Below are 54643 nucleotides of genomic sequence, written 5' to 3' on the forward strand. Positions count from 1 at the left end.
TCCGCGCAGCGGACCGCCGCTGACCTGCGGCGATCGCAGGGAGCACGGCCGCTCCGCGGCAAGACACTGCCAAACCGGCGAAGCGCAGCGCAAAGGTTCTCCACTGCGGACAAGCCACAGATCGGGCGCGCCGTCCTACCTTGAAGGGGACAGGCAGCGCCCTGCGCCGCACACCGCACACCGCACTCCACGAAGGGCCGGGATTCGCATGACTTCCACCCACGCCTTCTGGCTCGCCGGCCGCCAGGCCACCGGCGAGGACAGCTTCGACGTCCACAACCCGTGGGACGGCCGTCTCGTCGGCACCGTCAGCGTGCCCACCGACGCCCAGGTCGAAGAGGCCGTGGCCGCGGCGTACGCCGTGACGGCGGAGTTCTCCGCGACCCCGGCCCACGTCCGGGCCGCCGCCCTCGACCACGTGTCGAAGCGGCTCGTGGAGCGCACCGAGGAGATCGCCCAGCTGATCTCCGCCGAGAACGGCAAGCCCATCAAGTGGGCCCGCGGTGAGGTCGGCCGTGCGGTGTCCGTCTTCCGCTTCGCCGCCGAAGAGGCCCGCCGCTTCAACGGCGGAGACGCCCAGCGCCTCGACACCGACGCCGGTGGCGTCGGCCGTCTCGCCCTGACCCGCCGCTTCGTCAAGGGTCCGGTCCTCGGCATCGCCCCGTTCAACTTCCCGCTGAACCTGTGCGCGCACAAGGTCGCCCCGGCCATCGCCGTCGGCGCCCCGATCATCCTGAAGCCGGCCCCGGCCACCCCGCTGTCCGGTCTGATCCTCGGCGAGCTGCTCGCCGAGACCGACCTGCCGGCCGGTTCCTGGTCCGTGCTGCCCGTCGCCAACGACAAGATGCCGGCCCTGGTCAAGGACGACCGCCTGCCCGTCATCTCCTTCACCGGTTCCGACACGGTCGGCTACGCCATCCAGCAGTCGGTGCCCCACAAGCACTGCACCCTGGAGCTCGGCGGCAACGCCGCGGCCGTGGTCCTCGACGACTGGTCCTCCGACGCCGACCTCGACTGGGCCGCCACCCGCATCGCCACCTTCTCCAACTACCAGGCCGGCCAGTCCTGCATCTCGGTGCAGCGCGTCATCGCCGACGCCTCGGTCTACGACCGCCTGGTCGAGAAGGTCGTCGCCAAGGTCCAGGCCCAGGTCACCGGCGACCCCGCGGACGACGCCACCGACGTCGGCCCGCTGGTCTCCGAGGCCGCCGCCCAGCGCGTCGAGTCCTGGGTGGACGAGGCCGTCTCGGCCGGCGCCAAGCTGCTCACCGGCGGCAAGCGCGAGGGTGCCTCGTACGAGCCCACCGTGCTCGCCGACATCCCCGACGGCGTCACCCTCGCCTGCGAGGAGGTCTTCGGCCCGGTCCTGACCCTCCACAAGGTGGAGAACACCGACGAGGCGTTCGCCAAGGTCAACGACTCCAAGTTCGGCCTGCAGACCGGTGTCTTCACCCGCAACGTCCAGACCGCGTTCCGCGCGCACCGCGAGCTCGAGGTCGGCGGCGTCATCATCGGCGACGCCCCCTCCTACCGCGCCGACCAGATGCCGTACGGCGGCGTCAAGCAGTCCGGTGTGGGCCGCGAGGGCGTCCGCTACGCGATGGACGACTACACGTACGAGCGGGTCCTGGTCCTGACCGGCCTCGACATCTGATCTCGTACGGCCTACAAGCCGACGGCCGGAGCCTACTGTGCGGGGGCTCCGGCCGTCCCCCTTTTCCCGTCCCGGAGGAGCCCGTTGACCGGCTCACCGCCCGGCCCGTCGCCCGGTCCGGCGGCGGGCGCGGTGCTGCGGCGGCTGCGGGCGGTGGAGTGGGACTGCTCCTGGGAGCGGGCCTACGCCCGGGTCCTGTCGCGCCGCGTGCTGATGCGCGATCACCTGCGGCGGGCGGGACTGTGGGCACGGGCCCTCGGCGCCGTGGACGCCTGGCCCTTCTTCGACGTCAGCGCCCACGCCGACCCGCGCTTCGCGCTCGCCCCGGAGACCGAGGCCGAACTCACCGCGTTCCTGGGCGGGTTGCCCGTGGACACGGAGGTCCGGCGCACCTGCGCGGGTGCCGTCCGCACGGCCGGACTCCTGGAGCGCGCCCCGGGAGCCGCCCGCGGCCTGCCCGACCCCTACGAGCCGCTGCTGCTGTTCTTCGAGCGGGGCGGCGCCTTCCACCATGACAGCGGCGGCTTCCTCGACCTGACCGGCGTGCTGATGCGGCCGAGGAGCCTGGCGGGGCACCTGGGCACCCCCGTCCTCCGCTCCCTCGATCCGGTCCTGCTCGACGCGCTGGACGCGCCGGGCCGCGTGACGTACTTCCTGGCCGAGGACCGGAGCGGACCGGTCCTGCGCACGCGCGCCACCCGGGGCGCGGAGCACCACGAGGCGTTCCGGCCGGAGGACCGCCGCTGGGTGCCGGCCCCCGCCCCCGCCGGGGACGCCGGACGGGTGCGGCTGGACGAGGTGGAGGCCGCGGACCGGGTGGCGGAAGCCCTCGGACTGCAGGACCCGCCGCGGTAGGCGCCGGAGGCACGGAGCCGGAGGCACGGGCGGCACCCGCCGCGCCGGTTCGGCCACCTGTCCGGCCACCTGTCCGGCCACCCGACCGGACGCGCCCGGACGGGTGAGGGCCCCGGGCGGCTCCGCCGCCGCGGCCGCCGGCGTACACGGAACCGCAGGCCGGAGGAGGTACCCGGGGCACCTGCCGGCGGCCGGGAGCGGTCGGGATTCCCCCGCTCTGCCCAACCCGGCTTTTCCGGGCGGACCGGATTGGGTACGACTGACAGGTAGCACCCGCCGGTAATCACATCCGGTGATCGCATCCCCGGCGGTTGCACACCAGGCAGTCGCAGTTCAGGCAGTCGCAGTTCAAGCAGTCGCACTTCAGGCAATCGCACCCCCGGCAATCGCAACGAGTCCCCGACTCCGGCGGCGAGGTGAGCTCCTCAATGTCCGCAACACAGCCCGCACAGCAGCCCAAGGTGACCGAGCGCGAGGCCCGGCAGGTCGCCGAGGCGGCCCGGGAGGCCGACTGGCGCAAGCCCAGCTTCGCCAAGGAACTCTTCCTCGGCCGGTTCCGGCTCGACCTGATCCACCCGCACCCCGTGCCCGGCGAGGAGGACGTCCGCCGCGGCGAGGCGTTCCTGGCCCGGATGCGGGAGTTCTGCGAGACGCAGATCGACGGGCAGCGCATCGAGCGCGAGGCCCGCATCCCCGACGAGACCGTGCGCGGGCTCAAGGAGCTCGGCGCCCTCGGGATGAAGATCGACCCCAAGTACGGGGGACTGGGACTCACCCAGGTGTACTACAACAAGGCGCTCGCCCTGGTCGGCTCGGTCAGCCCGGCCATCGGCGCCCTGCTCTCCGCACACCAGTCCATCGGCGTGCCCCAGCCCCTGAAGATGTTCGGCACCCAGGAGCAGAAGGACGCCTTCCTGCCCCGCCTGGCCACCACCGCCATCAGCGCGTTCCTGCTCACCGAGCCCGACGTGGGCTCCGACCCGGCCCGGCTCGCCACCACCGCCGTCCCCGACGGCGAGGACGCGTACGTGCTGGACGGGGTGAAGCTGTGGACCACCAACGGGGTGGTCGCCGACCTCCTCGTGGTCATGGCCCGGGTGCCGAAGAGCGAGGGGCACAGGGGCGGCATCACCGCCTTCGTGGTCGAGGCGGACTCGCCGGGCATCACCGTCGAGCACCGCAACGCCTTCATGGGCCTGCGCGGCCTGGAGAACGGCGTCACCCGCTTCCACAAGGTCAGGGTGCCCGCGGCCAACCGGATCGGACCCGAGGGCGCCGGCCTGAAGATCGCGCTCACCACCCTCAACACCGGCCGGCTCTCCCTGCCCGCCATGTGCGTGGGCGCCGGCAAGTGGTGCCTGAAGATCGCCCGCGAGTGGTCCGCGGTCCGCGAGCAGTGGGGGCGGCCGGTCGCGAAGCACGAGGCGGTGGGCGCCAAGATCTCCTTCATCGCCGCCACCACCTTCGCCCTCGAAGCGGTCGTCGACCTCGCCTCCCAGATGGCCGACGAGGACCGCAACGACATCCGCATCGAGGCCGCCCTCGCCAAGCTGTACGGCTCGGAGATGGCCTGCCTGATGGCCGACGAACTGGTCCAGATCCGCGGCGGACGCGGCTTCGAGACCGCCGAGTCGCTGGCCGCGCGCGGCGAGCGCGCCGTCCCCGCCGAACAGCTGCTCCGCGACCTCCGCATCAACCGGATCTTCGAGGGCTCCACCGAGATCATGCACCTGCTGATCGCCCGGGAGGCCGTCGACGCCCACCTGTCCGTCGCCGGCGACCTCATCGACCCGGACAAGGACCTCGGCGACAAGGCGAGGGCGGGCGCCCGCGCCGCCGGGTTCTACGCCCGCTGGCTGCCCAAGCTGGCCGCCGGCCCCGGCCACGTGCCCACCAGCTACCGGGAGTTCCACCCGCGCGGCCACACCGACCTCTCGGTGCACCTGCGCTACGTCGAACGCACCGCTCGCAAACTCGCCCGGTCCACCTTCTACGCCATGTCCCGCTGGCAGGGCCGGATGGAGACCAAACAGGGCTTCCTCGGCCGGGTCGTCGACATCGGCGCGGAACTCTTCGCCATGAGTGCCGCCTGCGTGCGCGCCGAGCACCTGCGGGTCTCCGGCGACCACGGCCGGGAGGCGTACCAGCTGGCCGACGCGTTCTGCCGGCAGTCCCGGCTGAGGGTGGAGGAGCTCTTCGGCCGGCTCTGGTCCAACACCGACGACCTCGACCGCAAGGTGGTCGCGGGGGTCCTCACCGGCACCTACGCCTGGCTGGAGGACGGCGTGCTCGACCCGTCCGGCGACGGCCCCTGGATCGCGGACGCCACCCCTGGCCCCTCCGAACGGAAGAACGTGCACCGCCCGATCCGCTGACGCCCGGGAGCCGCCCGCACCCGGCCTCCCCCACCCCGCCCGCGGGGGAGGGGGAGGCCGTGTCCGGGCACCCCCGGGTTGCGGCAAGAATGGGGGCATGAGCGACAGCCCAGCCCCCCTCGCCGATCCGCACCTCCTCTTCGACGCCGCGGCCGGCCGCCGGGACATCGTCATCCTCGGGTCCACCGGCTCCATCGGCACCCAGGCCATCGACCTCGTCCTGCGCAACCCCGGCCTCTTCCGGGTGACCGCGCTGTCCGCCGCCGGCGGCCGGGCCGAACTCCTTGCCGAGCAGGCCCACCGGCTGCGGGTGGAGAAGGTCGCGGTGGCCCGGGAGGACGCCGTACCGGCCCTCAAGGCAGCGCTGGACGAGCGGTACGGCGCGGAGCCGCAGCCCGAGGTCCTGGCGGGCCCGGACGCGGCCGCCGAGCTGGCCGCCTCCCCCTGCCACACCGTCCTCAACGGCATCACCGGCTCCATCGGCCTCGCGCCCACCCTGGCCGCCCTGGAAGCCGGCCGCACCCTCGCCCTCGCCAACAAGGAGTCGCTGATCGTCGGCGGCCCGCTGGTGAAGAACGTGGCGAAGCCCGGCCAGATCATCCCGGTGGACTCCGAGCACGCGGCCCTGTTCCAGGCGCTGGCCGCCGGAACCCGTGCCGACGTCCGCCGCCTGGTGGTCACCGCCTCCGGCGGCCCGTTCCGCGGCCGCACCCGCGCCGAGCTCGCGTCGGTGACCGTCGAGGACGCCCTCGCGCACCCGACCTGGGCCATGGGCCCGGTCATCACCGTCAACAGCGCCACCCTGGTCAACAAGGGCCTGGAGGTCATCGAGGCGCACCTGCTCTACGACATCCCGTTCGAGCAGATCGAGGTGGTCGTCCACCCGCAGTCCTACGTCCACTCGATGGTGGAGTTCACCGACGGCTCCACGCTCGCCCAGGCCACCCCGCCGGACATGTGCGGACCGATCGCGATCGGCCTCGGATGGCCGAACCGGATCCCCGACGCCGCCCCCGCGTTCGACTGGACCAAGGCCTCCACCTGGGAGTTCTTCCCGCTGGACACCGAGGCGTTCCCGTCCGTGGGCCTCGCCCGGCACGTCGGCGGACTGGGCGGCACCGCCCCCGCCGTGTTCAATGCGGCGAACGAGGAGTGCGTCGAGGCGTTTCTGGCCGGTCGGCTGCCGTTCACAGCAATCATGGATACGGTCGCTGCCGTGGTCGAAGAGCACGGGACACCGGTCGGGGGAACCTCCCTGACCGTCACGGACGTCCTCGAAGCAGAGACCTGGGCCAGGGCCCGGGCCAGGGAGATGGCGGCGAAGGCCGCCGTGGAGGCGCGCGCATGACAGCTTTCATGACGGTGCTCGGCATAGTCATCTTCGTCGTCGGCCTGCTCGTCTCCATCGCATGGCACGAGCTGGGCCACCTCTCCACGGCCAAGCTCTTCGGCATCCGCGTCCCGCAGTACATGGTCGGCTTCGGCCCGACCATCTGGTCGCGGAAGAAGGGCGAGACCGAGTACGGGATCAAGGCCGTCCCGATGGGCGGCTACATCCGCATGATCGGGATGTTCCCGCCCGGCGAGGACGGCAGGGTCACCGCCCGGTCCACCTCGCCGTTCCGCGCGATGATCGAGGACGCGCGGTCGGCGGCGTACGAGGAGCTGCAGCCCGGGGACGAGAGCCGGCTGTTCTACACGCGCAAGCCCTGGAAGCGCGTGATCGTGATGTTCGCCGGGCCCTTCATGAACCTGGTCCTCGCGGTGGCGATCTTCCTCACCACGCTGATGACCTTCGGGGTGAACACCCAGACCACCGTGGTCAGCTCGGTCTCCGACTGCGTCATCCAGCAGAGCGAGAAGCGGGACACCTGCCGGGCCGGGGACCCCGCGGCGCCGGCCAAGGCCGCCGGGCTCAAGCAGGGCGACCGGATCGTCGCGTTCAACGGCAAGGCCGTGGACGACTGGACCGCCCTGCAGAAGGACATCCGGGCCACCGTCGGTCCCGCCACCATCACCGTGGAACGGGCCGGGGCGCGGCTGGACCTCAAGGCGGACCTGATCGAGAACAAGGTCGCCAAGACGGACGGCCGCGGGCGCTACGTCGAGGGCCAGTACGTCACCGCCGGCTTCCTCGGCTTCGCACCGGCCGTCGGCTACGTGGAGCAGTCCTTCGGGCAGTCGGCCACCCGCATGGGCGACATGATGGAGGCGGGCGTGCAGTCGATCATCGACCTGCCCTCGCGGATCCCCGCCCTCTGGGACGCGGCCTTCAACGGTGCCGAACGCGAACCGGACGGCCCGATGGGCATCGTCGGCGCCGCCCGGGTCAGCGGTGAGATCTTCACCCTGGACGTGCCCGCCAAGCACCAGCTGGTGTTCTTCCTGAACCTGCTCGCCGGGTTCAACCTCTCGCTGTTCCTGTTCAACATGCTCCCGCTGCTCCCGCTGGACGGCGGGCACATCGCGGGCGCGCTGTGGGAATCGGTGCGGCGGAACACGGCACGGCTGTTCCGGCGCCCCGACCCCGGGCCGTTCGACGTGGCCAAGCTGATGCCCGTCGCCTACGTGGTGGCCGGTGTGTTCGTCTGCTTCACCGTGCTGGTGATGATCGCGGACGTGGTGAACCCCATCAAGATCACCTGACCGCGTCCCTTCAATACCCGCAAGACGGGGGAGCCGGACACGTTTCGTGTCCGGCTCCCTACGTTCGGGTGGAGCACCCCCCTGCGATGCGGGTCCGGAGCGGGGTGTGGCGTAGTCTCGAAGGCCGGAGCCCGCCGATTTCGGGACCTTCGATCCACACCTTGGGGTTGCACAGCAGATGACTGCCATCTCACTCGGAATGCCGACCGTGCCGACGAAGCTCGCCGACCGACGGGTCAGCCGGAAGATCCAGGTCGGTTCCGTGGCCGTCGGCGGAGACGCCCCCGTCTCGGTCCAGTCGATGACCACGACGCGCACCTCCGACATCGGTGCCACCCTGCAGCAGATCGCCGAGCTCACCGCTTCCGGCTGCCAGATCGTCCGGGTGGCCTGCCCGACCCAGGACGACGCGGACGCACTGTCGGTCATCGCCAAGAAGTCGCAGATCCCGGTGATCGCCGACATCCACTTCCAGCCGAAGTACGTCTTCGCCGCCATCGACGCCGGCTGCGCCGCCGTCCGGGTCAACCCGGGCAACATCAAGCAGTTCGACGACAAGGTCAAGGAGATCGCGAAGGCCGCGAAGGACGCCGGCACCCCGATCCGGATCGGCGTCAACGCCGGTTCCCTCGACGCCCGCCTGCTCAAGAAGTACGGCCGCGCCACCCCCGAGGCCCTGGTCGAGTCCGCGCTCTGGGAGGCGTCCCTCTTCGAGGAGCACGACTTCAGCGACATCAAGATCTCGGTCAAGCACAACGACCCGGTCGTCATGGTCGAGGCCTACCGCCAGCTCGCCGCCCAGTGCGATTACCCGCTGCACCTCGGCGTCACCGAGGCCGGCCCGGCCTTCCAGGGCACCATCAAGTCCGCGGTGGCCTTCGGCGCACTGCTCTCCCAGGGCATCGGCGACACCATCCGGGTCTCGCTGTCCGCCCCGCCGGTCGAGGAGATCAAGGTCGGCATCCAGATCCTGGAGTCGCTCAACCTCCGCCAGCGCCGCCTGGAGATCGTCTCCTGCCCGTCCTGCGGCCGCGCCCAGGTCGACGTGTACAAGCTGGCCGAGGAGGTCACCGCGGGCCTCACCGGCATGGAGGTCCCGCTGCGCGTCGCCGTCATGGGCTGCGTGGTGAACGGCCCCGGCGAGGCCCGCGAGGCGGACCTCGGCGTGGCCTCCGGCAACGGCAAGGGCCAGATCTTCGTCAAGGGCGAGGTCATCAAGACCGTCCCCGAGTCGAAGATCGTCGAGACGCTCATCGAAGAGGCGATGAAGATCGCCGCACAGATGGAGGCCGACGGCATCGCCTCCGGCGAGCCGACCGTCGCCATCGGCGTCTGATCGGCGTCTGACCGGCGTGTGACCGGCGTCCGATTCGCGTCCGATCCGGGTCTGATCCGCGTCCGGTCCGCATCTCGTCCGCGTCCGGCCCACATGAGCACCGGCCCCGGCCCCCCGCAGCGTGCGGGGGGCCGGGGCCTTTTCGTGACCTGCGGTGAGCGGCGTCCGCGCGTCACGCCGGGTAAAGTGCGGAGATCAGCAGATCCGCACGGTGAGGCGCCCACGTGTTGACCCAGACCACCACCAGGGTCCTCGAACCCGGCGACCTCCCCGCCGCGCTCGAGGTACTCGAACGCGACCCGGTGGCGAACGCGTTCGTCACCTCCCGGGTCCAGGTCGCCGGACTCGACCCCTGGCGGCTCGGCGGCGAGATGTGGGGCTGGTACAGCGACGGCGAGCTCCGCTCGCTCTGCTACGCCGGCGCCAACCTGGTCCCCGTCTGCGCCACCCCGGAGGCCGTACGCGCCTTCGCCGACCGGGCCCGCCGCACCGGCCGCCGCTGCTCCTCCATCGTCGGCCCCGTCGAGTCCACCACCCGGCTGTGGCAGCTGCTCGAACCGCACTGGGGTCCCGCCCGGGAAGTCCGGTCCCGCCAGCCGCTCATGGTCACCGAACGGCCGTCCGCCGACATCGCGGCGGACCCGCTGGTCCGGCGCGTCCGGAAGGACGAGATGGACCTGATCATGCCCGCCTGCGTGGCCATGTTCACCGAGGAGGTCGGCGTCTCCCCGCTCGCCGGGGACGGCGGCCTGCTCTACCAGGCCCGGGTCGCCGAACTGGTGACGGCCGGACGCTCCTTCGCCCGGGTCGAGGACGGCAAGGTGGTCTTCAAGGCGGAGATCGGCGCCGCCACCCGGCTGGCCTGCCAGGTCCAGGGCGTGTGGGTGGCACCCGAGTTCCGCGGACGCGGCCACTCCGAGACCGGGATGGCCGCGGTGGTCGAGTACGCGCTGCGCGACGTCGCCCCGGTGGTCAGCCTCTACGTCAACGACTACAACACCGCGGCCAGGGCGGCCTACCGGCGCGTCGGCTTCCGCGAGGTCGGCGCGTTCATGAGCGTCCTGTTCTGACCTGCTCCCCCTTCCGGCCGGCCGGAGTCCGGTCCGAGCCGCTGTTCCCGGCCGGGGACCGCGAAGTAAGGTCGCTGCATGGTGCTGCCCTTCCCCGCCGGTCTGGAGATCGGCCCGCTCGACCTCGCCGCACGCGTCGACGAGGCCCTGCGGGTCCAGGCCGTCGCCTTCGGGCTCAGCGAGGAGGAGATCGGAATCCGGCGCTACATCGTGCAGCGCCACATGACCTGTCCCGGCGCCCGTGCGCTCGGCGCGTTCACCGAGGACGGGGCCCTCGCCGGCTTCGTCTACGGGATGCCCAACGACCGCGGCCACTGGTGGTCCACGATCGTCGAGCCCTACCTGAAGGCCGGCGGCAACGACCACTGGCTCGACGACGCCTTCGCCGTCACCGAACTCCACGTCCACCCCGGCTTCCAGGGGCACGGCGTCGGCCGCGAACTGATCACCCGGCTCACCGGCTCCGCCACCGAGACCCGGTCCATCCTCTCCGCCATCGACACCGACACCCCGGCCCGGGGCCTCTACCGGGCCCTGGGCTACCGGGACCTCGCCCGCCAGGTCCACTTCCCCAGCGCGAGCATGCCCTACGCCGTAATGGGCGCGACACTGCCGTTGCTCCGCCGCTAGCCTCCGGGCATGTCCAACCACCACGAACAGCCCGTCCGGCGGATGTCCACCCTGCTGGCACGGACCCTCCGGGAAGACCCCGCCGACGCCGAGACGCTCAGTCACAAGCTCCTGGTCAGAGCAGGATTCGTCCGCCGCTCCTCCGCAGGGGTGTGGACCTGGCTGCCGCTCGGCAAGCAGGTCCTCGACAACGTCTCCCGCATCGTCCGCGAGGAGATGGACGCCATCGGCGCCCAGGAGGTGCTGCTCCCCGCTCTGCTGCCGCGCGAGCCGTACGAGGTCAGCGGGCGCTGGTCGGAGTACGGGGACCAGCTGTTCCGGCTCAAGGACCGCAAGGGCGCGGACTATCTGCTCGGGCCCACCCACGAGGAGATCTTCACCCTGCTGGTGAAGGACCAGTGCACGTCCTACAAGGACCTGCCGGTGATGCTCTATCAGGTCCAGACGAAGTACCGGGACGAGGCGCGGCCCCGCTCGGGCGTGCTGCGCGGACGCGAGTTCCAGATGAAGGACTCGTACTCCTTCGACGTCAGCGACGAAGGACTCGCGGAGTCCTACCGACTCCACCGCGAGGCGTACGTACGGATCTTCACGCGGCTGGGGCTGGACCACCGGATCGTGTCGGCGGTCTCGGGCGCGATGGGCGGCTCCGCCTCCGAGGAGTTCCTGGCGCCCGCCGCGGCGGGTGAGGACACCTTCGCCTCCTGCGCCGCCTGCGGGTACGCGGCGAACACCGAAGCGGTCTCCCACCCGCTCGGCCGGGCGGAGGGGGCGGCGGCCGGCCACGGTCCGGTGGAGGAGCTCGACACCCCCGACACCCCGACGATCGAGAGCCTGGCGGCGCACCTGGGCGTGCCCGCATCGGCCACCCTGAAGAACCTGCTCGTCAAGGTGGACGGCGAGATCGTGGCGGTGGGCGTGCCCGGCGACCGGGAGGTCGACCTCGGCAAGCTCGGCGAGCAGCTCGCCCCCGCGGTGGTGGAGCTGGTCACGGCCGAGGACTTCACCGGCCGGCCCGACCTGGTGCGCGGCTACGTCGGGCCGCAGGGTCTGGAGAAGGTCCGTTACCTGGCCGACCCGAGGGTGGCGCCGGGCACGGCCTGGATCACCGGCGCGAACCGGCCGGACACGCACGCCCGGAACGTGGTCTGCGGCCGGGACTTCGAGGTGGACCGGTACCTGGACGTGGTCGTGGTCGAGCCGGGCGACCCCTGCCCCGCCTGCGGCGAGGGGCTGTCCCTCGACCGGGCGATCGAGGTGGGCCACATCTTCCAGCTGGGCCGCAAGTACGCGGACGCGTTCGGGCTGGACGTGCTCGGGCCGCAGGGCAAGCCGGTCCGGGTGACCATGGGGTCCTACGGCATCGGGGTCTCGCGGGTGGTCGCCGCGCTCGCGGAACAGACCGCGGACGAGCGGGGGTTGTGCTGGCCGGCCGCGGTCGCGCCGGCCGACGTGCACGTGGTCGCGGCGGGCAAGGCGGCGCAGCAGGAACTGGCGGCGGAGGCGGCGGGTGCGCTGGCCGCTTCGGGGCGGCGGGTGCTGCTGGACGACCGGGCCGGTCTGTCGCCCGGCGTGAAGCTCACGGACGCCGAACTGATCGGGGTGCCGTGGATCCTGGTCGCCGGCCGCCGCGCCGCCGACCGCGTGGTCGAACTCCAGGACCGCCGCACGGGCACCCGCGAGGAACTCCCGCTGGCCGAGGCGGTGTCCCGCCTGACCGCGTAGCTTCCCGGAGGGGCGGGTCGTGGCCGGCTTCGGGTGCGGGGCTCCGGCTGCCGGGCCGGGTTCTGGGTGGCTTCGGGTGCGGGGGCCGGGGGCTCCGGGTGGGGTGTCCGGGACGGCATGATTTACGGCGCGCTGAGCGGCGTCCGGCTGCCTGGCGGCGCGCGCGCCACACATCACGCTTTAGTGTCCCGGACACCCCACCCTCCACCCCCGTCCCCCTCCCGCCCGCCGCGCTTCGGCCCCCGCAGACGGGGACCCCGGGACACCCCCGGCCGACGGCCGTACCCCCTCCGGGCCGAACCCCGCCCACGGGGTCCGGGGCGGAGCCCCGGTTTCGGGATGGGGGTCCCCCCGGACGGAGTCTGGGGGAGGGCGGAGTGGGGTGAGGGGACCGCGCAGCGGCTACGGGCGGGGGTCCGGGGGGACCGGGCTGTCCGCGGGGTCCGGCGGGACGGGCTGATCCGCGGGACCCGCCGGCTCGGCGAGCGCCGCATCGGCGGCCACGCCCGTCGGGGGCTCTGCCGGGGCAGGCGCAGCCGATGGCTCCGCCGGGACCGGCGCGGTGACGGCGGGCGGCGGCGCAGGGTGGGACTGGGCGTCGGTCGCGCGCTCCAGGAAGCGCAGCAGTTCCACCGGGAACGGCAGGACCAGGGTCGAGTTCTTCTCCGCCGCCACCGCCACCACTGTCTGCAGCAGCCGCAGCTGCAACGCCGCCGGCTCCTGACCCATGACCGCCGCCGCCTGCGCCAGCTTCCGCGAAGCCTGCAGCTCGGCGTCCGCGTTGATCAACCGGGCCCGCCGCTCCCGGTCGGCCTCCGCCTGCCGGGCCATCGACCGCTTCATCGCCTCCGGCAGCGACACATCCTTGATCTCGACACGGTCGATCTGGACGCCCCAGCCCACCGCCGGCGAGTCGATCATCAGCTCCAGGCCCTCGTTGAGCTTCTCCCGGTTGGAGAGCAGGTCGTCCAGGTCCGACTTGCCGATGATCGAGCGCAGCGAGGTCTGGGCCATCTGCGAGACCGCGAAGCGGTAGTCCTCGACCTCGATGACCGCGTTCTTCGGGTCCACCACCCGGAAGTAGACCACCGCGTCCACCCGCACGGTCACGTTGTCCCGGGTGATGCCCTCCTGCGCGGGCACCGGCAGGGTGACGATCTGCATGTTCACCTTGTACAGCCGGTCCACGAACGGGATGACCATCGTGAACCCCGGCGATTTGACCTCGTGCCGGAGCCGGCCGAACCGGAACACCAGCCCGCGCTCGTACTGGCGTACCACCCGGGACGCCGCCGCGGAGTAGAGCACGATGGCGGTGCCCGCGGCGACCGCCGCGGTGAGCAGTTCTTCGATGACCATGACGGCCCCCTGCCCGGCCGACCAAGCGGCGGTTCGTGGCTATTCGTGCCTGTTAACCACGTTATTCCCTACAACCAGGCGGCGAATTCCAGGAGCAGCTCCGAGTCACGGTGCCGCCCGGCCGCCAGCGCCCGCAGGCCCGACTCCACCGCCCGGAACACCGTCCAGCCGCGCAGCCGGTCCCGGTCCACCTCCAGAGAGTCCGCCAGTTTGTTCACGCGGCGGCGCGCTCCCGCCGCCCCCGCCGAGGCGGCGACCTGGTCCTCCAGCCGGTCGCGGACCAGCCGGGCCAGGTCGTAGGCCCGCTCCCCGACCACCGGCTCCGGGCCGACCGTCAGCCACGGCGCCCGCTCGCCGGCCAGCACCTTGCCCTGCCGGAAGTTGCCGTGCAGGAGCAGTTCCTCCGGCGGCAGCGCCGTCAGCTCGTCCCGGACCGCGAGGGCCTGGTCGGCCAGGCCCCGCAGCTCCGCCGGAGCGCCCTTCAGCACCGCCGACTGGCGCTGCGTACGTTCCGCCACCGTCTCGAAACCGTGCTCCGCCGGCGGGGCCACCCACAGCCGGCGGACCGTACCGGCCGCCTCCAGCAGCGCCTTCGCCTCCGGCAGCGACCGCAGCGACACCTCCGGCTGGAGCCGTTCCAGCAGCAGGCCGCCGTCCTCGTGCCAGGTGTCCAGCAGGCGTACGGCCCCGAACCCGCCCCAGTGCGCCAGCGCGGCCAGCTCCAGGTCCGGGCGGGCGGCCGGCGGGGCCAGCTTCAGCGCGGCCGGGGTGCCGTCGGGATACCGGACCAGGAGCACCAGGCTGCTCCGGCCGCCCGGAGCCTGGACCCGCTGCATCCGTACCCCGCGCCGGTCCTGCGCCTCTCCGGCGAGGACGGGGAGCCGGTCCAGCCAGTCGTGCTCCGGTGCCGGGTCCGGCTGCTCGCCGAGCGCCCGTACAAGCCGCTCCGGCGGTTCGAAAGCCATGCGTGCGTGGTCCCTTTCAGCTGTGCGGGGCCGATCGCGGTGGTCCCGCTCGTTCGGTCAGCCCAGGGAAGGCTACGCCGACGCCGCGCCAGCGCGCCGCGCGGACCGCCGCCGCGGTCAGTGCGTCGGCGGCCTCCCGGCGCAGCGGGCCGCTCGCCGCCCGCACCAGGTCGGAGTACGCGCCCGCCACCCGGTCCTCGATCCCGGCGGCCAGCCGCTCGGCGTCCTGCGGGCTCCGCAGGTCGAACGGCAGCCGGTACGCCGCCTCCGCCGCCCGCGGTACGCCGCCCAGCCCGCGCACGGTCCGGGCGAGCGCGTCGCGCCGGGCGAGGTGGGCGCCGTGGGCGTCCCGGGCCTCGGCGGCGCGCGGCGCGGCGACACGGGCGCCGATCACCCCGTAGGCGTAGGCGGCCGCGTGCTCCGCGGCGAGGGCGGCCTGGGCCGCCGCGAGGACGTCGGCCGTCATGCCGTGCCTTCCTGGTCGCCGCCCGCGGTCAGCAGGTGGTGGTGGACGATGCCGCAGGCCGCGACCGAGGCCAGCAGCCGGGCCAGCTCCCCGGGCGCCTCGGCGAGCGTGATCGTGCGGGCCTCGGCGAGCGAGCGCTCGGCGACGGCCAGTGAGCCCAGCGCCTCCTCGGCCTTCTGCGGCACGGCCGGGGCGGCCGGCGCACCCGCCGCCGGAGGGGCCACGGGGGAGCGGGTCGCGGAGGGTGAGGGCTTCGCGGACGGGGAAGCCGCGCCTCCGGGCGCGTCCGGCGGGGCGAGGGCCGCCACGTGTGCGGCGACCGCCGCGCGCAGCGGCGCCAGCCGTCCGCCCAGCGCGGGGTGCGCCGCGAGCGTGGCGTCGTAACGTTCCAGCAGCCCCCGGCTGTCCCGGACCGCGGCCTCGCGCAGCCGCCGTTCCGGTGAAACCCCGGCGTGTGCGCCGGGACGCGCGTCGGAATCCGAACAGCCGGTGAGCAGTACGGCGCCCGCCGCCCCGGCCGCGCCGGTGAGCAGGCTTCTTCGCGAAGGAAGGGAGAGGGGCACGGTGGAGTCCTCGGGGACGGGCGGCAGGAAGAACAGCCGGGACGGGCTGTGATCACGGTACCCGGGGGCACGGTCCAAGGGGCGGACGGCAACACCCTCTGCGACCGGATACCCTTTGATCTGACACGCGATCCACGCGACGGAACCACAACAGCACACGCGGCCGAGGAGTCACCCGGATGAGCACCACCCAGAGCGACAGGCTGCGCGGACTGCTGGAACCGCTCGTCGCCGCGAAGGACCTGGACCTGGAAGAGATCGAGATCTCCCGGGCCGGGCGACGGCGGATGCTCCGGATCGTGGTGGATTCCGACGAGGGCGTGGAGCTTGACGCCTGTGCCGAGCTGAGCCGCGAGATCTCCGACAGGCTCGACGAGACCGACGTGATGGGCGAGGACGAGTACGTCCTCGAAGTCAGCTCCCCGGGCGCGGACCGCCCCCTCAGCGAGCACCGTCACTACGTCCGGGCGACCGGCCGCCTCGTGAAGTTCCAGCTGGCCGAAGGCGGGGAATTGATCGCCCGCATCCTCGGCGTGGACGAGGACGGCATGGATCTCGAGGTCCCCGGCGTGAAGGGCCGCAAGGCCACTTCCCGCCGCATCGCCTTCACGGACGTCGCCAAGGCGCGTGTCGAGATCGAGTTCAACCGCAAGGACAAGAAGGAAGAGGAGGCGTAGCCGTGGACATCGACATGAGTGCCCTGCGGGGTCTGGTCCGGGAGAAGGAGATCTCCTTCGACCTGCTCGTCGAAGCGATCGAGTCGGCCCTCCTCATCGCCTACCACCGGACCGAGGGGAGCCACCGGCGCGCCCGCGTCGAGCTGGACCGCACCAACGGGCACGTGGTCGTGTGGGCGAAGGAAGACCCGCAGGATCTGGAAGAGGGCCAGGAGCCCAAGGAGTTCGACGACACGCCGTCGGGCTTCGGCCGGATCGCCGCCACCACCGCCAAGCAGGTGATCCTGCAGCGTCTGCGCGACGCCGAGGACGACCTGACCTTCGGCGAGTTCGCCGGGCGCGAGGGCGACGTCATCACCGGTGTGGTGCAGCAGGGCAAGGACCCCAAGAACGTCCTCGTCGACATCGGCAAGCTGGAGGCCATCCTGCCCGTGCAGGAGCAGGTCCCCGGCGAGGAGTACCCGCACGGCCTGCGCCTGCGCACCTACGTGGTCCGGGTGGCCAAGGGCGTCCGGGGTCCGTCGGTGACCCTGTCGCGCACCCACCCCAACCTGGTGAAGAAGCTGTTCGCGCTGGAGGTCCCGGAGATCGCCGACGGCAGCGTCGAGATCGCCGCGATCGCCCGCGAGGCCGGCCACCGCACCAAGATCGCGGTGCGTTCCACCCGTTCGGGCCTGAACCCGAAGGGCGCCTGCATCGGCCCGATGGGCGGCCGGGTCCGCAACGTGATGGCGGAGCTGCACGGCGAGAAGATCGACATCGTCGACTGGTCGGACGACCCGGCGGAGATGGTGGCGAACGCCCTGTCACCCGCCCGGGTGAGCAAGGTCGAGATCGTCGACCTGGCCGCGCGGTCCGCCCGGGTGACGGTCCCCGACTACCAGCTGTCGCTGGCCATCGGCAAGGAGGGCCAGAACGCCCGCCTCGCCGCCCGGCTCACCGGCTGGCGCATCGACATCCGGCCCGACACCGAGCCCGCGAACGGCGGATCGGCGGAATAAACCGGTACCGGTCCGGGTTGCGGGCCGGTAGACAGGGGTCGCCCGTTCGGCGGCCCGGATGAAGACAACGTCCGTTCGATTTTTCGCCTGAAGGGGTGAGGTCGGTACGGGGAGGTAGACTGAACGTGTCTGGCCGGACGCATGCCCGCGCATGCCCTGAGCGCACCTGCGTGGGGTGCCGGGAGCGAGCGGCCAAGAACGATCTGCTGCGCATCGTGGCGGTCGGGGACGAATGTGTTCCCGACCCTCGCGGTACGCTGCCCGGCCGGGGTGCGTACCTGCACCCTGCCGTGGTCTGCCTCGACCAGGCGGTGCGCCGCCGGGCGTTCCCCCGGGCCCTTCGGGTCCAGGGAGCCGTCGGGACCGCCGCGCTGCGGACGGTCATCGAGGCGACACCGTAAGAAGGAAGTACGGCACGGAAACCCCGTGCGGTCAGGTACCTCGCGAGTTGGAAGTAGGTCGAGATTGCGATGAGCACTCGATGAGTACGCGATGAGTACGCCCATGAAGTAGCGACGGTCCGGCGGTAACCCGGACCTAAAAGGAGCGAAGTGGCTAAGGTCCGGGTATACGAACTCGCCAAGGAGTTCGGGGTTGAGAGCAAGGTCGTCATGGCCAAGCTCCAAGAACTCGGTGAATTCGTCCGTTCGGCGTCCTCGACGATCGAGGCGCCCGTTGTACGCAAGCTGACCGACGCGTTGCAGGGTCCCGGCGGTGCCGGCAAGACCGCTGCGAAGCCCGGTGCGCCCCGCAAGGCGACGCCTGCGAAGCCCGCTGCGCCGTCCCCGGCGACCGCGGCACGTCCTGCTGCCCCGAAGCCCGGCGCCCCGGCCCCCAAGCCGGCCGCAGCCGAGGCTCCGTCCGTCAGCGCCCCGGTGACCCCGGCCACTCCCGGCCCGCGTCCCGGTCCCAAGGCTCCGGCCCCGAAGCCCGCTCCGGCGGCTCCGGCCCCGGTCGCGGCCGAGTTCCAGGCACCGCCGTCGGCTCCGGCCGCCCCGGCGCGTCCTTCCGCGACCCCGGGCCCGCGCCCGGCCGCGCAGCGTCCCGCCGCGCCCGGCGCCCGTCCCGGCGCGCCGCGCCCGGGTGGCGCCCCCGGCGCCCAGGCCCCCCGTCCGGGTGGCTCGCAGGCCCCGCAGGCCCCGCGTCCGGGTGCCCGTCCGGCCGGCCCGCGTCCGGGCAACAACCCCTTCACGTCCGGTGGCTCCACCGGCATGGCCCGTCCGCAGGCTCCGCGCCCGCAGGGCGGCCCGCGTCCGGGTGCCCCGGGTACAGGCCAGGGCGGCCCGCGTCCGCAGGGCGCCGGCCAGGGCGGTCCCCGTCCGCAGGGTCCCGGCCAGGGCGGTCAGCCCGGTGGGCGGCCTTCTCCGGCCGGCATGCCGCGCCCCCAGGGCGGCCCGCGTCCCGGTCCGGCCGGTCCGGGCGGTAACCGTCCGAACCCGGGCATGATGCCGCAGCGTCCCGCTGCCGGCCCGCGTCCGGGCCCCGGCGGCCGCGGTCCCGGTGGCCCCGGTGGCCGTCCGGGTGGTCCCGGCGGTGCCGGCGGCGGTCGTCCCGGCTTCGCCGGTCGTCCGGCCGGTCCGGGCTCGCGCCCGGCAGGCGGCGGCGGCTTCGGCGGCCCGCGTCCCGGCGGCGGCGGCTTCGGCGGCGGTCCTGCCGGTGGCGGCGGCGGTCGTCCCGGTGGCTTCGGCGGCCGTCCCGGCGGCCCCGGCGGCCGTGGTGGCACGCAGGGCGCCTTCGGCCGTCCCGGCGGCCCGGCCCGTCGCGGCCGCAAGTCGAAGCGGCAGAGGCGCCAGGAGTACGAGGCCATGCAGGCCCCGTCCGTGGGCGGCGTGATGCTGCCCCGCGGCAACGGCGAGACCATTCGCCTGTCGCGCGGTGCGTCGCTCACCGACTTCGCGGAGAAGATCAACGCCAACCCGGCGTCGCTCGTCGCCGTGATGATGAACCTGGGCGAGATGGTCACGGCCACCCAGTCCGTGTCGGACGACACGCTGGAGATGCTGGCCCAGGAGATGAACTACACCGTCCAGGTCGTCAGCCCGGAGGAGGAGGACCGCGAGCTGCTCGAGTCCTTCGACATCGAGTTCGGCGAGGACGAGGGCGGCGAGGAGTTCCTCGTTGCGCGTCCGCCGGTCGTGACCGTCATGGGTCACGTCGACCACGGTAAGACCCGACTCCTGGACGCGATCCGCAAGACCAACGTGGTCGCGGGCGAGGCCGGTGGCATCACCCAGCACATCGGTGCCTACCAGGTCTCCACCGAGGTGAACGACGAAGAGCGTCGCATCACCTTCATCGACACCCCGGGTCACGAGGCGTTCACCGCCATGCGTGCCCGTGGTGCCAAGTCCACCGACATCGCGATCCTGGTGGTCGCGGCCAACGACGGCGTCATGCCGCAGACCATCGAGGCGCTCAACCACGCCAAGGCTGCGGACGTCCCGATCGTGGTCGCGGTCAACAAGATCGACGTCGAGGGTGCCGACCCGGTCAAGGTGCGCGGTCAGCTGACCGAGTACGGCCTGGTGGCCGAGGAGTACGGCGGCGACACCATGTTCGTCGACATCTCCGCCAAGCAGGGTCTGCACATCGACTCCCTGCTGGAGGCCGTCGTCCTCACCGCCGACGCCTCGCTCGACCTGCGGGCCAACCCGGAGCAGGACGCGCAGGGTATTGCGATCGAGTCGCACCTCGACCGCGGCCGCGGTGCCGTCTCCACCGTCCTGGTGCAGCGCGGTACCCTCCGCATCGGCGACACGATGGTCGTCGGCGACGCGTACGGCCGTGTCCGCGCGATGCTCGACGACAAGGGCAACAACGTCGAGGAAGCGGGTCCGTCGACCCCCGTCCTGGTCCTGGGTCTCACCAACGTCCCCGGCGCCGGCGACAACTTCCTGGTCGTCGACGAGGACCGTACGGCCCGCCAGATCGCCGAGAAGCGCGCGGCGCGCGAGCGCAACGCCAACTTCGCCAAGCGGGTCCGCCGGGTCTCCCTCGAGGACCTCGACAAGGTGCTCAAGGCCGGTCAGATCCAGGAACTCAACCTCATCATCAAGGGCGACGCGTCCGGTGCGGTCGAGGCCCTGGAGTCCTCCCTGCTCCAGCTCGACGTCGGCGAAGAGGTCGACATCCGGGTCCTGCACCGCGGCGTCGGTGCGGTCACGGAGTCCGACATCGACCTGGCGATGGGCTCCGACGCCATCGTCATCGGCTACAACGTCCGTGCGGCCGGCCGTGCCGCGCAGATGGCGGAGCGCGAGGGCGTCGACGTCCGGTACTACTCGGTGATCTACCAGGCCATCGAGGAGATCGAGGCGGCCCTGAAGGGTCTGCTCAAGCCGGAGTACGAAGAGGTCGAGCTGGGTACGGCGGAGATCCGCGAGGTCTTCCGCTCGTCCAAGCTGGGCAACATCGCCGGTGTCCTGGTCCGCTCGGGCGAGGTCAAGCGCAACACCAAGGCGCGCCTGCTGCGCGACGGCAAGGTCGTTGCGGAGAACCTCACCATCTCGGGCCTGCGCCGCTTCAAGGACGACGTCACCGAGATCCGCGAAGGCTTCGAGGGTGGTATCAACCTCGGAAACTTCAACGACATCAAGATCGACGACGTCATCGCGACGTACGAGATGCGCGAGAAGCCGCGCGTCTGAGCGGTTGCCTTGTGACCGGGGCCGGTCGGCGGAATTTCCGTCGATCGGCCCCGGCCGTTGCGTGTACGGTTCTGGTGTCCCTGCCGAGCGACGGCCGGCAGGTCACCGAACCCGAACCGGCGGGAGATCCGGCACCGCATGTACGTGGGGACTCTGTCCTTCGACCTGCTCCTCGGCGATGTGCATTCGCTGAAGGAGAAACGCTCCGTTGTCCGACCCATCGTCGCCGAGCTCCAGCGCAAGTTCTCCGTGAGCGCGGCCGAGGTGGGCGACCAGGACCTCCACCGCAGGGCCCGGATAGGGGTCGCGATGGTGTCCGGGGACGCCGGATTCCTGTCGGACGTGCTCGACCGCTGCGAGCGGCTGGTCGCGGCACGTCCGGAAGTGGAGCTGCTGTCCGTGCGACGGCGCCTCCACGGTGATGATGACTGATTGTTTGCTTGACCTGCAGCTCGTCTGCAGAAGGAAATGAAGGAGACGGACCAGTGGCCGACAACGCGCGGGCGAAGAAGCTGGCGGACCTCATCCGGGAGGTGGTCGCCCAGAAGCTGCAGCGGGGTATCAAGGACCCGCGCCTCGGTACGCACGTGACGATCACCGACACCCGGGTCACCGGCGACCTGCGGGAGGCCACGGTCTTCTACACGGTCTACGGCGACGAGGAGGAGCGGGCGGCCGCGGCGAAGGGACTGGAGAGCGCCAAGGGCATCCTGCGCTCGGCGGTCGGCCAGGCGGCGGGCATCAAGTTCACGCCCACCCTGACCTTCGTCGCCGACGCCCTGCCGGAGAACGCCCGGACCATCGAGGACCTCCTCGACCGGGCCCGTGCCTCCGACGAAGAGGTGCGCCAGGCGTCCTCGGGCGCCACCTACGCCGGCGACGCCGACCCGTACAAGAAGCCCGGCGAGGACGACGCAGCCGAATGAGCAAGCACGTATCCACCACGCCGGACGGCCTTGTCATCGTCGACAAGCCGTCCGGCTTCACTTCGCACGACGTGGTCGCCAAGATGCGCGGCATGGCCAAGACCCGCCGGGTCGGCCACGCCGGCACCCTCGACCCGATGGCCACGGGCGTCCTCGTCCTGGGCGTCGAGAAGGCGACCAAGCTCCTCGGCCACCTCGCGCTGACCGAGAAGGAGTACCTCGGCACGATCCGGCTCGGCCAGGACACCCTGACCGATGACGCCGAGGGCGAGATCACCTCGTCCGCGGACGCCTCCGGGATCAAGCGCGAGGACGTGGACGAGGGCATCCGCAAGCTGACCGGCGAGATCATGCAGGTCCCGTCCAAGGTCAGCGCCATCAAGATCAACGGCGTGCGGTCCTACAAGCGCGCCCGCGAGGGCGAGGAGTTCGAGATCCCGGCCCGCCCGGTCACCGTCTCGTCCTTCCACGTCTACGACATGCGCGAGGCCACCGCCGAGAACGGCACCCCGGTGGTCGACCTGGTCGTCTCCGTGGTCTGCTCCAGCGGTACCTACATCCGGGCGCTGGCCCGCGACCTCGGCGCCGACCTCGGCGTCGGCGGGCACCTGACCGCGCTGCGGCGCACCCGGGTCGGCCCGTACAAGCTGGACAAGGCCCGCACCCTGGACCAGCTCCAGGAGGAGCTGACCGTGATGCCGATCGCCGACGCGGCGGCCGCGGCCTTCCCCCGCTGGGACCTCGACGGGCGCCGCGCGTCGCTGCTGACCAACGGGGTCCGGCTGGAGATGCCGGAAGAGTACGAGCCCGGGAAGACCGTGGCGGTGTTCGGCCCGGAGGGCCGGCTGCTCGGCCTGGTCGAGAGCAAGTCGGGCAAGGCGAAGTCCCTCGCGGTCTTCGCGTAGCGACCGCCCCGCGCCTTTGACGTGGAGCGGTGAGCGCATGTGGTCCGCCGAGGCCGGACTGCTGCTCACCGCTCCACGACCCCCCTCGCTGTAGGTCTCTATCCATCTGGAGGCCGATATTCACCCGCACGAGCAGGCGCTCGGAGTGAACCGAGGGAGCACAGGGGGGCGCGTTCGGCGCACACGCTTTCCGCGCTGATCTTCACGGACCTACGGTCGTCCCATGAAGGGCACGGGGGACCAGGCGGAACCGCTGGTCAGGATCTGCGACCCGGGGGGCCGCCCGCGGGGGTGCGGCTTCGTGGCCGACGACCGCGGCACCCTGATCACCGGCCACGAGGTCGTGGCCGGTCTGGACCGGCTGGTCCTGCACGGCCCAGGGGGCAGCACCCGTACGGTCGGCGCGGACGCGGTCACCCCGCTGGCGGAGGCCGGGCTGGCGCTCGTACGGACGGCGGGGCCGGACGGGGCGGCCGGGCTCGGGGCGGCGCCGCTTCCGGTGACGGCGCGGGAGCGGGTCGAGGCCGGGACGTACGTACGGCTGTACGCGCGGGGCCGGCGGCAGGCCAGGGTGCTGGCGGACGCCGAGGTCCTCTACCGCACGGCGGACGGCACCCACCGGCTGGGCACCGCGCTGGAGCTGGCCATCGGCACCGACGGCATGGACGCGCTGAGACTGGGCGGCGAGGCGTGCGGCGGGCCCGTCCTGGACGCGGCCACCGGAGCGGTGCTCGCGGTCGTGGGCACCGCCCTGGAGGCGGAACACCGCTCCGGCGGCTTCGCGATCCCGCTGCGCCCCGCCGCGGAGGCCGATCCGTACGGGCCGCTGGCCGCGCTGCTGGCCCGGAACGCGGAAACCGTCCCCGCCCACGGCCCCGACCTCAACCTGGCCGCCGTGCTCCGGCTCGCGAACGGGTCGCCACGGCCCGGCCGGACGGTGGGGAAGCCGACGGAGCCGGGGCGGGCATTGGGGCCGGCGGAGCCGGTGGTGCGGGCGGGGACGGTGGGCGCGGTCGACGCGTTCCTGGCCTCGTCCGCCGTGGTGCTCGCCCTGGTCGGCGAACCGGGTTCGGGCCGCAGCACGGAACTCGCCGCGCTGCACGCCCGCCGGTCCCGGGGGCCGTCCCCCGCACCGGTGATCCGGCTCCGAGGCTCGGACCTCGCCCCGTCGGACACCTCACTGGTCCAGGCGCTGACCCGCGGTACGGGCGGCGGCGCGGGCGGGACGGGCGCCGGGGGCGGGGCAGCAGCCGGGGTCGAGGAGATCGCCCGGGTGGCCGACGACGCGGGGCGCGGCCTCGTCGTCCTGCTCGACGCGCCCGAGGAGATGCCGTCCCGGCTCGCCCGCCGGCTCGCCGAGTGGACCGCCGCCACGGCCGCCTGGCTCCGCCGGAACCGGGTGCGGCTGGTCCTCGCCACCCGGCCCGAGTTCTGGGAGCGGGCCGAGGGGTTCCACCCGGACGGCAGCGCCGTCACCCACCTGCTCGGCGATCTCACCTCCGCCGAGGCGCGGCTCGCCCGGGACCGGTACGGGATCCCCGCCGAGGCCCTGTGCGCGGCGGACCGCCGGCACCCGCTCACCCTGCGGCTGCTGGCCGAGGTGCGGGAGGCCGGGGTCACGGCCGGCCGGCCCGGCCGCGCCGAGGTGTTCGAAGCCCACCTCGACCTCGTGTGCCTGCGCGCGGCGAGCCGGCTGTGGGGCGGCGACCCCGGCCGCAACGCCCCGGGCCCCGCCGTGCGCCGGATGGCGGTCCGCATCGCCGGGCGGGTGCACGAGGCCGCACGCCACTGCCTGGGGCCGGGCCAGGGGATGCTGGACGAGGCCGCCTTCGCCGCGCTCTTCCCGCCCGGCACCGGCTGGGCGGAGGCGGTACTCGCCGAGGAGCTCTTCGTACCGGCCGGGGCCGGCCACCGGTTCGCCCACGAGGAGTTCGCCGACTGGCTGATGGCCTCTCACCTGGACCTCTCCGCCGCGCTCGACACCCTGGTCCGCACCGGCCCGACCGTACCGCGGCACCGCGTCGGCCCCGTTCAGGAAGCCCTCCTCATGCTGGCCCCGGCGGCCCGCGCCGAGCACCTCACCACCCTGCTCCGGTCGCTGACCGCCCAGGCGTCCGGTCCCGCGGGCGGTCCGGGCGGTCCGGGCGGCGCGGGCGGGGAGCGGGCCTGGTGGGCCGCGCGGCTGATCCGCGGGACCCTCCTCCGGCTGCCCGACGCGCTTCCCTGCCTCGATCTGCTGCACGCGCTCGCCGCGTACGTCTCCCGCACCGGTCCCGACGGTGATGCCGGTCCCGACTGTGCTCCCGGTCCCGACGGTGTTCCCGGCTCCGACGGTGACGCCGGTCCCGACGGTGCTTCCGGTCCTGACCGTGATCCCGGCTCCGGCACGGGCGGCGGGACGGGCCGAACCGAGCGCGGCGACGGTTTCGACGCCCGCTTCTGGAGCCGGCTGCGGTTGCCCGAAGCCGAACGGATGGATCTGCTGCGCCGCCTGCTCCCCGCCGAACTCGGCTGTCTCGACGCGGCCGTGCGCAGGCTGCGCAGGGATCCGCCGCGGGTACAGCCGTTGCTCTGCGACTGGTTCGCCGACGAGCGGAGGTTGCGGGGTCGGCCCGGCGCCACCGTGGCCGCCGCCGCGCAGGCACTGCTGCACACCCACCGCCGGCTCGCACCCGACGCGCTCACCGAGGCGCTGGTCTCCGCGGCGCACCCGCGCGCGGACGAACTGCTCGCCGTACTGGCCGAGGAGGAACCCGCCCCGATGGCCCGGGCCGTGGAGCGCTGGGCCCGGGACCCGCGCCCGGAGCGCCGGGTCGCGGCCGCCGCATACGGTCCGGCCGCTGCCGCTGCCGCTGCCGCTGCCGCTGCCTCGGTCGCCTCGGTTGCGGTCGCAGTGCCGGCGGCCGTCGCCGGTCCTCCCGCCGCCGTGGCGGCGGACCCGGCCGACCGGTCCCTGTTCCGCCGCGCCGCACTCGCCCTGCTGGACCGCACCGGGGAGGCAGGTCTGCACGGCCCCGCCCTCGGCATGCTGCTCCACGATCCGGAGACCCGGGAGGCGCACGTGTCCCGCGCGCTGACCTGCCCCGGGGTGCCCCCGAAGGCTCTGGTGGCCGCCGCCGACGCGCTGCCCGGCCGTACCGCTGAGGTGCTCGGCGCCCTGCGGGCCCGGGCCGACGGACGGGTGCTTCCGGCGCTGGCCGAGCTGACCTCGCCCGGGGCCGCCGCCCACGCCGCCGTCCTCGTACGCGAGCACACCGAACGGCACCCCGGGGACGCTCCGCACGCGGCCGCGTACGTCGACCGGGTGCTGGAACGGGGACCGGTCACCGCCGACGCGCTCCGCCGGCTCACCGACGGCCTGCTCCTGGGCGCCGAAGGGGTCCGGGCCGCCCTCGCCGGCGTCCTCGGCGAGGCCGGCGCACCGGCGACGAGGCCCCTGCGCGGAGAGTTGCTCGACCGGCTCCTGGGGGCCGAGACGGAACCGGCCGTGCTGGGCGAGCTGCTCGGCGCGGTCGCGCGCGCCACCGTGGAACGGGGCGAGCGCCACACCCGCGAGCTGGTGCGGCGCACCGGCCGCCGGTTGCTCGCCGTGCCCGGCGGCGCGGCGGAGTTCGAACGGCGGACCGTCCGCCTGGCCCGGGAACACCCGCCCTTCGGCCGGCTGATCGCCCACTGGCTGCGCGAGGAACCGCGGGAGGCGTCGGCGCTCCTGGGCCCGAGCGGCCGGCACACCGTCGAGGCGCTGGGCGCCCGGACCGTCGTCGTCCCGCGGTGTTCTCCCGATACCGATGCGGGTCCCCGCCCGGCGGCATGGCAGTCTTAGACCTGCAATCTTCTACTACGCACACAACACGGGTTCGGGCGAGGAGCGGTCACAGTGCAGCGCTGGCGTGGCTTGGAGGACATCCCCCAGGACTGGGGACGCAGCGTCGTCACCATCGGCTCCTACGACGGTGTGCACCGCGGCCACCAGCTGATCATCGGCCGGGCCGTGGAGTGGGCCCGCGCGCTCGGTGTCCCGGCCGTGGTCGTCACCTTCGACCCGCACCCGAGCGAGGTCGTCCGCCCCGGCAGCCACCCGGCGATGCTCGCCCCGCACCACCGGCGTGCCGAACTGATGGCCGAGCTGGGTGTGGACGCGCTGCTGATCCTGCCCTTCACCGCCGAGTTCTCCCAGCTGTCCCCGGCCGACTTCATCGTGAAGGTGCTGGTCGACAAGCTGCACGCGCGCGGCGTCATCGAGGGTCCGAACTTCCGCTTCGGCCACAAGGCCGCCGGGAACGTGGAGTTCCTGACCGAGCTGGGCGCCACCTACGACTACCAGGTCGAGGTCCTCGACCTGGTCGTGCGCGGCGAGGCGGGCGGCGGCGAGCCGTTCTCCTCCACGCTGGCGCGCCGGCTGGTCGCCGAGGGCGACGTCGAGGGCGCGGCCGAGATCCTCGGACGCCCGCACCGCGTCGAGGGCGTCGTGGTGCGCGGCGCGCAGCGCGGCCGCGAACTGGGCTACCCGACCGCGAACGTCGAGACCCTCCCGCACACCGCGATCCCGGCCGACGGGGTGTACGCGGGCTGGCTCACCGCGGACGGCGAGCGCATGCCGGCGGCCATCTCGGTCGGCACCAACCTGCAGTTCGACGCGACCGAGCGGACCGTCGAGGCGTATGCGATCGACCGCGTGGGGCTGGACCTGTACGGGCTGCACGTCACGGTGGACTTCCTCGCGTACGTGCGGGGCATGGCGAAGTTCGACTCCCTGGAGGGGCTGCTCGACGCCATGGCCGACGACGTCAAGCGGGCGCGCTCGCTGACGGAGGCTTACGACTCGGGCGCGGCGCGCACCACGGGCTGACCGGTCCGCGGGCCTGCGCGCCCACGGTCCGACGGGCGAGGGCCCGTACCGTCCCACAGGGACGGTACGGGCCCTCGGCGTTTCGGTGCGCCCGGTGCGCCGGTGCTACTGCTGCGCCTGCCGGGGGTCCTGGCGCGGATCCTGCGGCGGCTGCTGCGGCCGGCCCTGACCGGGCTGGGGCTGCGGCTGGGGCTGCGCGTACGGCGGCTGCCCCGGGTGGCCGGGCTGCCCCGGCTGCTGCGGGTACGGCTGCTGCGGGTACGGCTGCGGGTAGGGCTGCGGCTGGGGCCGGCCGTACGGCTGCTGGGGCTGCGGCTGCGGGTACGGCTGCCCGTACGGCTGCTGCGGTTGGCCGGGCTGGTGTTGACCGGGCTGGGGCTGGCCGGGTTGCGGCTGCCCCGGCTGCGACCAGTGTCCGCGCGCCTGCTGGGCCCGTACGAAGTCCTCTGCGACCAGCGCCGACAGGTTGAAGTACGCCTCGCGGGTCTTCGGCCGCATCATGTCGAGGTCGACCTCGGCACCGGCGGAGAGGTGCTCGTCGAACGGCACCACGACCACACCGCGGCAGCGGGTCTCGAAGTGCTGCACGATGTCCTCGACCTTGATCATCTTGCCGGTCTCGCGGACCCCCGAGATGACGGTGAGGGAACGGGAGACCAGGTCGGCGTAGCCGTGCGCGGAGAGCCAGTCCAGGGTGGTGCTCGCGCTCGACGCGCCGTCCACGGACGGGGTCGAAATGATGATCAGTTGATCGGCCAGGTCCAGGACCCCGCGCATGGCGGAGTAGAGCAGCCCGGTGCCCGAGTCGGTGAGGATGATCGGGTACTGGCGGCCGAGGGTCTCGATCGCGCGCCGGTAGTCCTCGTCGTTGAAGGTGGTCGAGACGGCCGGGTCCACGTCGTTGGCGATGATCTCCAGGCCGGAGGGGGCCTGGGAGGTGAACCGCCGGATGTCCATGTAGGAGTTCAGGTACGGGATGGCCTGGACGAGGTCGCGGATGGTGGCGCCGGTCTCGCGGCGCACGCGGCGGCCCAGGGTGCCGGCGTCCGGGTTCGCGTCGATCGCGAGGATCTTGTCCTGGCGCTCGGAGGCGAGGGTGGCGCCCAGGGCGGTGGTCGTCGTGGTCTTGCCGACACCGCCCTTGAGGCTGATGACCGCGATGCGGTAGCAGGACAGCACGGGGGTGCGGATCAGCTCCAGCTTGCGGCGGCGCTCCGCCTCGGCGGCCTTGCCGCCCAGTCGGAAGCGCGAACCGCCGCCGGAGGCGGGCCGGTTGCTCTTGGGCTTCTGCTTGTTGCGCAGCAGGCGGTCGGAGGAGAGCTCCACGGCCGCGGTGTAGCCGAGCGGCGCACCGCCGCCGGGCGCGCCCTGGTAGCGGGGGTCGTGCGGGGCGGGGCCGGCGGGGGCACCGGGGCCTGCGGGACCTGCACCGGGGCCTGCCGGGCCGGCACCGGGACCGCCGACGCCGTAGGGACCGGCCTGGGCGCCGGGGAAGCCCTGGGCGCCCGGTCCGTCCGGAGTGCCGGGGCCGCCCGGTCCGGCGGGGCCGTCGGTCTGCGGCTGCCACGGCCCGCCGAGCCGGGGATCGCCCAGGGGCTGCTGGTAGGGCTGGGCCGGGTGCTGGGGGTCCGTCGCCGAAGGGGCGGGTGTGCCCGCCGGGGCACCGGACTGCGCACCCCAGGGTGCGCCCGTTTGCGGTGCCTGCGGCTGCGGGTCCTGCGGGAACCCGTACCCGCCGGGCTGCTGCGCGCCGGGCTGTGCCTGCGGGTGCTGCGGGTGCTGCTGCGGCGGGAATCCGTACCCGGCCGGAGGGGCCTGCGGCTCCGGCTGTGCGGCCTGCGGCTGTTGCGGCTGCACCGGCGGGAAGTCGTACCCGACGGGGGCGGCCTGCGGCTCCGGCTGTGCCGGCTGCGCCTGCGCGTGCTGGGGCTGCACCGGCGGGAACCCGTAGCCGGCCGGGGCGGCCTGAGGCTGCGCCGGCGGGAAGCCGTACCCCGCGGGGGTCTGCGGCGCGGCGGGCGGGAAGTCGGGTGCGTCCGTCCCGGCCGGGGCGTCCGGCCTGCGGTCCTCCGGCTCCGCGCCGGACGCGGCAGCGGTGAACACGGGGGCGGACGCGGGAGGTTCGTCCTGCGGTTCGGGGGCGCCCCACGGCTGCGGGCCCGTACCGGCCGCAACGGGGGCCTCCGGCCCGGCGGCGGAGCCGTCGCCCGCGGGAAGGGGAGGCAGGGCGTCGGCGGGCTCGGGCTCACCGGCGTCCCCGGGCCACACCGGAGCGGGGGCGGGCTGGCCGGCGGTCGCGTCGGCCGGGAAGGCGGGCAGCGGGGTCCCGTTCGGCGGGGTCGCCGTGTAGGAAGTACCGGCGATCGCGGGGAACTCGGCCAGAGCCGCCCCGGCCTCATGGCCGGACGCCCCGTTCTCGGGCATCACGGGCGTCACGGGCGGTGCCACGGGCACGGCAGGCGCTTCGGTGAACGCCTCGGCGGCGTCGGCACCGGTCACGTCCCGGTACGGGTCGCTGTCCGGAGCCGCCGATGCACCCGGCTCCACCACGGGCACACCGGAGCCCTCGGCCGGCGCCGGGAAGGCAGGGATACCCCCTGCGGGGGACACGCTCGGGTACGGCGTCCCGCTTGCGGGGGACAGTCCGGCGGCTGCGGCCTCGCCGCCGACGGGCGCGCCCTGCTGCGGGATTCCGCCGAACGGGGTCGTGGCGTACCCCCCGGGCACGTCGGCCGGGGACGGTACGGGAGGGACAACTCCCGCGGGGGACACGCTCGGGTACGGCGTCCCGCCTGCGGGGGACAGTCCCGCGTCGCCACCCGCAGCCGGGCCGTCCGCGGGCGCGCTCTGCTGGGGGATTCCGCCATGCGGGATCGCCGTGTACCCCCCGGGTACGTCGGTCGGCGGGGGTACGGGCGTACCCGCGGCGGGGGAGCCGGCCGGGAACGGGGTCCCGCCCGCGGGGAACGCCCCCGCGGCCTCGCCACCCGCGTACGGGGCGCCGTACGGCGCGGACACGCCGGGCGCGGAGGCAGGGGCTGGTACGGGAGTGTTACCTCCTGCGGGGGAGGCGGCCGGGAACGGGGTCACGCCCGCGGGGGACACCGCGCCGGACTCTCCACCCCCGGGAGCGGCCTGGTACGGAGCCTGCTCCGCCGGCCGTGCCGGCGGGACCGGCCGGGTCGTGGACGGTGCGGACACGTCGTCGGGGCGGTGCGGCTCGAAGCCGCTGCCCGCCGGGAGGTCCGGCACCGCCGCGGCCGACGCGTTCTGCGTGTACCAGGCCGGCGGGGTGTAGTCGATGGTGAACTCGCCCGTCAGCTCGGGCTCCGCGTCGGACTGATCGTCCGTCGGGACGTCCCACGCCCCGCCGCGGCTCTCGTTCCGATCGCCGTTCACTTCGTCCTCCTGGTCTGGCCGGGTCCTGGGTCCCGATCCGCCGTTCAAGCCGTTCGGGCGCCCGCACGAGACGACGCGCCCACGGTCAGCCTAATGGCGCGGCCGCCCGGTGCCGGGAAGCAGGGCACGTCCGCACAGTCCCTCCCCACCCGGATCCCGTACGCGCATCGCGGATCCGTACCCAAGTCCTACCCCGACCCCGTGCGGCCTCCCGCCCGCCGCGCCGCCCGCCACCGCGGTCGTGCGCGCGACCGGCCGACCGCACCGGGCAGCAGGCGTAACGGGAGGCAGCCGCACCCGGGAGGCAGCCGCACCGGGCAGCAGCCGCACCGAGGGGTCGGCCACCCCGGACGTCCCGTTCGCCGACCCTCCGTCAGTCGATGCGCCGTGCCGGGCCCAGCAGTCCCGACTCCGCCTCCGTGCCCTGGGTCATCACGAACTGGCGGTCGCGTCCGGTGCACCACAGGGTCACGCCGTCGCCCAGGGTCGGCAGGGACTCCACCGCGGCCCGCGGCAGGTTCATCAGGCGGCCTATCTGCTCCGCCTCGTCCGGGGACACCCGCTGCACCCCGACCAGCGAGGACTGCCGCAGCAGCCGCGGTGCCGTGGGACTCAGATAGGGGAGCAGGGTGAGCACCGACTGCCAGGGGCCGGCCACCACGCGCCCGCGCGGCGGCCGCATCCCGCAGTCCCGGATGACCAGGACCGGGCTGCCCGCCGAGGCGCCCTGCGGCGGGACCCGGCCCACCTCGTGCAGGGTCACGCACTGCTGGCCGCCGCCCGCGGCCTGCGCCAGCGCGGACCACACCTGGGACCGGCCGGTCTCCACCGCGATCCGTGCGCCCGTCGCCGCCGCCCGCAGCGCCAGCACCTGTGCCGTCCACAGGCCACCGATGAGCGTCACCTCGTACGGGGTCGGCCGGTTGACGCCGAGCACCGCGGAACGGCCCTCTGAGTCGACCCCGATGACCACCCCGTCGTCACCCACCGGCACGGCCAGCGCGTCCAGGTCCGCCGCGGCCATGGTGTGCCGCTCGCGCCGCGGACCCAGCAGCCCGTACCCGATCCGTCCGGAACCGGCTCCGGCGCCGGAACCGGAGCCCGGCCCGCGGCCGGAGTCGGTGCCGGCCCCCGGTCCGGCTCCCGCTCCCGCCTCACGCCCGGAGCCGGAACCGCCGGCCCCCGGCACACCCGTCGAGCCCCTCGCACCCCGCCCCGCACGCACTCCGCGCCCCTCGCGGCCATCACGCCTGTCGCGCCCGTCGCGCCCGTCGCGCCCACCACGTACCACGCTCATCGCGCACCTCCCAGCGGCAGCGACGCCAGCAGCCCCGGCAGTTGCTCGCGGTCGAGCCGGACCAGGCCGGCCTTGATCCCGCGCGCCGTCCGCTCCAGTTCCCGCCGTGCCGCCACCAGTTCCTCGTCGCTCCGGCCGGTGACCCGCACGTGCCCGCTCACCGTCACCCCGTGCCGGTCGGCCGGGGCCAGCGTCAGGCTGAAGTTCGTCGCCAGCGCGGGCAATGACGTGAGCAGTGCCACGAACTGCGGCAACGGCGCGGACCCGCCGCCCAGTTCGGGCCAGCGGGACAGCCAGTAGGTGGTGTGCCGCCGGTCGTCGCACCGCCAGACCCGCGCCGTCTCCTCGGTGCGCCGTCCGGTGCTCGTGGACCGGCCGGCCTGGGTGATGGCCATCGGGTTGGCGCAGGTGGACGTCGCCAGCGCCGAGGTCAGTTCCTGTTCGGTCAGCACGGTCGCCCGGAAGCCCGCTCCGGCCAGCCGGCTGGCGAGCTGGTCGGCCACCCGCACCACGCACCGCTGCGCGCCGGTCAGGCCGCCGCCGCGCGCGGCCACCGCCTCCGGGCACAGCTCCGGGTCCAGCTTGAGCGCCACCCAGGTCAGCCGGACCGCCGGAGTCCCGGTCCGGGCCTGCAGGGGCGCGTAGTTGCGCGCGGCCATCGACTGCGCCGGCAGGTGCGGGGCGGGCGCGGGCTGGGTGTGCTGCACCAGCTGCGCCGACTCCAGCCGGATCCCGTCGACTTCGAGCACGTCCCGGACGATGCCCAGCGGCAGCGGCCGCGCCGACCGGTCCGGCCGCAGCGCGGTGGCGTCCATGTCGACCTGCACCACGGCGGTCAGGAAGGTTCCGTCGCCGATCATGCCGACCGGCCGCCGGTCGCGGTCGCTGAAGGTGTACGTGCGCAGCGCCGGGTCGGCCTCGACCACGGGTGCCAGCCCCGGCTCGGTCCCGGCCGGGACCGCGAACGCGGCGGCCCGCCGGCGCCTCCGCCGCAGGGCCAGCGCGGTGCCGATCCATTCCGGCAGGGAGCGCCGGTGGCGGCGTACGACCGCGAGGACCAGCAGGACGGCCGCCGGCACGCCCGCGGGCACCAGCAGCAGCGGATCGACCACCCAGGCGGCCAGCAGCAGTGCCGCCGCCACCTGCAGCAGCACCAGCTGTTGCAATCGGAACGGCCCGAACCGGCCCGGACTCGACTTCGGATGCGGCGTCACCCCGCCGCGCGGCGGCGCGGCCGCGGCGGCCCGCTGTTCCGTCGCGATGGCCATCTCCGGCACACCTCCCCTTCCACGGCACCGGATCCGGGTGCCCCCCGCGCGCACCGGAGCGGTGCGGGCGCTTCCCGCCGCCCTCCGGAATCTCCCGATCCGCCCCAACGGGCCCCGATGGGACCGGAACGTGAGGCAACGGGAGCCAACGGGAGGCATCGAACGGCGCCCGGCGGCCCCGAACGGCCGCCTCACCCTACCCGCCCCGTACCACCCCGTCGTCAACAGGCATAGTAGGTCCCCGGTCCGACGAATCATGGCCCGGGGACCGTACCCACCGACCGGGCCGGGCGGGGAGAAGCAGACGGCCATGGCATCACGACGCGACGAACTCAACGCGTACACCTTTGCGAAGCGGCGATCGGTGGCCGCCTTCCTCCAGCCTTCCGCGACCGGCACCGAGGAGGGCGCCCCGCGTCCGCTGCGGGCCGTGGTGCCGGGACTGGTCGTGGGCGCGCTGGTGCTCGTGGGGTTCGGCGCCTGGGGCATGTTCAAGCCGCAGGCCCCCAAGGAGTGGGACAAGCCCGGCACCAAGGTGATCATCGGCAAGAACTCCACCACCCGCTACGTGGTGCTGAACACCGACGGGAAGCCCCGGCTGCACCCGGTGCTCAACCTGTCCTCCGCCCGGCTCCTCCTGGACCCGGGCAAGTTCGACGTCATCCAGGTCGACGACAGGATCCTGGACGCCGGCAAGCCGCCGCGCGGACCCATCATCGGCATCCCCTACGCCCCCGACCGGCTGCCCTCGGCGAAGGACGCGGGCGAGGCGAAGCGCTGGGCCGTCTGCCAGCAGCCCGGCGGGAACGGCAAGGGCGTGCAGACCGCCGCGTTCGTGCTGGCCGCGCGCGAGGCGGGACTGATGGACGACAAGCGCAAGCTGGCCGACGGCCAGGTGCTCTACGTCCAGGCCAAGCTGCGCCGCCCGGACGGCGGCGAGGCCACCACCCGCTACCTGGTCGACTCCACCGGCACCAAGTACAAGTTCCCGGAGGGCACGCCCGAGGCGGCCACCCTCACCATGGCCCTGGTCGGCACCGGCACCCCGCAGCAGGTCACCCCGCAGTGGCTGGAGACGCTCAACACCGGAGAGGACCTCGCCTTCCCCAAGCTCGACGGCAAGGCCGGCGACGACGCCAAGGTGCAGGGCCTGACCACGGCCGACAACAAGATCGGCATGGTGCTGCTGGCCCGGACCGGCTCCGGCCCCCAGCACTTCGTGGTCCAGGCGGGCAAGGTCTCCAGGGTGTCCTCCTTCACGGCCTGGCTGCTCATCAACTCCCCGGCCGCCGAACGCCTGAACATGAACGGCCGGGCCAAGGAGGTCGACCTCCAGTCGATCCGCCCGGACGGCACCCAGTTCAACGAGAAGAAGCGCTGGCCCAGGACGCAGTCCAGCCAGGTCAACGGGAGCACCGGAGCGGCCGCCGCGGGCGCCGCGCAGGGCGGCCCCCGCAACACCGTCTGCACCGTGCTGCGCTCCGTCGACGGGCAGGGCAGGACCACCCTGAGCACCTGGGCGGGCACCGGCTTCCCGGTGGACATCAGCGCCAGCGGCACCAGTTCGTACGTCACGCCCGGCTCCGGCCTGCTCTACACCCAGTTCCAGGGCAAGCAGGCCAAGGGCGGCGGTTCCCTCTTCCTGGTCACCGACACCGGTCTGCGGTACGCCGTCCAGGCGAACGGGGACAGCGACGCCGAGCAGTCCGGCATCGGCGCCTCCCCGCAGCCCGGGACGGGGGACGGGAAGGGGAAGGCGGAGGCCGCGCCGGAGGCCAGCCAGGCCCAGGCCCGGCTCGGCTACAAGGACGTGGCTCCGGCGCTGGTCCCCATCACCTGGTCGGAGTTCCTTTCCAAGGGCCCCCGTCTGGACACCAATGCGGCCCGCCAGCCGCAGGGTTCGTGAGGACGGCCGCCCTCCGATGACAGCGACGACACAGCAGCCGAAGCCATGGACGCACCGGGCCGCGCACCTGGCGGCCGCCCTGGCCCTCACGGCGGCCCTCGGCACCACCACCGGCGCCGCCGCCCCGCCGCCCGCGGCCGCCCTGCACCTGGCGGGCGCCGGCGAGTGCACGTTCCCGATGAAGAAGCAGACCGCCGGCCGCCCCTGGGCCCTGCAGCGGCTGCTGCTCGACGAGCTCTGGGCCGAGAGCAAGGGCAAGGACGTCCGGGTCGCGGTCATCGACACCGGTGTGGACCGGGCCAACCCGCAGCTCAGCGGCGCCATCGACGTGGGCGCGGGCAAGGACTTCATCGACGGCAAGGGCGACGGCACCAACGACACGGTCGGCCACGGCACCAAGGTCGCCGGTCTGATCGCGGCCCGCTCCAACAAGGGCACCGGCTTCGTCGGGCTGGCCCCCGAGGCCACCATCATCCCGATCCGGCAGAACGACGGCCAGGGCAAGGGCAACGCGGAGACGCTCAGCAAGGCCATCGACCACGCCGTCGACAAGGGCGCCCAGATCATCAACATCTCGCAGGACACCGACGCCCCGCTGGGCGAGAACTCCATGCTCGGCCAGGCGGTCAAGCGGGCGGTGGACAAGAACGTGCTGATCGTCGCCTCGGCCGGCAACGACGGCCTGAACGGCCAGAAGCGCAAGACGTACCCGGCCGCCTACCCCAAGGTGCTCGCCGTGGGCGCCTCCGACCGCAACAACGAGCGGGCGGCCTTCTCGCAGCCCGGCACCTTCCTGTCCGTCGCCGCCCCGGGCGTCGACATGCTGTCCACCGTCCCGGGCTTCGGCCAGTGCGTCGACAGCGGGACGAGCTTCTCCGCCCCCTACGTCGCCGGGGTCGCGGCGCTGCTGAAGGCCCAGCACAAGGACTGGACCCCGGAAGAGATCATCTGGCAGATCCAGCAGACCGCCGAACGGTCCGTCAAGGGCCGTGACGACTACGTCGGATGGGGCGTCGTCGACCCGGTGCGCGCGGTCACCCAGGACCACGAGCGGCCCAGGCCCCCGGTGCCGGACCCCGGTCCGCCGCCCGCCGCCGCACCGGACGTGGCACCGCTCCAACTGGCCGAGACGGCACAGGAACGCGAGGAGCGGCTCGGCACCTACGCGCTGGGCGTGGCCGCCGTGCTGATCGCCGTCATCGCGGGTACGGCGGTGGTCGTCCGGGATGCCCGGAACCGTCGCCGTCGTTTGCAGTGAACCGTCACAGTTCGCCTACAGGTCCGCCGTACCGGTGTTGGGACTGACAGATGAACTGACTAGAGTGGCCTGAGCCTTCACGACTGTGATCGGGGGCTGACGCAACCACACCGGTCGGGTCAGTGAATTGAAGAAGTGAGGAGCTTGACGATGAGCAACCCTGCAGGCGGGTTCGGACTTGCGGACGATCCGGTCGTCCAGGCGAAGAACAAGATCAACAGCACCGCCAACGCCGTCACCACGCAGGCCCGCGAGCTGGCCGACATCCTCGCCACGGTGAGCGCCGGCTGGACCGGTTCCGGTGCCTCGGGCTTCATCTCGGCGCAGACCATGGTGAACGAGGACCACGACGCGATCCGCCGGCTGCTCGGCGTGCTGCACCACGCGGTGGCCGAGACCAAGAACCTGAGCAACGCCCAGGACGACGACGTGCGCGCGGCCTTCAACAGCATCAAGGCCCAGACCGCCAACTCGTCCGGCCTCAACAGCGTCTGACGGACTGCTCCAGTCCACCGGGAAGCGTCCGTCCAGCACTAAGGAGAAGAAACATGGCCGGTGACCAGGGCCAGATGAGGGTCCGGTACGAGAGCGTCCAGGAGATGGCGAACCGCATCCGCGCCGTCTCCAAGAAGATCGTCGACGACCTGGCGGAGATGGACACGGCGCTGAAGGTCGTCACCGACACCTGGGACGGTGAGGCGCACGCGCAGTACGTCCAGCTCCAGGCCAAGTACAAGGGCCGCGCCGAGCACATGCGCGACACCCTGGAGAACGTCGCCAAGATCATCGAGCAGGGCAAGGGCGACTACCGCGCCACCGACGTCAAGGCCTCGCGCCTGTTCACCGAGGCCTTCTGAGCCTCCGGGCCGGCATGCGTGCCGCCACACACCTGCCCGGCCCACACGGAAGGGGCGCGCCCGCACCGGGCGCGCCCCTTTCCCGTACGGCCTCGCGTTCGCCGCCCCGTTCCGCCTGGGGGCCGTGAAGACCGGCTGCGAAGACCGGCCGTGAAGACCGGCCGCGAAGACCCGCCGCGAAGACGGCGCTACGCCGTCTCGATGTCGAACTCGCCGTCCCTGGCGCCGAGTACGAACGCCTCCCACTCGGCCGCGGTGTACCGGAGCACGGTCTCCCGGTCCAGCGAGGACCGCATGGCGACCCCGCCGCCCGGCAGGTGCGCGATCTCCACCCGCTCCTCGTCCGGGCCGGTCCCCGGCGGGCCCTCCCACTCCACTCCGCTGATGTCGAGCGCGTACAGCTCGTCCTTCTCCGCTTGCGTGCCCATGGGCGGCCTTCCCCTCGGTGCTGCGTCCGCCGTCCGGCGTCCGCCCCCCGATTATCCGGCCACGGGCCCCGCCCGTGGCCGCGTTCGCCCACATCGGCCCCCGCGTGCTACAGCCCCGGCAGCCGGCCCAGCTGGACCAGCGAGGTGCCCCGCTTCCGGGAGGCGAAGTACCCCCGGCCCGGCGGCATCGGCCGCGGACGGACGTTCCCGATCAGATCGCCCTCCGACGGATCGCCCGCCAGCACCACGCCCTGCGCGCCCAGCTCCTTGATCCGCTGCATGAACGGCTCGTACATCGCCCGCGAGGCACCGGCCGAGCTCCTGGCGATGATGAACCGCACACCGGTGTCCCGGGCGAACGGCAGGTACTCCGCCAGCGGCGCCAGCGGATTGCCCTGGCTGGTCGCCACCAGGTCGTAGTCGTCGATCACGATGAACACGTCCGGACCGGTCCACCAGCTGCGGTCGCGCAGCTGCTGCGGGGTGACGTCGTCCGGCGGCTGCCGCCGCTGGAACACCCCGCCCAGCGCCTCCATGTGCATCTGCAGGGAGCTCGCCATCGGCGCGTACTCCAGCAGGTGCTCCTCCGGCAGCGCACCCAGCAGCGTCCGCCGGTAGTCGCCGACCACCAGCCGCGCCTGGTCCGGGGTGTACCGCTGGGCGATCTGCTGCGTGATCAGCCGCAGCAGGTTCGTCTTGCCGGACTCGCTCTCACCGAACACCAGGAAGAACGGATCGGTCTCGAAGTCGACGAACACCGGCTCCAGGTCGGTCTCGTCGATGCCGATCGCGATCCCGCGGCCCGGGTACTCGCCGCCCTTGGGCAGCTGGTCCGCGTGCAGCAGCCGCGGCAGCAGCCGCACCCCCGGCGCCGACGGACCCGACCAGTTCGCCTGGACCGCCGCCACGAACGCGGCCGTCCCCTCCGACAGGTCCTCCGCGGAGTGCGAGCCGTCGATCCGCGGGAGTGCCCCGAGGAAGTGCAGCTTCTCCGCCACCTGGCCGCGGCCCGGCATGCCCGGCGGCACGTTGGCCGCGACCTTGCGGTCGAACTCCGAGTCCATGACGTCGCCGAGCCGCAGTTCCAGCCGGTTGAGCATCTGGTCCTTGAGCGCGGCCCGCACCTCCATGTACCGCGCCGCGGTGACCACCACGTGGATGCCGTAACCCAGACCGCGTCCGGCGATGTCGGTGACCACCGGCTCCAGGCCCTCGTACTCGCTCCGGAAGGCGCCCCAGCCGTCCACCACCAGGAACACGTCGCCCCAAGGCTCGCCCGGCAGGTCACCCGCCGCCCGCCGGCGCCGGTAGGTGGCGATCGAGTCGATGCCGTTCGCCCGGAAGAACTCCTCCCGCCGGTTCAGGATGCCCGCGACCTCCGCGACCGTACGCCGTACCCGCTCCGGGTCCAGCCGGGACGCGATGCCGCCCACGTGCGGCAGGTCCGCCACCGCGGACAGACCGCCACCGCCGAAGTCCAGCCCGTAGAACTGCACCTCGCGCGGGGTGTGCGTGAGCGCGAACGATGAGATCAGCGTCCGCATCAGCGTCGACTTGCCGGACTGCGGACCGCCGACCACCATCATGTGGCCGGCCGCACCGGAGAAGTCCCGGTACAGCACCTCGCGCCGCTGCTCGAAGGGCTTGTCGATGAGGCCCAGCGGCACCACCAGCCCGCCCGGCCGGGTGTAGCCCTCCGCGTGCAGCCCGCGCGCCTCGTTCGGCGCCAGCGCCGGCAGCAGCTGGTCCAGCGGCGGAGCCTGGTCCAGCGGCGGCAGCCACACCTGGTGCGCGGGCACGCCCTGGCCCTCCAGCCGGCCCACGATCACGTCCAGCACCGTGTCGGCCAGCGCGTCGTCCTCCCGGGACTCCGCCTGCGCCGCCAGGTACGCCGGATCCGGCGCCGCGTACACCACCGGCACCGGCGCCGCCGTGAACAGCACCGGCCGCCGCTCCACCGGGAACTGCCCGACCGACAGGTCCGGGCCGCCCGAGCGGTAGGTGCCCGACACGTACGCCGCCTTGAACCGCACCATCTCGTCCGTGCCGAACTTCAGATAGCCCGAACCCGGCACCGACGGCAGGTGGTACGCGTCCGGCACGCCGATCGCCGTCCGCGACTCCGCCGCCGAGAAGGTCCGCAGACCGATCCGGTACGACAGGTACGTGTCCAGGCCGCGCAGCTTCCCCTCCTCCAGGCGCTGCGAGGCCAGCAGCAGGTGCACGCCCAGCGACCGGCCGATCCGGCCGATCTGGATGAACATGTCGATGAAGTCGGGCTTGGCGGTGAGGAGTTCGGAGAACTCGTCGATGACCAGCACCAGCGAGGCCAGCGGCTCCAGCGGCGCGCCCGCCGCTCGTGCCTTCTCGTAGTCGTGGATGTTGGCGTAGTTGCCCGCGGACCGCAGCAGCTCCTGCCGGCGCTGCAGCTCACCACGGATCGAGTCGCCCATGCGGTCGACCAGCGTCAGGTCGTCCGCCAGGTTGGTGATGACCGCCGCCACGTGCGGCATCTGCGACATCCCGGTGAACGTCGCACCGCCCTTGAAGTCCGCGAGGACGAAGTTCAGCGTCTCCGAGGTGTGCGTGACCGCCAGCCCCAGCACCAGCGTGCGCAGCAGCTCCGACTTGCCCGAACCCGTCGCGCCCACGCACAGGCCGTGCGGCCCCATGCCCTCCTGCGCGGCCTCCTTCAGGTCCAGCATGACCGGCGCGCCGTCCACGCCGACACCGATCGGCACCCGCAGCCGCTCGCCCGCCGACCGCGGCCGCCAGGTCCGCGCCACGTCGATCGAGCCCGCGTCCCCCAGGTTCAGCAGGTCGGTGAAGTCCAGATTGGCCAGCAGCGGCTCGTCCTCGTCACCGCCACCGGTGCGCATCGGCGCCAGCTGCCGCGCCAGCGCCTCCGCCGCGGGCAGCGACAGTACGTCCGGGGTGCCCTCGTAGCCGATGCCGCCGCCCGACTCCAGCAGCAGCCGGCCCGGCCGCGCCACGACCGAGAGCCCGCCCCGCGGCTCGTCCAGCTCGCCCGCCACCACCTCGACGATGGTCACGCCCTGCAGGCCCTCGGCCGCCGCGAACACCGACTCCGGCGGCACCAGTCCGCCGCGCGCGTCCGAGTCCAGCACCAGCACGACGTGCGGCTGGTCCAGCACCGGCGAAACGTCCCGGCTGAACCGCGGCCGCCCGTCCAGCCGCGACCCCAGCAGCCCCTCCACCTCGGCCAGGTCGTCGCCGAACAGCCGCTTCGTACCGGCCCCGTCGAAACCGCCCGGACCCGAAACCTGGGTGTGCGGGAGCCACTTCACCCAGTCCCAGTGCGGCACCGCGTCCGGCGCCGCCACCACCGCCACCACCAGGTCCTCGGGGGAGTGCAGCGTCACCAGCTGCGCCACCAGGGCCCGCGCCGTACTGCGCGCCGACTCCGGCTCACCGGACACCGTCACGTGGTAGAACGCCCGCACCGACACGGCCACCGGCAGTGCGTCCAGCGAGGAATGGATCCGCAGGAAGCGCTGCATCGCGCCCGCCGTCAGCGGCTCCAGCTCGTCCACCGGCGCCGTCTCCGGAGCCACCAGCGGAGTCGCCAGCCGCTGCGGCCCCAGCCCCAGCCGGGCCTGCCCGAAGTCCGTGTCGCCGACCCGCCGCTCCCACAGCCGCGAGCCCTCCGCCACCACCGACCACAACTGCTCCGGAGCAGGGTGCAGATAGAGCTGCGCGTCCCGCTGCACCCGGGCCGTACGCCGCACCTGACGGCGCGTCTGCGCGAGGTATTTCAGGTAGTCCCGCCGCACATCCGCCATTTGCCCCTGCGTACCCTTGCGGTACCGCACGAGCTGGGCGACGACCATCGCGACCGTGGACGCCAGCATCAGCACGCCCATGATCTTCATGAACGGCATGCCGGTGGGCATGAAGAAGAACACCACGGACGAGCCCATGCCGAGCAGCGGCAGGAGTTGCATCGCAACACCCTCCTGCTGCCCGCGCGGAAGCTCCGGCGGAGCTTCCAGCCGCACTTCGTCCGTGGGGATCTCGGGCGGCAGGGACCGCGGCGGTCGTTTGACGACGATCTGGCTCACCGGAGCATCAATCCCTCGGGGACGGACGGGACGTCATCCCGGCGGTGGCCGGGGGATGGTGATCCTACTTGCCGACAGTCACCCCCACTGCCGGTAGGGTGGCGCGCGCATTCATGCGCATCCGCGAAGCAGCCACCGAACCAGGGGGTCACACAGGTGAGTACGGGCCAGGCGACCGGTTTCGTGAGGGTCACCGTCGTGGCCCCGGACAGCCGCATAGACGTCGCACTCCCCGAGGACATCGCCGTCGCCGACGTCTACCCGGAACTGCTCCGCCTCACCGGACAGACCCAGCCCGTCGGCACTCCCACCGGCTACCACCTGGTCCGCCGGGACGGCTCCGTCCTCGACGGCGCCCGCACCCTCGCCGGCCAGACCGTCCTCGACGGCGAGGTGCTCAGCCTCCGCCCCTTCGCGGAATCCCTGCCGCCCGCCGTCTTCGACGACGTCGCCGACGCCGTCGCGGCCGCCGTGGTCCGCGACCGGCACCGCTGGAGCGACGACATGCTCCGCGCCGCCGGCCTCACCGCCGCCGTCGTGCTCTTCGTGCTCATGGGCTTCGTCCTCTGGTACGCCGACCCCGTCCGGCACGACATGCACGGCCTGCCCGGCATCATCGCCGGAGCCGCCGGCCTGCTCCTCACCGCCGCGGCCGGCGTCCGCGCCCGGGTCTACCGCGACCGCGGCTCCGCCGTCGCCCTCGGCCTCGGCGCCCTCCCGATGCTGCTGATCGCCGGCTCCGGGATCCTCGCCCCGGCCGACGGCGAAGGCCCCGGCCGCCTCCAGTTCCTGCTCGGCTGCGTCACCGTCCTGGTCGCCTCCGTCATCCTGGTCGCGCTCACCCCCAGCGGCGACGCCCTCTTCGTCGCCGCCACCTTCCTCGCCGCCACCGGCACCCTGGCCACCTTCCTGGCGATCGTCACCTCCGCCACCGCCACCGGCACCGCGGCCGTCTGCGCCCCCGTGGCCATCGGCCTGGTCGCCTTCCTCCCCGGCCTCTCCGCCCGCTTCGCCCGGCTGCCCATCGGCTACGCCGCCCCCCAGAGCTCCACCGAGGACTACCCCGGCCCCGACGGCTACGACACCGACCCGTACGGCGACCAGACCGCCGACGGCTCCGACCCCGTCACCCCGCTCGACGCCGAGCTGATCGCCGCCCAGGCCCGCCGCGGCCACGAGATGCTGCTCGGCCTGGTCGGCGGCTGCGCCGCGGTCGCCGTGGGCTCCGCCGCCGTCCTCGGGTTCTCCGACAACACCTGGGGCAAGCTCCTGGCCCTGGCCACCGGCCTGGCCATGCTGCTGCGGGCCCGCCTCTTCCGCTACACCTCCCAGGTGGTCTGCGCCCTGGTCGCCGGCCTCGCCGCCATCGCCCTGCTGGTCCTGGGCCTCGCCCTGAACCCGCCCCTGGACCTGGTCACCGAGCTCGCCCGGACGGGTGAGAGCGGCGGACTGGACCTGCGCACCATCTGGCTCTCCGCCGCCGTCGCCGCGGGCGCCGCGCTCCTCGCCGGCATCGGCCTGGTCATCCCCCGCAAGGGCCTCTCCCCCTTCTGGGGCCGTACCCTCGACCTCGCCGAGGCCGCCGTACTGCTCAGCCTGGTCCCGCTCTGCCTGGCCGTGCTCGACGTCTACACCCGGGCCCGTTCTCTCACCAGCTGAGACCGGCGGCCCGACAGCCTGGTACGCTGTGTGACGGTCGTTTGTGCATGCGCCCCGGAATCACCCCCGGGACTGCGCCCGACCGCGTGCTGATCACCAGCCGCGGACGGAGCACCGGCCCCGCCTCCTGAGTCACGGAAGCTCCCCGGAGAAGCAGACCTGGGGCACTCGGAGGCACGAATCACCTCAAAGGAGTAAGCATGTCGCTCGACACCGCCACGAAGAAGCAGATCATCGCCGAGTTCGGCCAGAAGGAGGGCGACACCGGCTCTCCCGAGGTTCAGGTCGCCATGCTCTCCCGCCGCATCTCGGACCTGACCGAGCACCTCAAGGCCCACAAGCACGACCACCACTCCCGTCGTGGTCTGCTGATCCTGGTCGGCCAGCGCCGCCGCCTGCTGCAGTACCTGGCCAAGAAGGACATCCAGCGCTTCCGTACGCTGGTCGAGCGCCTCGGCATCCGCCGCGGTGCCGCGGGCGCCAAGTAAGACGCTGTGGAGGGAGCGGTTCCCACTCTTAGGGGGCCGCTCCCTTTGCTGTACGTGCGGGACGTACCGGACGCTTTGTAGTCTGGACCGCAAGGCACCACCGAAGCACAAATGAAGAGGGGGAGCGCCCTCCCTACGCACCGCCGGTCCTCGGTAGTGGCACCCGGAGAGCCCGTACGGGCCCCGTCCCGGATGCTTCGATCGAAGACCGGCCCGCACGCAAGGCGCGCTTCTCCGACCGTCCCCCGCCACACGGGCGGAGGACGGAGACGACGAAAATGGAGAAAACGCTAGTGGAGAACGAGACCCACTACGCCGAGGCCGTCATCGACAACGGCTCCTTCGGCACCCGCACCATCCGCTTCGAGACGGGCCGCCTGGCCCGCCAGGCCGCCGGCTCCGCCGTTGCCTACCTGGACGACGACACGATGGTCATGTCCGCGACCACCGCGTCCAAGAAGCCCAAGGACCAGCTCGACTTCTTCCCCCTGACGGTGGACGTCGAGGAGCGGATGTACGCGGCCGGCCGCATTCCCGGCTCCTTCTTCCGCCGTGAGGGCCGCCCCTCCGAGGACGCCATCCTCACCTGTCGCCTGATCGACCGCCCGCTGCGCCCGTCCTTCGCCAAGGGCCTGCGCAACGAGATCCAGGTCGTCGCCACGGTCATGGCGCTCAACCCCGACCACCTGTACGACGTCGTCGCGATCAACGCCGCGTCCGCGTCCACCCAGCTGGCCGGCCTGCCCTTCTCCGGCCCGGTCGGCGGCGTCCGCGTCGCGCTGATCAAGGGCCAGTGGGTCGCCTTCCCGACGCACACCGAGCTCGAGGACGCCGTCTTCGACATGGTCGTCGCCGGTCGCGCCCTGGAGGACGGCGACGTCGCGATCATGATGGTCGAGGCCGAGGCCACCGACAAGACCATCCAGCTGGTCAAGGGCGGCGCCGAGGCGCCGACCGAGGAGATCGTCGCGGCGGGCCTCGAGGCCGCCAAGCCGTTCATCAAGGTCCTGTGCAAGGCGCAGTCGGACCTCGCCGCCAAGGCCGCCAAGCCGACCGCCGAGTTCCCGGTCTTCCTGGACTACCAGGACGACGTCTTCGCCGCCCTCTCCGACGCCGTCCGCGGCGAGCTCGCCCAGGCGCTCACCATCGCCGGCAAGCAGGAGCGCGAGAGCGAGCTGGACCGCATCAAGGAGATCGCGGCCGAGAAGCTGCTCCCGGCCTTCGAAGGCCGCGAGAAGGAGATCTCCGCCGCCTACCGCTCGCTCACCAAGGCCCTGGTCCGTGAGCGCGTGATCAAGGACAAGATCCGCATCGACGGCCGCGGCGTCACGGACATCCGTACGCTGGCCGCCGAGGTCGAGGCCATCCCGCGGGTCCACGGCTCCGCCCTGTTCGAGCGTGGCGAGACCCAGATCCTGGGCGTCACCACCCTGAACATGCTCCGCATGGAGCAGCAGCTGGACACCCTCTCCCCGGTGACCCGCAAGCGCTACATGCACAACTACATCTTCCCGCCGTTCTCCGTCGGCGAGACCGGCCGCGTCGGCGCCCCCAAGCGCCGCGAGATCGGTCACGGCGCCCTGGCCGAGCGCGCGCTCGTCCCGGTCCTGCCGACCCGCGAGGAGTTCCCCTACGCGATCCGTCAGGTGTCCGAGGCCCTCGGCTCCAACGGCTCGACCTCCATGGGCTCGGTCTGCGCCTCCACCATGTCGCTGCTGAACGCCGGTGTGCCCCTCAAGGCCCCCGTCGCCGGCATCGCCATGGGCCTGATCTCCCAGGAGATCGACGGCGAGACCCACTACGTCACCCTCACCGACATCCTCGGTGCGGAGGACGCCTTCGGCGACATGGACTTCAAGGTCGCCGGCACCAAGGAGTTCGTCACCGCCCTCCAGCTCGACACCAAGCTGGACGGCATCCCGGCCTCCGTCCTGGCCGCGGCCCTCAAGCAGGCCCGCGACGCCCGCCTCCACATCCTCGACGTGATGATGGAAGCGATCGACACGCCGGACGAGATGTCCCCGAACGCCCCGCGGATCATCACCGTCAAGATCCCGGTGGACAAGATCGGTGAGGTCATCGGCCCCAAGGGCAAGATGATCAACCAGATCCAGGAGGACACCGGCGCCGAGATCACGATCGAGGACGACGGCACCATCTACATCGGTGCCGCCGACGGCCCGGCCGCCGAGGCCGCCCGCGCCACGATCAACGGCATCGCCAACCCGACCATGCCGGAGGTCGGCGAGCGCTACCTGGGCACGGTCGTCAAGACCACCACCTTCGGTGCCTTCGTCTCCCTGCTCCCGGGCAAGGACGGCCTGCTGCACATCTCGCAGATCCGCAAGCTCGCCGGTGGCAAGCGCGTGGAGAACGTCGAGGACGTGCTCGCGGTCGGCACCAAGGTCCAGGTCGAGATCGCCGAGATCGACCAGCGCGGCAAGCTCTCCCTGATCCCCGTGATCGAGGGCGAGGACGCCGCCGACGAGGCTGACAAGGACGACTCCGACAAGTGACGTCGCGTAGTTCCCGTGTGACGGCCCGCCCCTCTTCGGAGGGGCGGGCCGTCGCCCGTACCCAAACCCTGCTCAAGGGCGAGAACGGCATCGGCACCGTCCGGCGGACCGTCCTCCCCGGCGGACTGCGCGTCGTCACCGAGACGCTGCCCTCGGTCCGCTCCGCCACCTTCGGCATCTGGGTGAACGTCGGCTCCCGCGACGAGACCCCCGCCCTCAACGGCGCCACGCACTACCTGGAGCACCTCCTCTTCAAGGGCACCACCAAGCGGTCCGCCCTCGACATCTCCGCCGCGATCGACGCCGTCGGCGGCGAGATGAACGCCTTCACGGCGAAGGAGTACACCTGCTACTACGCGCGGGTGCTCGACACCGACCTGCCGCTGGCCATCGACGTGGTCTGCGACATGCTCACCGGATCCCTGATCCTGGAGTCGGACGTCGACGCCGAGCGCGGGGTCATCCTCGAAGAGATCGCGATGACCGAGGACGACCCCGGCGACATGGTCCACGACCTGTTCGCCGAGACCATGTTCGGCGACAGCCCGCTGGGCCGCCCCGTCCTCGGCACCGTCGACACGATCAACGCGCTCACCCGCGACCAGATCGCCCGCTTCTACAAGAAGCACTACGACCCCACCCACCTGGTCGTCGCCGCCGCCGGCAACGTCGACCACGCCAAGGTCGTCCGCCAGGTCCGCGCCGCCTTCGAGCGGGCCGGCGCCCTCGGCCGCACCGACGCCGTGCCGACCGCCCCGCGCGGCGGCACCAAGCGGATCCGCACCGCCGGCCGGGTCGACCTGGTCAACCGGAAGACCGAACAGGCCCACGTCGTCCTCGGCATGCCGGGCCTGGCCCGCACCGACGACCGCCGCTGGGCCCTGGGCGTCCTCAACACCGCCCTCGGCGGCGGCATGTCCTCCCGGCTCTTCCAGGAGGTCCGGGAGAAGCGGGGCCTCGCCTACAGCGTCTACTCGTACACCTCCGGCTTCGCCGACACCGGCCTGTTCGGCGTCTACGCCGGCTGCCGCCCCAACCAGGTGCACGACGTGCTCCGGATCTGCCGCGACGAGCTCGACAAGGTCGCCTCCGAGGGACTCACCGACGAGGAGATCAAGCGCGCCGTCGGCCAGCTCTCCGGCTCCACCGTCCTCGGCCTGGAGGACACCGGCGCCCTGATGAACCGCATCGGCAAGAGCGAGCTGTGCTGGGGCACCCAGATGTCCGTCGACGACATGCTGACCAGCATCGCCGCGGTGACCCCGGACGACGTCCGTGCGGTGGCACAGGATGTACTGGCACAGCGACCGTCGCTGTCGGTGATCGGCCCGCTCAAGGAGAAGCAGGCGGCCCGCCTCGACGAAGCGGTCGCGTAGTCCGTACGGAGTGAAGGAAGCGAAGAACATGAGCAAGCTGCGCGTGGCGGTACTCGGGGCCCAGGGCCGCATCGGCTCAGAGGCCGTCAAGGCCGTCGAGGCCGCCGGGGACATGGAACTGGTGGCCGCGCTCGGCCGCGGCGACAAGCTGGAGACCCTCGTCGAGAACGAGGCCCAGGTCGCCGTCGAGCTGACCACTCCCGGCTCGGTGATGGGCAACCTGGACTTCCTCATCCGCCACGGCATCCACGCCGTGGTCGGCACCACGGGGTGGACCGAAGACCGCCTCGCCCAGCTGAACACCTGGCTCGCCGCCTCCCCGGAGACCGGTGTGCTCATCGCCCCCAACTTCTCCATCGGCGCCGTCCTGACGATGAAGTTCTCCGCCCAGGCGGCCCGGTACTTCGAATCCGTCGAGGTCGTCGAACTCCACCACCCGAACAAGGTGGACGCCCCCTCCGGCACCGCCACCCGCACCGCCCAGCTCATCGCCGAGGCCCGTGCCAAGGCGGGCTGCGCCCCGCAGCCGGACGCCACGGCCACCGCCCTCGACGGTGCGCGCGGCGCGGACGTGGACGGCGTACCGGTGCACGCCGTACGGCTCCGCGGCCTGCTGGCCCACCAGGAGGTCCTGCTGGGCGGCGAGGGCGAGACCCTCACCATCCGTCACGACTCCCTGCACCACAGCAGCTTCATGCCGGGCATCCTGCTCGGCGCCCGCCGCGTGCCGCAGACCCCGGGCCTGACCTTCGGCCTGGAACACTTCCTCGACCTGAGCTGAGCCACGACCATGCGCGCGAAGATCACCTACCTCGTCACCGCGGCCGTCCTGGCCCTGTACTTCGTCCTGGCCGGCGGCCGCGGCGTGGCGCTGATCCGGATCGGCACACCGCTGACCGTCAGCTTCGGCGTGGCCGTCCTGATCCTGCCGGTCATCGGCATCTGGTTCCTCTGGAAGAACACCCAGTTCGTCAGCAAGGCCAACCGGCTCGCCGAGGAGCTGGAGGCGGAGGGCGGGCTGCCGGAGGACGAGCTGGAGCGGGACCGGTACGGACGCATCCTGCGGGACTCCGCGGACGAGGTCTTCGCGCGCCGCAAGGCCGAGACCGAGGACGCGCCGGGGGACTGGCGTTCCTGGTTCCGCCTCGCCATCGCCTACCACGACGCCCGGGACACCCCGCGGGCGCGCAAGGCCATGCAACGGGCCATCGCCCTGCACGACAAGAAGCCCGTACGGGTCTGATCCCCGTACGGGCTCCCCTGCCACGGCCGGCCCCCCAGGGGGCCGGCCGGCGCGTTTCCGGCGTCCCGGGTCCGGCCTGGCGCCCCGCGGACGCCGACCCGCCGGACAGGCCCTAGCGCCCCGCGGGGACGCTCCGGTACTCCTCGGCCCACGCCTCGATGGTGTCCGCCGCGCGCTCGAAGGCCTCGGTGCGGGACAGGAAGTCCGCGCCGTGGTCGGTGACCAGCACCGGCAGCCGGTCGCCGCCCGCCGCCCCGACGGTCAGCGCCTGCCCCTGCACGGTCCGGGGCAGCCCCATCCAGCGCACCGGCTGCTGCACCGTGCGGAGTTCGCCGACCTGGCTCCAGGGCACCGAGCGGGTCCTGAGGAACGCCACCTGCCGCAGGCCCGCACGGCTCACCCACACCCCGACCCGCAGCATCCGCACGGTGCCCGCCACCACGGCGAGGGCGGCCGCCAGGCAGACGACGGCACCGCTCCCGGCACCGCTGAAGGTGATGATCATCGTGGCGAGCAGCATGAAGGAGGCGATCAGCAGCAGGACCGCGGCGATGGCCACGCGCCAGGGGCCGGGCCGGTAGGCCCGCCGCCAGCGGTCGTGGTCGTCGTGGGGCAGCGCGACGTCTTCCGGTTCGGCCGTCAGAAAGGACAGGGGCACGGCTGATCCTCACTCATGTGCACATCGGCGGAAGGGAGTCAGCGCCCTTCGGCCGCCTCCGACTGCTGGGCCTTCTCGGCCGCCTTGTGCGGCTGCAGTGCGGGCATGCCGAAGAGCAGCGAGCCGACGAGCCCCGCCACCACGGTCAGTCCGACCAGGGTACGGGCGACGAGTTGCGTCGCGCTCAGGCGCTCCCGGGGCGGTGGAGTGACGTTACTGCGGAAACGCTCCCCCTCGGCGACGAAGGCGAACGGGACGGGTTCGCGCCGACCGGACATCCGGTACCTCACTCCTCACGAAGACGTTTTCACACGGCTACCGGTAGGGACGAACGGAGCCGGCGATCGGTGCCGGATTCCTGCACATTGCCCAAAATTCCGTGGGCCCGCCGGGACCGGCCGGGCGGTGTCCGGGGGCATGACCGGATCGCCGTAGAGTGGTCGCGCCCCACGACCCTGCGAACGGGAAGGACCTCGTGACCGAGACCCCCGAGCCGAAGATCGACTTCCGGAGCGACGTCACCGTCGAACTGGTGAAGCACGCCGCCACCGACTCCGACGTGCTGTGGGCCGCCCGGGTGTCCACGGCCGGCGAGCAGTCGCTGGACGAGCTGCAGAAGGACCCGGAGCGCTCCAAGGGCCTGATCAACTACCTGATGCGGGACCGGCACGGCAGCCCCTTCGAGCACAACTCGATGACCTTCTTCATCAGCGCACCGATCTTCGTCTTCCGCGAGTTCATGCGGCACCGGGTGGGCTGGTCGTACAACGAGGAATCGGGCCGGTACAGGGAGCTCCAGCCGGTCTTCTACGTGCCGGACGCCGAGCGCAAGCTGGTCCAGGAGGGCCGTCCGGGCAAGTACGTCTTCGTCGAGGGCACCCAGGCGCAGCAGGAGCTGACGGCCCGGGTGATGGAGGACTCCTACCGGGAGGCGTACGCGGCCTACCAGGAGATGCTGGACGCGGGCGTGGCCCGCGAGGTGGCCCGTTCGGTCCTGCCGGTCGGTCTTTTCTCCTCGATGTACGCCACCTGCAACGCCCGCTCCCTGATGCACTTCCTCGGCCTGCGCACCCAGCACGAGCTGGCCCGGGTGCCGTCCTTCCCGCAGCGGGAGATCGAGATGGTGGGCGAGAGGATGGAGCAGCACTGGGCGAAGCTCATGCCGCTGACCTACGCCGCCTTCAACGCGAACGGCCGTGTGGCCCCGTAGGCACGCCCGGTCGGATGTGCGAAGCCACAGACCGAAGTGTCCGTATTGCGACGTTTCGTGAAGTTCATCTAGGCTGATCAAACGGACCCGGCACTGCTTGAACCCCCGAGCAGGCAGTGCCGGGCTCCAACACCTCCAAGCGCGACTGCGAGCCGCCCCCGGTACACGTCCCCCGAGGGGGCATCGCGAGCATGGCAGCGAGTAGCGTGTTACCCATGGCTCCGATCTCGACTCCGCAGACCCCCTTCGGGCGGGTCCTCACCGCCATGATCACGCCGTTCACGGCGGATGGCGCACTCGACCTCGACGGCGCGCAGCAGCTCGCCGTCCACCTGGTGGACGCAGGCAACGACGGCCTGATCATCAACGGGACCACCGGTGAGTCCCCGACCACCACCGACGCGGAGAAAAGCGACCTCGTACGAGCCGTGCTCGAAGCGGTCGGCGACCGCGCCCACGTCGTCGCCGGCATCGGCACCAACGACACCCACCACACCCTCGAACTGGCCCGCCAGGCCGAGCGTGACGGCGCGCACGGCCTGCTGGCCGTCACGCCCTACTACAACAAGCCCACCCAAGAGGGCCTGTACCGGCACTTCTCGGCCATCGCCGACGCCACCGAGCTCCCGGTGATGCTCTACGACATCCCGGGCCGCAGCGGCGTCCCGATCGACACCGAGACCCTCGTCCGCCTGGCCGAGCACCCCCGCATCGTCGCCAACAAGGACGCCAAGGGCGACCTCGGCCGCGCCAGCTGGGCCATCGCCCGCAGCGGCCTGGCCTGGTACTCCGGCGACGACATGCTGAACCTCCCGCTGCTCTCCGTCGGCGCCGTCGGCTTCGTCTCCGTGGTCGGCCACGTGGTGACCCCCGACCTGCGCGCCCTGCTGGAGGCCCACCTCGGCGGCGACGTGCAGAAGGCCACCGAGATCCACCAGAAGCTGCTCCCGATCTACACCGGGATGTTCCGCACCCAGGGCGTGATGACCACCAAGGCCGCCCTGGCCCTCCAGGGCCTCCCGGCCGGCCCGCTGCGGCTGCCGATGGTCGGCCTGGACGACGCGGAGACCGCCCAGCTCAAGCTCGACCTCGCGGCCGGCGGGGTACAGATTTGACACCCGACTTCACAACTGAATAGGCACCACCACACACAAGACAGCAAGTGCACGAATGTCACGCGCGCCACGTGCCTCAAAGGGGTACGTGGCGCGTGTGGTGAGGAGAGTCTTTTGAGCCATCCGCATCCGGAACTCGGCCCGCCGCCGAAGCTGCCCAAGGGCGGCCTGCGTGTGACCCCCCTCGGCGGCCTCGGCGAAATCGGCCGGAACATGACCGTCTTCGAGTTCGACGGCCGCCTCCTGATCGTCGACTGCGGCGTCCTCTTCCCCGAGGAGGAGCAGCCGGGCATCGACCTGATCCTGCCGGACTTCACGTCCATCAGGGACCGCCTCGACCAGATCGACGGCATCGTCCTCACCCACGGCCACGAGGACCACATCGGCGCCGTCCCCTACCTCCTCCGGGAGAAGCCGGACATCCCGCTGATCGGCTCCAAGCTGACGCTCGCCCTGATCGAGGCGAAGCTCCAGGAGCACCGCATCCGCCCCTACACCCTGGAGGTGAAGGAAGGGGACCGGGAGCGCCTGGGCAACTTCGACTGCGAGTTCATCGCGGTCAACCACTCCATCCCGGACGCCCTCGCGGTCGCCATCCGCACCCCCGCGGGCCTGGTCGTCGCCACCGGCGACTTCAAGATGGACCAGCTCCCGATGGACAACCGCCTCACCGACCTGCACGCGTTCGCACGTCTGAGCGAAGAGGGCATCGACCTCCTCCTCTCGGACTCCACGAACGCCGAGGTCCCGGGCTTCGTCCCGCCGGAGCGCGACATCTCCAACGTGATCCGCGGCGTCTTCGCCGGCGCCAACAAGCGGATCATCGTGGCGTCCTTCGCCAGCCACGTGCACCGCATCCAGCAGGTCCTGGACGCGGCCCACGAGTACGGCCGCCGGGTCGCCTTCGTCGGCCGTTCCATGGTCCGCAACATGGGCATCGCCCGGGACCTGGGCTACCTGCGGGTGCCGGCCGGTCTCGTCGTGGACGTGAAGACCCTCGACGACCTGCCGGACGACGAGGTCGTGCTGGTCTGTACGGGTTCCCAGGGCGAGCCGATGGCCGCGCTGTCCCGCATGGCCAACCGCGACCACCAGATCCGGATCGTCCCCGGTGACACCGTGATCCTGGCGTCGTCCCTGATCCCGGGCAACGAGAACGCGGTCTACCGCGTGATCAACGGTCTGACCCGGTGGGGCGCCAACGTGGTCCACAAGGGCAACGCCAAGGTGCACGTCTCCGGCCATGCCTCCGCGGGCGAGCTGCTGTACTTCTACAACATCTGCCGCCCCCGGAACCTCATGCCGGTCCACGGCGAATGGCGCCACCTGCGCGCCAACGCCGAGCTCGGCGCGATGACGGGTGTCCCCAAGGACCACATCGTCATCGCGGAGGACGGCGTCGTCGTCGACCTGATCGACGGCCGGGCCCGCATCGCCGGCAAGGTCCAGGCCGGATACGTGTACGTCGACGGCCTCTCGGTCGGCGACGTCACGGAGGGCGCCCTGAAGGACCGCCGCATCCTGGGCGAAGAGGGCATCATCTCGGTCTTCATCGTGGTGGACAGCACCACGGGCAAGGTCGTGGGCGGCCCGAACATCAACGCCCGCGGCTCCGGCATCGAGGACTCCGCCTTCGCGGCGGTGCTCCCGAAGATCGAGGAGGCGATCGCCCGGGCCGCCTCGGACGGCGTCGCCGAGCCCCACCAGCTGCAGCAGCTCATCCGCCGCACGCTGGGCAAGTGGGTCTCCGACAGCTACCGCCGGCGCCCGATGATCCTTCCGGTCGTCGTCGAGGTCTGATCCGACCGAGTGACGACACGGCCAGGAGCGGGGCCCCGGATTTGCATCCGGGGCCCCGCTCCAGTACGTTGACGTCTCCACCCCAGCAAGGACCGCGGCACACACGTGTGCCCGAACAGGTCGTGCAGGGGGTGGGAATCCAGACCCGGGAAACCTGATAAAGTCTGGACCGCCCGAAAGGGAAAAGGCCCTCCAACGGCCACCGGAATCCAATTCCAACCGACTGCGACTTTCGAGAAGCACGGAACGGAAAAAGAGTCTGGTAAGGTTGGAAACGCCGGAAGGGAAAAGCGCGAAAGCGCCGGAACCGGAAAGCGCCGAGGAAATCGGGTCCGAAAAGATCTGATAGAGTCGGAAACGCAAGAACGAAGGAAGCGCCCGGAGGAAAGCCCGAGAGGGTAAGTACAAAGGAAGCGTCCGCACCTTGAGAACTC

The 54643-nt window shown here is 72.6% G+C and carries 42 protein-coding genes; 31 read left to right on the top strand and 11 right to left on the bottom strand.

Annotated features, from left to right (window positions below; all coding sequences use genetic code 11):
* Positions 1 to 208: 208 nt before the first annotated feature.
* The 9 genes from AB0O36_RS20310 to AB0O36_RS20350 all read left to right on the top strand — a co-directional run bounded on the left by AB0O36_RS20310 (position 209) and on the right by AB0O36_RS20350 (position 12291).
* Positions 209 to 1654, top strand: coding sequence for an aldehyde dehydrogenase family protein (locus tag AB0O36_RS20310; protein WP_365112086.1), 1446 nt, complete (start codon positions 209 to 211; stop codon positions 1652 to 1654).
* An 84-nt stretch (positions 1655 to 1738) separates the two neighbouring features.
* Positions 1739 to 2509 (top strand): hypothetical protein, encoded by a 771-nt coding sequence (locus tag AB0O36_RS20315; protein WP_365112089.1) that lies wholly within the window; start codon positions 1739 to 1741, stop codon positions 2507 to 2509.
* A 428-nt stretch (positions 2510 to 2937) separates the two neighbouring features.
* Positions 2938 to 4884 (top strand): acyl-CoA dehydrogenase family protein, encoded by a 1947-nt coding sequence (locus AB0O36_RS20320; RefSeq protein WP_365112092.1) that lies wholly within the window; start codon positions 2938 to 2940, stop codon positions 4882 to 4884.
* Between the two features lie 97 nt (positions 4885 to 4981).
* Complete coding sequence (gene dxr, locus AB0O36_RS20325; RefSeq protein WP_365112095.1) at positions 4982 to 6232, top strand: 1-deoxy-D-xylulose-5-phosphate reductoisomerase; 1251 nt, start codon at positions 4982 to 4984, stop codon at positions 6230 to 6232.
* On the top strand, positions 6229 to 7530 hold the full coding sequence (locus AB0O36_RS20330) for a site-2 protease family protein (RefSeq protein ID WP_365112098.1): 1302 nt from the start codon (positions 6229 to 6231) through the stop codon (positions 7528 to 7530). Before dxr ends, AB0O36_RS20330 begins: the two co-directional genes overlap by 4 nt.
* A gap of 178 nt (positions 7531 to 7708) precedes the next feature.
* On the top strand, positions 7709 to 8866 hold the full coding sequence (ispG, locus tag AB0O36_RS20335) for a flavodoxin-dependent (E)-4-hydroxy-3-methylbut-2-enyl-diphosphate synthase (RefSeq protein ID WP_365112101.1): 1158 nt from the start codon (positions 7709 to 7711) through the stop codon (positions 8864 to 8866).
* A gap of 224 nt (positions 8867 to 9090) precedes the next feature.
* Positions 9091 to 9936, top strand: a complete 846-nt coding sequence (locus AB0O36_RS20340) for a GNAT family N-acetyltransferase (RefSeq protein ID WP_365112104.1) — start codon at positions 9091 to 9093, stop codon at positions 9934 to 9936.
* A gap of 78 nt (positions 9937 to 10014) precedes the next feature.
* Positions 10015 to 10566 carry a GNAT family N-acetyltransferase gene (locus AB0O36_RS20345; protein ID WP_365112107.1) on the top strand — a complete coding sequence of 184 codons (552 nt, stop codon included), beginning with the start codon at positions 10015 to 10017 and terminating at the stop codon, positions 10564 to 10566.
* A gap of 9 nt (positions 10567 to 10575) precedes the next feature.
* On the top strand, positions 10576 to 12291 hold the full coding sequence (locus AB0O36_RS20350; RefSeq protein ID WP_365112110.1) for a proline--tRNA ligase: 1716 nt from the start codon (positions 10576 to 10578) through the stop codon (positions 12289 to 12291).
* A 402-nt stretch (positions 12292 to 12693) separates the two neighbouring features.
* On the opposite strand, the gene AB0O36_RS20355 is transcribed toward AB0O36_RS20350, so the two are convergent.
* From AB0O36_RS20355 to AB0O36_RS20370, 4 genes are all read right to left on the bottom strand, one after another.
* The gene (locus tag AB0O36_RS20355) at positions 12694 to 13650 is read right to left on the bottom strand and encodes a slipin family protein (protein ID WP_365112113.1); all 957 of its coding nucleotides are present in this window, start codon (positions 13648 to 13650) and stop codon (positions 12694 to 12696) included.
* 68 nt (positions 13651 to 13718) lie between these two features.
* Positions 13719 to 14615, bottom strand: a complete 897-nt coding sequence (locus tag AB0O36_RS20360; RefSeq protein ID WP_365112116.1) for an aminoglycoside phosphotransferase family protein — start codon at positions 14613 to 14615, stop codon at positions 13719 to 13721.
* Positions 14616 to 14631: 16 nt separating this feature from the next.
* A complete protein-coding gene (locus AB0O36_RS20365; RefSeq protein WP_365112119.1) occupies positions 14632 to 15081 on the bottom strand; it encodes a DUF4439 domain-containing protein in 450 nt (149 codons plus the stop codon).
* Positions 15078 to 15722 (bottom strand): hypothetical protein, encoded by a 645-nt coding sequence (locus tag AB0O36_RS20370; RefSeq protein ID WP_365112122.1) that lies wholly within the window; start codon positions 15720 to 15722, stop codon positions 15078 to 15080. The genes AB0O36_RS20365 and AB0O36_RS20370 overlap by 4 nt, the downstream gene beginning before the upstream one ends.
* A 101-nt stretch (positions 15723 to 15823) precedes the next feature.
* On the opposite strand from AB0O36_RS20370, the gene rimP reads away from it, so the two are divergent.
* The 9 genes from rimP (at position 15824) to AB0O36_RS20415 (ending at position 27649) form a co-directional block, all read left to right on the top strand.
* Positions 15824 to 16321, top strand: coding sequence for a ribosome maturation factor RimP (rimP, locus tag AB0O36_RS20375; RefSeq protein WP_365112125.1), 498 nt, complete (start codon positions 15824 to 15826; stop codon positions 16319 to 16321).
* Between the two features lie 2 nt (positions 16322 to 16323).
* On the top strand, positions 16324 to 17322 hold the full coding sequence (gene nusA, locus AB0O36_RS20380; RefSeq protein WP_365112128.1) for a transcription termination factor NusA: 999 nt from the start codon (positions 16324 to 16326) through the stop codon (positions 17320 to 17322).
* Between the two features lie 125 nt (positions 17323 to 17447).
* Positions 17448 to 17723: a YlxR family protein gene (locus AB0O36_RS20385; RefSeq protein WP_365112131.1), complete on the top strand. Its 276-nt coding sequence runs from the start codon at positions 17448 to 17450 to the stop codon at positions 17721 to 17723.
* Between the two features lie 150 nt (positions 17724 to 17873).
* Positions 17874 to 20969, top strand: coding sequence for a translation initiation factor IF-2 (gene infB, locus AB0O36_RS20390; protein WP_365112134.1), 3096 nt, complete (start codon positions 17874 to 17876; stop codon positions 20967 to 20969).
* Between the two features lie 138 nt (positions 20970 to 21107).
* Positions 21108 to 21401 (top strand): DUF503 domain-containing protein, encoded by a 294-nt coding sequence (locus AB0O36_RS20395; RefSeq protein WP_365112137.1) that lies wholly within the window; start codon positions 21108 to 21110, stop codon positions 21399 to 21401.
* A gap of 53 nt (positions 21402 to 21454) precedes the next feature.
* Positions 21455 to 21895 (top strand): 30S ribosome-binding factor RbfA, encoded by a 441-nt coding sequence (gene rbfA, locus AB0O36_RS20400; RefSeq protein ID WP_365112139.1) that lies wholly within the window; start codon positions 21455 to 21457, stop codon positions 21893 to 21895.
* A complete protein-coding gene (gene truB, locus AB0O36_RS20405; protein ID WP_365112142.1) occupies positions 21892 to 22800 on the top strand; it encodes a tRNA pseudouridine(55) synthase TruB in 909 nt (302 codons plus the stop codon). Before rbfA ends, truB begins: the two co-directional genes overlap by 4 nt.
* 223 nt (positions 22801 to 23023) lie before the next feature.
* Positions 23024 to 26623 carry a serine protease gene (locus AB0O36_RS20410; RefSeq protein ID WP_365112145.1) on the top strand — a complete coding sequence of 1200 codons (3600 nt, stop codon included), beginning with the start codon at positions 23024 to 23026 and terminating at the stop codon, positions 26621 to 26623.
* A gap of 54 nt (positions 26624 to 26677) precedes the next feature.
* Entirely contained in the window at positions 26678 to 27649 is a 972-nt protein-coding gene (locus AB0O36_RS20415) for a bifunctional riboflavin kinase/FAD synthetase (protein ID WP_365112148.1), read from the top strand.
* Between the two features lie 105 nt (positions 27650 to 27754).
* On the opposite strand, the gene AB0O36_RS20420 is transcribed toward AB0O36_RS20415, so the two are convergent.
* The 3 genes from AB0O36_RS20420 to eccE all read right to left on the bottom strand — a co-directional run bounded on the left by AB0O36_RS20420 (position 27755) and on the right by eccE (position 33613).
* A complete protein-coding gene (locus AB0O36_RS20420; protein WP_365112151.1) occupies positions 27755 to 31048 on the bottom strand; it encodes an SCO5717 family growth-regulating ATPase in 3294 nt (1097 codons plus the stop codon).
* A gap of 373 nt (positions 31049 to 31421) precedes the next feature.
* The gene (locus AB0O36_RS20425) at positions 31422 to 32072 is read right to left on the bottom strand and encodes a hypothetical protein (protein ID WP_365112227.1); all 651 of its coding nucleotides are present in this window, start codon (positions 32070 to 32072) and stop codon (positions 31422 to 31424) included.
* Positions 32073 to 32341: 269 nt separating this feature from the next.
* Positions 32342 to 33613 (bottom strand): type VII secretion protein EccE, encoded by a 1272-nt coding sequence (gene eccE, locus AB0O36_RS20430; protein WP_365112154.1) that lies wholly within the window; start codon positions 33611 to 33613, stop codon positions 32342 to 32344.
* Between the two features lie 310 nt (positions 33614 to 33923).
* Between eccE and eccB the strand changes: the two genes are divergently transcribed.
* From eccB to AB0O36_RS20450, 4 genes are all read left to right on the top strand, one after another.
* Complete coding sequence (gene eccB / locus AB0O36_RS20435; RefSeq protein WP_365112157.1) at positions 33924 to 35519, top strand: type VII secretion protein EccB; 1596 nt, start codon at positions 33924 to 33926, stop codon at positions 35517 to 35519.
* 16 nt (positions 35520 to 35535) lie between these two features.
* Positions 35536 to 36777, top strand: a complete 1242-nt coding sequence (gene mycP, locus AB0O36_RS20440; RefSeq protein ID WP_365112160.1) for a type VII secretion-associated serine protease mycosin — start codon at positions 35536 to 35538, stop codon at positions 36775 to 36777.
* Positions 36778 to 36927: 150 nt separating this feature from the next.
* Positions 36928 to 37272 (top strand): hypothetical protein, encoded by a 345-nt coding sequence (locus tag AB0O36_RS20445; RefSeq protein WP_365112163.1) that lies wholly within the window; start codon positions 36928 to 36930, stop codon positions 37270 to 37272.
* A gap of 53 nt (positions 37273 to 37325) precedes the next feature.
* Complete coding sequence (locus tag AB0O36_RS20450; RefSeq protein WP_365112166.1) at positions 37326 to 37634, top strand: WXG100 family type VII secretion target; 309 nt, start codon at positions 37326 to 37328, stop codon at positions 37632 to 37634.
* 188 nt (positions 37635 to 37822) lie between these two features.
* Here the strand turns inward: AB0O36_RS20450 and AB0O36_RS20455 are convergent, their stop codons facing one another.
* Positions 37823 to 38062, bottom strand: a complete 240-nt coding sequence (locus tag AB0O36_RS20455) for a DUF397 domain-containing protein (RefSeq protein WP_365112169.1) — start codon at positions 38060 to 38062, stop codon at positions 37823 to 37825.
* 107 nt (positions 38063 to 38169) lie between these two features.
* Positions 38170 to 42144: a type VII secretion protein EccCa gene (gene eccCa, locus AB0O36_RS20460; RefSeq protein WP_365112172.1), complete on the bottom strand. Its 3975-nt coding sequence runs from the start codon at positions 42142 to 42144 to the stop codon at positions 38170 to 38172.
* Between the two features lie 156 nt (positions 42145 to 42300).
* Here eccCa and eccD point away from each other — a divergent pair, with 156 nt between their 5' ends.
* The 6 genes from eccD to AB0O36_RS20490 all read left to right on the top strand — a co-directional run bounded on the left by eccD (position 42301) and on the right by AB0O36_RS20490 (position 49426).
* Complete coding sequence (gene eccD, locus AB0O36_RS20465) at positions 42301 to 43803, top strand: type VII secretion integral membrane protein EccD (protein ID WP_365112175.1); 1503 nt, start codon at positions 42301 to 42303, stop codon at positions 43801 to 43803.
* Positions 43804 to 44003: 200 nt separating this feature from the next.
* Positions 44004 to 44291 carry a 30S ribosomal protein S15 gene (gene rpsO, locus AB0O36_RS20470; protein WP_351318245.1) on the top strand — a complete coding sequence of 96 codons (288 nt, stop codon included), beginning with the start codon at positions 44004 to 44006 and terminating at the stop codon, positions 44289 to 44291.
* A 293-nt stretch (positions 44292 to 44584) separates the two neighbouring features.
* Complete coding sequence (locus AB0O36_RS20475) at positions 44585 to 46807, top strand: polyribonucleotide nucleotidyltransferase (RefSeq protein ID WP_365112230.1); 2223 nt, start codon at positions 44585 to 44587, stop codon at positions 46805 to 46807.
* The gene (locus AB0O36_RS20480) at positions 46804 to 48183 is read left to right on the top strand and encodes a pitrilysin family protein (RefSeq protein WP_365112179.1); all 1380 of its coding nucleotides are present in this window, start codon (positions 46804 to 46806) and stop codon (positions 48181 to 48183) included. The genes AB0O36_RS20475 and AB0O36_RS20480 overlap by 4 nt, the downstream gene beginning before the upstream one ends.
* Positions 48184 to 48211: 28 nt before the next feature.
* Positions 48212 to 48964 carry a 4-hydroxy-tetrahydrodipicolinate reductase gene (dapB, locus tag AB0O36_RS20485; protein WP_365112182.1) on the top strand — a complete coding sequence of 251 codons (753 nt, stop codon included), beginning with the start codon at positions 48212 to 48214 and terminating at the stop codon, positions 48962 to 48964.
* 9 nt (positions 48965 to 48973) lie between these two features.
* A complete protein-coding gene (locus AB0O36_RS20490; RefSeq protein WP_365112185.1) occupies positions 48974 to 49426 on the top strand; it encodes a hypothetical protein in 453 nt (150 codons plus the stop codon).
* A gap of 112 nt (positions 49427 to 49538) precedes the next feature.
* Here the strand turns inward: AB0O36_RS20490 and AB0O36_RS20495 are convergent, their stop codons facing one another.
* Positions 49539 to 50084, bottom strand: coding sequence for a hypothetical protein (locus AB0O36_RS20495; protein WP_365112188.1), 546 nt, complete (start codon positions 50082 to 50084; stop codon positions 49539 to 49541).
* 38 nt (positions 50085 to 50122) lie between these two features.
* Positions 50123 to 50362, bottom strand: coding sequence for a hypothetical protein (locus AB0O36_RS20500; RefSeq protein ID WP_365112191.1), 240 nt, complete (start codon positions 50360 to 50362; stop codon positions 50123 to 50125).
* A gap of 197 nt (positions 50363 to 50559) precedes the next feature.
* On the opposite strand from AB0O36_RS20500, the gene thyX reads away from it, so the two are divergent.
* The 3 genes from thyX to AB0O36_RS20515 all read left to right on the top strand — a co-directional run bounded on the left by thyX (position 50560) and on the right by AB0O36_RS20515 (position 54209).
* Entirely contained in the window at positions 50560 to 51294 is a 735-nt protein-coding gene (gene thyX / locus AB0O36_RS20505; RefSeq protein WP_365112194.1) for an FAD-dependent thymidylate synthase, read from the top strand.
* 215 nt (positions 51295 to 51509) lie between these two features.
* Positions 51510 to 52409, top strand: a complete 900-nt coding sequence (dapA, locus tag AB0O36_RS20510) for a 4-hydroxy-tetrahydrodipicolinate synthase (RefSeq protein WP_365112197.1) — start codon at positions 51510 to 51512, stop codon at positions 52407 to 52409.
* Between the two features lie 114 nt (positions 52410 to 52523).
* Positions 52524 to 54209, top strand: a complete 1686-nt coding sequence (locus AB0O36_RS20515; protein WP_365112200.1) for a ribonuclease J — start codon at positions 52524 to 52526, stop codon at positions 54207 to 54209.
* Positions 54210 to 54643: the final 434 nt, after the last annotated feature.

This window comes from Streptomyces sp. NPDC089799 (genome assembly GCF_040684755.1).
GTDB lineage: Bacteria > Actinomycetota > Actinomycetes > Streptomycetales > Streptomycetaceae > Streptomyces.

What these genes read in the sequence shown, in the direction of transcription:
- AB0O36_RS20310 (WP_365112086.1), top strand. Translation starts at nt 209, where the DNA reads ATGACTTCCACCCACGCCTTCTGGCTCGCCGGCCGCCAGGCCACCGGC.
- AB0O36_RS20320 (WP_365112092.1), top strand. Translation starts at nt 2,938, where the DNA reads ATGTCCGCAACACAGCCCGCACAGCAGCCCAAGGTGACCGAGCGCGAG.
- dxr (WP_365112095.1), top strand. Translation starts at nt 4,982, where the DNA reads ATGAGCGACAGCCCAGCCCCCCTCGCCGATCCGCACCTCCTCTTCGAC.
- AB0O36_RS20330 (WP_365112098.1), top strand. Translation starts at nt 6,229, where the DNA reads ATGACAGCTTTCATGACGGTGCTCGGCATAGTCATCTTCGTCGTCGGC.
- ispG (WP_365112101.1), top strand. Translation starts at nt 7,709, where the DNA reads ATGACTGCCATCTCACTCGGAATGCCGACCGTGCCGACGAAGCTCGCC.
- AB0O36_RS20345 (WP_365112107.1), top strand. Translation starts at nt 10,015, where the DNA reads ATGGTGCTGCCCTTCCCCGCCGGTCTGGAGATCGGCCCGCTCGACCTC.
- AB0O36_RS20350 (WP_365112110.1), top strand. Translation starts at nt 10,576, where the DNA reads ATGTCCAACCACCACGAACAGCCCGTCCGGCGGATGTCCACCCTGCTG.
- AB0O36_RS20355 (WP_365112113.1), bottom strand. Translation starts at nt 13,650, where the DNA reads ATGGTCATCGAAGAACTGCTCACCGCGGCGGTCGCCGCGGGCACCGCC.
- AB0O36_RS20360 (WP_365112116.1), bottom strand. Translation starts at nt 14,615, where the DNA reads ATGGCTTTCGAACCGCCGGAGCGGCTTGTACGGGCGCTCGGCGAGCAG.
- AB0O36_RS20365 (WP_365112119.1), bottom strand. Translation starts at nt 15,081, where the DNA reads ATGACGGCCGACGTCCTCGCGGCGGCCCAGGCCGCCCTCGCCGCGGAG.
- rimP (WP_365112125.1), top strand. Translation starts at nt 15,824, where the DNA reads ATGAGCACCACCCAGAGCGACAGGCTGCGCGGACTGCTGGAACCGCTC.
- AB0O36_RS20395 (WP_365112137.1), top strand. Translation starts at nt 21,108, where the DNA reads ATGTACGTGGGGACTCTGTCCTTCGACCTGCTCCTCGGCGATGTGCAT.
- truB (WP_365112142.1), top strand. Translation starts at nt 21,892, where the DNA reads ATGAGCAAGCACGTATCCACCACGCCGGACGGCCTTGTCATCGTCGAC.
- AB0O36_RS20410 (WP_365112145.1), top strand. Translation starts at nt 23,024, where the DNA reads ATGAAGGGCACGGGGGACCAGGCGGAACCGCTGGTCAGGATCTGCGAC.
- AB0O36_RS20425 (WP_365112227.1), bottom strand. Translation starts at nt 32,072, where the DNA reads ATGGCCGCGGCGGACCTGGACGCGCTGGCCGTGCCGGTGGGTGACGAC.
- eccE (WP_365112154.1), bottom strand. Translation starts at nt 33,613, where the DNA reads ATGGCCATCGCGACGGAACAGCGGGCCGCCGCGGCCGCGCCGCCGCGC.
- eccB (WP_365112157.1), top strand. Translation starts at nt 33,924, where the DNA reads ATGGCATCACGACGCGACGAACTCAACGCGTACACCTTTGCGAAGCGG.
- mycP (WP_365112160.1), top strand. Translation starts at nt 35,536, where the DNA reads ATGACAGCGACGACACAGCAGCCGAAGCCATGGACGCACCGGGCCGCG.
- AB0O36_RS20445 (WP_365112163.1), top strand. Translation starts at nt 36,928, where the DNA reads ATGAGCAACCCTGCAGGCGGGTTCGGACTTGCGGACGATCCGGTCGTC.
- AB0O36_RS20450 (WP_365112166.1), top strand. Translation starts at nt 37,326, where the DNA reads ATGGCCGGTGACCAGGGCCAGATGAGGGTCCGGTACGAGAGCGTCCAG.
- AB0O36_RS20455 (WP_365112169.1), bottom strand. Translation starts at nt 38,062, where the DNA reads ATGGGCACGCAAGCGGAGAAGGACGAGCTGTACGCGCTCGACATCAGC.
- rpsO (WP_351318245.1), top strand. Translation starts at nt 44,004, where the DNA reads ATGTCGCTCGACACCGCCACGAAGAAGCAGATCATCGCCGAGTTCGGC.
- dapB (WP_365112182.1), top strand. Translation starts at nt 48,212, where the DNA reads ATGAGCAAGCTGCGCGTGGCGGTACTCGGGGCCCAGGGCCGCATCGGC.
- AB0O36_RS20490 (WP_365112185.1), top strand. Translation starts at nt 48,974, where the DNA reads ATGCGCGCGAAGATCACCTACCTCGTCACCGCGGCCGTCCTGGCCCTG.
- AB0O36_RS20500 (WP_365112191.1), bottom strand. Translation starts at nt 50,362, where the DNA reads ATGTCCGGTCGGCGCGAACCCGTCCCGTTCGCCTTCGTCGCCGAGGGG.
- dapA (WP_365112197.1), top strand. Translation starts at nt 51,510, where the DNA reads ATGGCTCCGATCTCGACTCCGCAGACCCCCTTCGGGCGGGTCCTCACC.